Origin of the sequence: Bacillus sp. JJ1609 (genome assembly GCF_036967045.1) — a bacterium.
In the GTDB taxonomy this organism is placed as follows: domain Bacteria; phylum Bacillota; class Bacilli; order Bacillales; family Cytobacillaceae; genus Mesobacillus.
Window position 1 is genome coordinate 116,936 of record NZ_JBALSS010000005.1, and the last position, 57,373, is coordinate 174,308.

A 57,373-nucleotide genomic window follows, 5' to 3' on the forward strand; every position below is an offset into this window, starting at 1 on the left:
ACCACCTCTCATAACAACTCGCCAGCCGTTTTTCTCTTTGAGTTGTTCTCGTACATTCTCTCATAACAACTCGCCGGGGATTTCTTCTTATAAATTGTTATGAGAAACTTCATAATCGCTCATATCCAGACCATTTTCGCTAATAAAAGTATTATTGACTCCTTAAGAGAGTCGTCTCCAGCTCATATAATGTACAAACATACCACCTTTTCTCCTTTAACTTTAATTTTAGATAGTTTTGTAACAAACCATCTGAATCCTTCGTTGAAATACATATAATGATCAGCACAAAGATACAGGTTTAAAGAAAGGGGTCTTCCAATGAAGTTATTAATCCATTACATAATAAGAGCAGCATGCATATTAGGTGGAGTCATCCTGTTTTTATCGATTCCTCGGCTTTTTTATGTTGAAGGCAATAAGCTGCTGTATGGTCCGGCATTTTTTATCCAATCGGTGAGGGATGTGGGCCAGCAAATTTTTTATTTCGGTGCTGCTCCGATTATCCATCAATGGCAGACGACAAGTATTGCTGATCGATATGGTTATACGCTTGAAATATTGGGTTTATCGCTGGCAGCAATGCTCATAGGCGGCATGATCCTGACAGGTGTTTTTATTATTACACCGAAAAAACTCCAGTCTAAAGTGAAAAATTTTATTAATTTCAGTGAAGCTGTCCCTGACCTGCTGATTATTTTTGTCCTCCAGTTTATAGTGATTTATTTATACAAGGAAACGGGGATCAAACTGTTCAGGCTTTATGGGTTAAGTGAAAAATCCTATCTCATGCCTGTCGTGGCTGTATCTCTTCTGCCTTCATTTTTCATGGCGCAATTCTTGATTAAACAAATCGAAGAAGAGTGGGAAAAGGATTATGTGATTTTCGCAAAATCAAAGGGTCTGCATAACCTGACAATCTATTTCAAACATATCCTGCGAAATATTTTTCCGCTGGCCGTCATTCAATTGAGGACGCTGATCTGGGTATTGCTTTCGAATCTCGTATTGATTGAATATATCTTTGCCATGCAGGGTTTTACAAAGGATCTCGATAATATTTTCACAAAAGATGCTCCGGCAGTAATCATTTTCTGCATGCTGGTTGCGTTGCCGATCCTGCTTATTGATCTGTTGGCGAGGGTTACAGCCTATTTTTATCGAGGAAAGGATGGGGTCCAGTTATGAGAAACTATAAAAAAACGATTATAGGTTTCTCATTAATTCTCGGCATGTTCATAGCAAGTCTGCTCTATCCGTTTTACGGCGATGAAAACTATAATGAAGAGTTTTATATTTATGATAAGCAAGGTCATTTAATTGCAAAGGCTCCCACTCCACCTACACCAGACCACTTATTAGGTACTGACCGGAATGGTCAGGATATGATTTATCTTCATCTGTATGGGGCCAAATTCACCATATCTGCAGCCTTTTTCATTACGTTTTTTAGAGTATTGGCTGGGGTATCAACTGGAATGATCATTGCGCTTTGGCTTCCCAAGGTTAAAACATACTTCAAAGATTTATTCCTGGCCTTTCGCTACGTACCTGCGCTGGTCATTGCCATTTTTATGATGTCACCTTTTATAGACCGATTTACAGGTATCCCTGTCTGGACGATTGCCAGTTATCAAATTGGTGTTCTAACCCTCATAGCGTATCCTGCGATTGTATTGATGACAATTGATTATATAGAAGAAATGCAGAGGAAATCCTTTGTGGTCTCGTCCTTTTTAATGGGTGCAAGTCGCTTCCACGTGCTGACAAAACACATATGGCCGTTTCTAAAATCAATTGGTTTGCTGATCTTTGTCCAGCAGCTATTTAGCACTCTTGTCATTTTAATGCACTTAGGCGTTTTCAAGGCTTATCTTGGAGGGCAGACGAAGGGCGGAATCTTCACTGCAGATGATGGAGTCCCGCCGCCTGAGACCCTGTCAAACGAATGGGGCGGATTGATTGGACAGAACTTTAAAGTCATGATCCAATATCCATGGATTGTGTTAAGCACGATGTTCTTCTTCTTTTTTCTCATATCAGTGACGAACATGATGAAAAAAGAGCTGGAAGGACATTTGGCATATGAAAATATAGACTTCATTGGTAAAATAAAGAAAAAGAAGGGGAAGAAGATACTTCTAAAAGAAAAGAAGACGATCAGCACTTCCTTTCAATTTATTAATAAGGAACAAAAAGAAGCAGGTTTCTGAAAGGATTCACCATGAATGTTTTAAACTATTCTTTAAAAAGAATTTTGCTGGCTGTTCCTAGCCTGAGCCTGACCTCGATCGTCGTCTTTTTTCTATTCATGATGATGCCGGGTGTAATGGGGACAGACTATGACTTCACGATGATCTGGATAGAATATAAAAAATGGATTGTCAATTTTATCACAGGAGAACTGGGGGTTTCCTCCTATTACCGTGTTGACGTTTCACTGATTCTAAAGGAAAAAATGACGAATACACTTCTGCTTGGGATTACATCCTTAATGATCACCTATGTTCTTTCATTTTTTATGGGGAAATATGCAGGCCGCAACCCAAATAAACTCGGGGACCGCCTGATCAGCAGCGTGAATTATACAGGATTATCGCTCCCGATTATTGTGGTATCAGTGTATTCTATCTATCTATTTTCTTTTGAACTCAACTGGTTTCCATCTAATGGTTCAGTCGATATCACTGTACCTGAGGGAACTTTTGAATATTGGCTGGATAGAATCCATCATCTGATCTTGCCGGCATGTGTCCTCGGTGTCGTTGGAACAGCAACCTATACGCAATTTTTAAGAGATGATATTGTCGAAAACAGCCGGAAGGAATTTGTCCGCACAGCGCGTTCAATCGGCGTTCCTGAAAAAAGAATCTACAATGTTCATATCCTGAAAAATTCACTGATCCCGATTGTCACCTTCCTCGGCTTTGATATGGTAAATATCGTGAATGGCGCCATCATTGTGGAAACGGTTTTTACGTATCCTGGACTTGGCCAGCTCTTCATTAAGTCTATAAATATGAGAGATTTCGCAATGGTTATGAATTTAACGATGCTCTTTTCAACGATCATGATCATCGGCAACCTGATTGCGGATATTATATATGGGGTCGTTGATCCGCGGATAAAAGTAGAATAGCAGGCTGAACTCATCCAACGTGATGAGTTTTTTTACTGCTAAAGCCCTAGTTTAAAATATTTAGTATATAGAATTAAAGTTTGATATGATTGAAATGAATTGAAATAAAGGAGGAATTTTCCTATGTATGATGTAGCAATTATCGGAGCAGGTCCTGCGGGAGGCAGTGCAGCCATTTTTACGGCAAAGGCAGGCAAGAAAACAGTCGTTCTTGACAGCAATAAAAGCGTAACGAAGCGTGCATGGATTGAAAATCACTACGGCGCACCTGAAGTAACTGGTCCAGACTTAGTTGAAAAGGGAATAAGCCAGTCGAAAAAATTCGGGGCAGAGATTGTGGAAACAACTGTTACATCATTAAGCAAGACAGAAAATGGTGTTAAAATTGCAACTGAAAACGGCGAATTTGAAGCGAAGCATGTCATCCTGGCAACGGGCATGATGACGGATGTTGCTGAAGCATCAGGCCTTTTAACAAAGGATGGCACTGAGCCAAGAATCAAGACAATTTTTGAAGTCGATGCAGCTGGTAAAACAAATGTTGAAGGCGTTTGGGCAGCAGGAACGTGCGCAGGCGTCAGCATGCACACCATCATCACTGCCGGAGATGGCGCCAAGGTTGCCATCAATGTTATCAGTGAGCTGAATGGCGAGCGCTACGTGGACCATGACGTCTTAAAAGCATAAGCAAAAACAAAAGCCTTGCAGTTTAATGTCTGCAAGGTTCTTTTTTTGTTTCAGTTTCATTCAGCTGTTGTTTACTGATCCCGAGTGCCTGAATAACCGAACCTGCTGCTTGAATCCAGCTTCCAGCAATATTGATGTTATCTCCATCCCCGCCTCTCAAATCAATGATTCCTCCAATCGCCTGCATGGAATTACCGATGATTTGAAGGATATTTCCATAGAAGGCATAGAAAATCTCGGCAGAAGGCTCTTCCCCAATCGTTTCATAGAGTGCAGCACTCCCTCCAAGTGCCTGCATCAGATTTCCTCTAATATCAAGCGTTTGGGCCGTATTGTCATCCAAATTAAGCACAATCCCGCTGACAACGGTCACATTCCCAAGCGCCTGGATTTGATTGCCGATTTTGTTCAACGTGTATTCCTCTTCACTGTCAGCCATCAGGGCATTTCCGGTTCCCTGCAGGACATTGCCCCAGAGATTAAAGCTAGTAAGCTCACTCTCACTGAATTGCTTTAATGGCGTACTCCCAACAGCCGCAAGAGTCGTGCCGAAAGCCTGAACCCAAGCACCAAATAATTCTTTCTGTTCATTATCCATAAAGACAGCCCCGCCCTTTACTCCCTTTTACATCTTATACAATAGGGGCGATATTAGTTAAAACTGGAACAATAGACATCAAACATCAATTTTGAAAAAGCTAATAACCCAAATAATTTGCTGTAGAGGTAAAATGGGAAATGAGCCCGGTTTTAATTCGCAAATAAGCATCTCCGCTGAAAAAGGATAAATGAGAATTGCTCTAAAATAAATCCGTATAGCCCAAGCCAAACGAAAATATGATGTAGTAATAAACTGGTGGAGGTTATGCCATGGCAGTAGTAAAACATACAGAAGCGGACCTGAATTTATTGGCACGTCTGTTGAGAGCGGAAGCTGAGGGTGAAGGCCAGCAGGGAATGCTGATGGTTGGAAATGTAGGAATTAACCGTATAAGAGCCAATTGTTCTGATTTTAAAAATCTGAGGACGATCCCGCAGATGGTTTACCAGGAACACGCTTTTGAAGCGGTCCAAAAAGGATATTTTTATCAGCGGGCGAGGGAAGTTGATAGAAGGCTCGCAAGACGGGCGATCAAGGGTGAACGTCTGTGGCCGGCGAAGTTCAGTTTATGGTATTTCCGGCCGCCCGGGGACTGTCCGCCAACATGGTACAATCAGCCTTTTTCAGGTCGCTTCAAGCTTCATTGTTTTTACGAACCAACAGGTGCCGAGTGCGAAAACATTTATAATACGTTTTAAAGCCGAGAGACTGTCCAAAAAGGGCAGTCTTTTCTTTTGGAAAAAAATATTGACACTAAAAACCAAGAGTATTAAAGTTAAAAAGGTTAATAGTTAAATAGTTGAACAGTTAAACAAATGAATAAGTTTTTTGCGAGGTGAATATATAAATATGTGTGAAAAGTCGATCAAGGAATTGGTGGATCATTATATCAATGTTTCCTTTTCCGTTAACAAAATTGCCGAAGGACTTGTAAAAGAGCAGATTGGATCGGATTTAACGAATGACCAGCACTACACATTAAGGTATATCAACAAGGTTGGCACATGTACATCATCTGAGCTTGCTGAAGTATTTGATGTAAAGAAAAGTGCGATTACAGCCATCATTACTCGTATGTGGGAAAAGGGACTGATCCAGCGTACCCGAGATGAAAATGACCGTCGTGTCGTTTATTTGACGCTGACTGACAAAGGAAATGAATTGTTTCTGAAAACAGAGGAGCGCATCCATGCCCTGGTGGAATCCTTTATTTCAAGATTTGACCAAAGCGAAATTGTCCAGTTCTTGAAGACGTATGACAAAGTAAATGAAATTTTACTAGAAAGAAAGAGTAAGGTGGAATAAACGTGAACTTCATAATAAAACAAAAATGGTTTGTGATCATCGCTTGGATATTGGTTGCGGCAGGCCTCTTTATGGCAGCCCCGAACATGGCAGAATTAGTTCGTGAAAAAGGGCAGATTACCGTGCCGGATGAGTACTCATCAACGATGGCCGGTAAAATTATGGATGACGTACGGAAACAGGAAGGCGGCGGTGATGAAACGAGTGTCGCCCTGGTTTTCCATAATGAGAAAAAATTGACCCAGGAAGACATAAACGAAGCGGAAAAAGCGATCCGCCAGCTCGAAAAAAATAGTGAGGAAATTGGAATTACCAGCATCCTGACTCATTTTAATGAAAAAAGCCTGAAGGATCAGCTAGTCTCTGAGGACGGTAAGTCGATTTTAATTCAGGTAACAGTCAGCTGGAATGACCGCGAACCAAAAGAAGTAAGCAAGCTTCTATATGACACAATTGAAGATGTGAAAGTAGACCATTACTATACAAGCCAGTGGCTGATCAATGAAGACTTGATGACCAGCTCAGAAGAAGGGGTAAAGAAAACAGAAGGAATCACGGTTGTATTTATCCTCGTTGTACTTCTGCTCGTGTTCAGGTCGGTCATTGCGCCAATTATTCCGCTTGTAACAGTGGGTTTTGCCTACCTGGTTTCTCAATCAGTAGTAGCTGAGCTAGTCGATAAAGTGGACTTCCCGTTATCCAACTACACTCAAATCTTCCTTGTTGCGGTGCTGTTCGGAATCGGTACAGACTACTGTATCTTGCTGTTAAGCCGTTTTAAAGAAGAGCTGGCACACCATGAAAACGTGGGGGCAGCCATTGTTGAAACCTATAAAAACGCAGGCCGAACGGTCTTTTTCAGCGGTTTGGCAGTTATGATCGGTTTCGCTGCGATTGGCTTCTCACAGTTCATTCTATATAAATCCGCCGCAGCTGTAGCAATTGGTGTCGCGTTCCTGCTAATTGGATTGTTCACCATCGTGCCGTTTTTCATGGCAGTATTAGGCCAAAAGATTTTCTGGCCTTCGAAAAGCAGTGCTGAACATGGTGAAAGCAAGCTGTGGGGCACGGTCGGACGCTTTTCTCTTGCACGCCCGTTCCTTGCATTACTGATTGTGGCTGCAGTGTGTGTACCGTTCCTGGTTGCCTATGATGGAAAGCTTAGCTACAACTCGTTGGACGAAATCAGCGGCGATGTGAATTCCATCCAGGCGTTCAATGCCATTGCCGATAGCTTTGGACCAGGGGAATCAATGCCAACACAGGTCATTTTGAAAAATGATGAAAGAATGGATTCTGCTGAATACATTGAACTGGCAGAAAACATCAGCGAGGAGTTAGAAAAGGTTGATCTAGTCGATACCGTGCGCTCTGTGACAAGGCCGACGGGTGAACCAATTGAAGACTTCTTCGTTTCTAAGCAGGCTGAAACACTCGAGTCCGGTCTTGGAGAAGGAAAAGAAGGTCTGAATAAAATCAGCGAAGGTCTGCAGGATGCTGAAAGTGAGCTATCGAAATCAGAGCCTGAACTAAGCGGTGCTGCAGATGGCATCAATGAGCTGATTAATGGAACAAGTGAAATCAAATCAGGGCTTGGTGAAATCCAGACGAACCTTGCGAAAATCGAAAACGGCATTCGCCAGGGTTCAGCCGGATCAGACCAGCTGAAAACCGGGTTGGCTGAGGCGAAGGCCGGAGCAGAGGAATTGCTTGCGGGTTATAAACAATTGCAGACAGGATATAAAGATGCACAGGAAAACCTTGCAAAGCTTGGAGCTGGCTACACAGAGACAGGCAAGGGCTTGGAGAAAATTTCAGGTGGAATCACTGCAACGAATAATCAGCTTTTTGCTTACCTCGAAAATAGAGATCCAAGCCTGGCCGCAGAACAAGAGTACCAAACAATGAAAGGTACGCTTGGCGAACTCCAAAAGAATTTGGGTGAAGCTTCAGCGGGCTTGAACGTATTAAATGGAGGACTTAGCAAAGTTACTAGCGGGTTGTCAGTTGCGAATGACAATTTTGGTAAAGCTCTCGCCCAGCAAGAAAACTTCGGCCCAGGACTCCAGCAGCTAATCGATGGAATCGAACAACAGCAGCAGGGCTTGGACCAGCTTGCGAAAGGCCAGGGCCAGATTGTTGACAACTTCCCTAAATTGACGAATGGATTGACAGGAATCAATGCTGGCCAGCAGCAGCTTCTTGCTGGTTTTGGCGGGCTTGGCGGCCAATTGAGCCAGCTGACAGACGGGCTCTCTCAAAGTGCTGACGGGTTGAATCAAGTATCTGAAGGTCTTGGTTCAGCGCAGGAATATCTCGCAGGCCTTTCTAACTCAGACTCAAACAGCTTCTACTTACCGGAAGATGTTTTAGAAAATGAAGATTTTGCACAGGTGTTTGATGTCTATATGTCTAAGGACCGCAAAGTCATGACGATGGACGTAATATTTGAAACAAACCCTTATTCTAATGAAGCGATTGCCCAAGTGGATGAAATTAAAGCTGCTGTCGACCGGGCAACAATGGGCACGAAGCTTGAGAATGCAGATGTTGCAGTAGGTGGGATCACGAGCACAAATGCTGACCTTGATGCATTGTCAGATCAGGATTATTCGCGCACAGTCGTGCTGATGCTGTTAGGTATTGGCATCATCCTTGTATTCCTGTTCCGTTCACTGATCATGCCGATTTACATTATTGGATCATTGATTTTAACGTATTACACTTCAATGGCGATCAATGAGGCTATTTTCGTGAATATCCTTGGATACTCAGGAATTAGCTGGGCAGTTCCGTTCTTCGCCTTTGTCATTCTCGTTGCCCTAGGCGTCGATTACAGTATTTTCTTGATGGATCGATTCAACGAATACAAGGAGCTTTCGGTATCTGATGCCATGCTTCTTTCGATGAAAAAAATGGGCACGGTCATCATTTCCGCAGCCGTCATCCTCGGCGGAACATTCGCGGCAATGATGCCATCAGGAATGATGTCACTGCTTCAGATTGCATCCATTATTCTCGTTGGCCTATTCTTATATGCGTTTGTCATGCTGCCGTTGTTTATTCCAGTTCTCGTAAAAAACTTCGGGCAGGCAAACTGGTGGCCGTTTAAAAGAGCATAGGATTAAAATGAAAAAGGCTGTCCGAGTGGGCAGCCTTTTTCATATAGTTTGGAGCGATTTTACAGTATTTTTATCAATAAGAATTTTGATGTACAAGAATTGAACTTGATTTTGAGTGATCAAGGATAACCACATGCCGAGAAGGAATAGAATAAAAAAGTAAGGAGGAGAATCAGGATGGGGATTATACAGCTTCAAAAAGAAGAAATCAAAGAAGCTCTAGATTTAGTATGGGCCGTTTTCCAGGAGTTCGATGCACCGGATTATTCTGAACAAGGCATCGAGGAATTCCAAAAATTTATCTTTTATCATTCTAACATTGAACAATATAAAGATGGGAAAGTATCCTTTTGGGGCTGGGAAGACGATGATCAACTGGCAGGAGTCATTGCAACGAAGGGAAAGAACCATATTAGTATGCTTTTTGTGAAAAAAGAATATCATCGGCAGGGTATAGCTAGAAGGTTGTTTAAAGCAGTTGAGGAAGCATGTAAAAGCATGGATGGGATCAGTGAGATTACCGTTCATTCATCTCCATTTGCAGTTGCTGTATATAACCGGCTTGGTTTTATCGAAACAGACAATGAGCAACTTGTGAATGGCATTAGGTTTACCCCTATGTCCTATATGATAAAATAAAAAACCATTTTAAATGTGCTCGTAATAACATTAAATGACAAAGGAATGCCCCCTTTTGAAGCATTGCAAACATTCGATTCTTTTACTTGTAAACCCCGATAACAGGCCATAGACCCTTTGGCATCATAATTGGTTCACCACCCTTTTTTGAATAATCGTTACTATATAAGAAATAGAAGGGATTAATCAAACGTTTGATTAGTCCCTTTTTCTTACCTATTTTTGGTGTTCTCCCACTTGAGTTCTTTTAGATATAATGAATGCAATATTGCAAAAATTACAACAACACCTTAAGATAAAATTATCAAACATAAAGGGGATAGAATATTGCGTACATATAACATGGTTTTTTCATATGAAGAGGTGACATTAAAAGTAGAATAGGAGATTATAAATGACAACCAATCTATTTCGCGGACAATTGTTAAAGCTTACAGCAAAAAGGGACGGAGATACCGAGATTATCGCTAGATGGGATGAGGATCCCGACTACCTTCGGAATGTGGATACGGACATCGCCCGTCCGAGGCCGCAGCAGAGTTTTGAAGATGAGGGAGATCCGAGTCCAAACAGCTTTTACTTTCGGTTAAGAACAGTTGAAGATGACAGACTTGTAGGCTTTGTCGTTATCCACAGCATCGAGTGGAACAATCGGGCGGGGATGCTGGCCATCGGAATTGGTGATGCCAAGGACCGGAACAAAGGATATGGTTCAGATGCCTTGAAGCTGATTCTTCGCTATGCCTTCCATGAACTGAATCTAAATCGTGTCGGCCTGGATGTAATTGAATACAACCACGGAGGAATTCGTGCTTACCAGAAAGCTGGCTTCCAGATAGAAGGCAAGATGAGGCAAGCCGTTCACCGTGACGGCAAGATCCATGACCGGATTGCAATGGGCATCCTGCGTTCGGAGTGGGAAGAATTGAATAATAATTAAAAGAAGCCTGACTGCATAGTTGAAAGTGCAGTCAGGCTTCTTTTTTTAAAAGCTGTGCAGAGAGAGCCTCTCCCCACAGCTTCATTTATTATTCTGATGCTGGTTTTAAACTCTTTTTACCAAAACGGGATAAAAAGAATCTTTCAAATGCCCATCCAGCAAGTCCGCCAATCAGAGCGGGCAAGAGCCAGCCGAGTCCTTCCGCATAGAGCGGCAGCGATTTTAGCGTGGAGGCAAGTGCTTCAGATTCGATTCCGAATGATTTAAGACCGTCAATCACACTAACCATTCCCGCTGCAAAAACAGCTCCTACATAAACACCTCTTGAACCATTTAAGAGACGGTCAAGGAAGGATAGTACCACAAGCACGATCGTGATCGGATAAAGGACGATCAACACAGGTACTGAAATCGAAATGATTTGGTTAAGACCAAGGTTGGCAATCAATAAGCTGATAACTGTGATACCGAGAGTAAACGTCTTATAAGAAACCTTTGGCATCATCTTGGCAAAAAACTGGCTCGTAGCCGCAACAAGTCCAACTGCTGTTGTAAAGCAGGCGAGTGTTACAATCAGGCCGAGCAGCAGCATCCCTGGAGTTCCGAACATCAACTTTGCAGCTTCTGTTAAAATCGTACCGCCATTATCATAAGTCCCAACTGAAGCCATTTTAGCTCCAAGCAGCCCCACTGTAACATAGACGAAAGCCAATCCAATACCAGCAATCACTCCAGCCTTTAATGTTTCCCTGACAACCTGAGAACGTTCAAGTTGTTTTTTCTGCTGGACTGCGCTGATGACAATGATTCCAAACGCCAGTGCCGCAATTGTATCCATTGTCAGGTAACCTTCAAGGAACCCGGTAACAAATGGAGCGGCTGTATACTTTTCAGATACTTCTCCTAAAGAACCATCGAGCTGAAAGAAACTTCCCATTACCAGCAAGACAATCGCAGCAAGCATAACAGGTGTCAAAATGCTGCCGATTCGTTCAACCATTTTGGATGGGTTTAAACAAACCCAATAAACAAGCGCGAAGAATACAACCGTGAAAAGCATTAGAACCATTGAGTGTGATCCTGATTCAGCCAGGAATGGTTTAACCGACATTTCAAATGCAACATTGGCACTTCTCGGTATTCCAAAGAAAGGCCCGATCGATAAATAAACAGCAGAGCTGAAAACGACAGCGAATAATGGATGGACTCGTGAGCCGATTTCCTGGATGCCGTCCTTTGCCATTGAAATAACGACTACCGTCAGAAGCGGCAGTCCAACACCAGTTACAACGAAACCAAGCATTGCCGGCCAAAAGTTAGCTCCGGCTTCCTGTCCTAAAAAGGGAGGGAAAATCAAATTGCCTGCCCCAAAAAATAATGCAAATAACATTAGACCAATTGTCAGTGTTTCTTTTCTTCTTAAGCTTCCCATCCTTTTTCTCCTCCTGAAATTATGTTTTTGGCACTGAGAGTATAGGAAATTTGGAACGGAATGTTATATGGAGAAAAATAAAACTCGCCCCTAAAAATAGGGGCGAGTTATGCTCGCGTTACCACCCTGATTCCGCAAAAACATGCGGCCCTCATCAACGTACCATCATACGTGTTCCATTTAACGGCGGACAGACCGGCGAAAGCTTACTGTAATTCAGCTTTGCATCTCGGAGATGATATCCTGTTATTTGCTGAACACCGGCTTGCAGCAAATCACCGGCTCTCTGTGGATCAGTTCCATAAAGGATGTGTTCTCTTCATTGATTTTATTATTCTGAAATCATTTACAAGAACTATAATAATATTCAGACAATAATATGTCAACACTATTGAGGATGTAAATTTTTACTTTGATTATTTAGTCCCTTAAAAATATCTTGTACCAATATATACTTTCCGTATTAAAATTAAAATATATAAGTCGGAAAAAGATGGAGTACTAACCATGAATCTTAAAAAACTTGAAGCTTACATAATGGTTGTTGAAAAAAATAGTTTCTCAGAAGCTGCTGCAGCCTTGAAAAGCTCCCAGCCAACAGTCAGCCTTAAAATTAAGAGTCTCGAAGAAGATTTAGGATTTGAACTGCTCGATAGAGGCTCAGCAGGAATTCGTCCGACCCCTGCAGGAATGCTGGTGTATAGCGCTGCTAAGGACATATTTAGAAGGTGGAGAACGCTTGAAGATGAGTTGGGTGAATTCCAAGGAACCCTGACCGGCACTCTGACAATCGGTGCCAGCACGATTCCCGGTACCTATCTACTGCCAGGATGGATCAGGAAATTCCGGAGCCTTTATCCTAAGGTAGAGGTTCGAGTTGAAATTGGTGATTCAAGGAAAGTTCTGAACAAAATTCATGACCATCAAGTGGACGTGGGCATAATCGGTCTGCATTACGATTCCGCTCATATTAAGAGTAAGCCGATTGCCACTGATTCACTTGTACTGATCACACCCGTTGACCACCCATTAGTCCAATCGCCGCAGCCCGACTTTGCCCAGATTAAGCAGTATGACTTTGTAATGAGGGAAGAGGGGTCTGGCACAAGAAAAATGATGGAGGAATATCTAGCTGTAAAAGGATTTTCCGTTGCCGATTTAAAAACTTCAATTTCCACTGGAAGCACTGAATCCGTCATTGCAGCAGTAGAAGCAGGGCTGGGCATCAGTTTTATTTCACGTCTAGCCGCATTCCCAGCAGCCAAAGCCGACCGCATCAAGATTATCGATCACTTTGAGCCATATCAAAGAGCCTTCTATATCGTCACCCAAGCCGATGCAGAAACCCGTCCAATCATCAAGCAATTTGCCGAAACCCTAACAATGTAACGCATTAAAGGGCTGGGGGTCAGACCCCCAGTACGGTAATGCGGTGAAGCGGCGGGGGTCTGACCCCCAGTGAGGGAATGCTTTAATGTGGTGGGGTGCTAGCTTTCCAAAATGATAGAAAGAGATAATGACATTTTGCAATTTTCATTTTATTATTAGGTTAAGTAGAAAGGGGCGGTTTGGATGCAGGTTAAGGTGTTTGCGAATCTCAGGCAAATTTGCGGGGGCGTGACGGTCGAAGTCAAGCCGGATGGAGATCGCGTGGTTGATGTGCTGGATAAAATGATAGAAATGTTCCCTGACTTGGATGAGGAAATTTTTACGGATGAAAAGCAGCTTAAGCCATTCGTCCATGTCTATATAAATGGCAGAAACATCGTCCATGACAATGAACTTGAGACATTCGTTAAGGATAGCGACCAATTTGCTTTATTCCCTCCGGTAGCCGGTGGATAATATGGTTGAGCGAATCCTGGAGTTTCGTGGTATCAACAGGGAGCATCTCGGCACTTATTTCGAGGAATTGGACGGAGTCCTTACTTCTGATACCTTCCCGTTTGTTTATGAGGGAGAAGGATGGCGAGCGGAGATTTTAAGCGAGGAAGAAATCTCATTCACAAAAACATTCATTGTCAATGCCGTACATATTCGATTTGCCGCTGATAGTTTAGAAGAGTTGGAACAACTCATTAAAAAGTATCGTTATAAAACGACACGGGTTGGCGGGTAGATATAGGAGGGCTTCAGCAAGATTTTGCTGGAGTCTTTTTTTGTTAAAACAATAAGCTTTTGGTGCACCACTTAAAATGGAAAAAATAGCGTCTATTTTCCACTTCGCCAGATTAACTATCTTTTTCGCCAGATTATCATTAATTTCGCCAGATTCCCTCCCATTTTCGCCAGATCCAGGCTCACCGCTATCCTAGAAGTCCAAATTAACACTAAGCGGGCTCCCATTTTAAGAGGAAACCTATCAAATCTTCACTTATCACCAGCCTAAAACAAAAAACCAGGCAAAAATCGCCTGGTTTTCTACAAAAATATTAAACTTCTTCAGTAGCAGGAGTCGTTGCTTCGTCAATGATTCCTAGTTCGCGAAGCTTTTGTTCAGGTACAACACCGTCTACCCAGCCGCGCACATTATAGTAATCTTCAAGCATTATATCCATGCGGCTGACAAGACCCGCACTGTTACCAGATGCTGCTTCTTCAGTGAAGCGTTTAGGAAGGAAGTCGTCCTCACGCTTGTTGAAGCCAGCCAGGTTATTGTAGTAGCGCTCTAGGTTATAGATTCTTTCACCTGCAAGCATTACTTCATCAGCAGTCATTGGAATACCAGTCATAGTGCTATACTGCTCAGCATAGTGCTCTGCATTTTCTGAGAATGAAGAGAACTTACAAATATTCATAGAGTCAGAGAATGAAAGCAAGTTTTGGAATACATTCAGAAGCTCAGCTTTTCCTTCTGCCACAGTACGGTCAGTTGGCTCAGGAATACCGGCGATTTCACTCGCAATAGTGTAGCCGCGAAGGTGACATGCACCACGGTTACTAGTTGCATAGCCAAGGCCAATACCCTGGATTCCGCGTGGATCGTAAGCTGGGATGGACTGGCCTTTAACAGACATGGAAAGCTCAGGAGCGCCCCATAGAGCTGTTGCGCGAGCAGGACCTTCAGCAAGGATGCCGCCGAAGCCTTCACGGAAAGCGATCTTGCGTGCGATTTCGATCATGCCGTCTGCATCGCCCCAATCAAGCTTTTCGCCAACAAGGCCTTTTTCATACGCTTCCATTGTGACAGAAATTGCGTGGCCAAGTTCGATTGTGTCCATTCCGTATTCATTACAAATATCGATTAAGTATGCGATTGCTTCAGAGTCGCTTAGTCCGCTGTTCGCTCCAAGCGCCCATGCAGATTCGAACTCAAAGCTCTCAACGCGAGTCTTGTATTTTCCTTCTTTTACTTCTACCTCAATCTTACAAGCAACAGGGCAAGCATGGCATGTATTGTTTGCAACAAGCAAGTGCTCATTTACATACTCGCCGGAGTGCTTTTCAGCTTCATCCCAATGTGTTAACTGAGAGTTCCTTGTTGGAAGCGCTCCCACTTCATTGATCAAGTTAGTAAGGACGTTAGTACCATATACAGATAATCCACCCTTGTTCGGAGCAGTCAATCCGCCTTCAAGAATCGCTTTTACAGCTTTTCTGTTAGCTTGATTGTAGTCATCTTTCTGTGCCGGCTCAGGCATATTGCCTTTTTGAGCTGCCTTGATAACGATAGCCTTCAATTTCTTGAAGCCAGCAACCGCACCAGTGCCGCCACGTCCAGCAGAACGGTCATGCTCGTTCATGAAGGCTGCAAAGCGAACACCATTTTCACCAGCCTGGCCAATCGTCATAACACTAAGGTCATCCGCGCCATAGCGGTCCTTCATAGCCTGGACAGTTGCACGTGTGCTCAAGCCCCAGAATTCAGAAGCATCACGAAGCTCTGCCTGGCCATTTTCGATGTAAAGGTAAACAGGCTTGTCGCTCTTACCTTTAAAAATAACGTTATCGATGCCAGACCATTTTAAACGAGCTGCAGTCCAGCCTCCCATATGAGAGTCAGTTACCGTTCCAGTCAATGGAGACTTCGTTACGACTGCAAGGCGTCCGCTCATCGAAGAACGTGAGCCTGTAACAGGTCCAGTCATGATACAAAGGATGTTTTCTTCAGACAAAGGCTCAACCTCTGGGCCATTGTCCAAAACATACTTAACACCTAGACCGCGTCCACCAATATACTTTCGAACATCCTCTTCATTGATGCCTCTGTAATCAATCGAACCATTCGTCAAATCAACTAAAACTTCCTTGTTTTTAAATCCTCCAAGATTCATCTTAACTAATCCACCTCTTTCTTTTTGATTATTAAGAGAATTTAGTATCTCTTAACATTTAGTATAGTTAAATTTATCTACAAAAAAAAGCATTATTTACCTTATAATTTAACTTAGAAGTGAGGGGATTTTTTCATGACAGAAATGGAGCGTTATTCACGGCAAATTTTATTCAAGCAAATTGGCAGCGAAGGCCAGGAAAAGCTGTTAAATAGTTCTGCTGTCATCGTTGGCATGGGCGCGCTCGGAACGGTTATTTCAAATCACCTTGTCCGTTCGGGAGTAGGTCATGTCCGGTTTATAGACAGGGACCTCGTGGAACTGTCGAATCTTCAGCGCCAAACCCTTTACGATGAGGACGATGCGCAGGAAAGTCTTCCGAAGGTCATAGCGGCTGAAAAGAAACTGAAGAAAATCAATTCCGGGGTAAAAGTAGAGCCAATCATCGCGGACCTGACCTTAGATAATGCAGAAGACTTGCTTGCAGGCTTCGATGTGATCGTCGACGGGACCGATAATTTCATGGCCCGCTATTTGATCAATGATGTCGCAGTCAAACACGGAATACCCTGGGTCTATGGCGGTGCGGTCAGTTCAAGGGGAATGTTCGCAGTGATCAAGCCGGGTGAAACACCATGCTACCGCTGCCTTTTTCCATCAGTGCCTGCGGGTCTGGGAGAAACGTGTGACAGCATAGGGGTCCTTTCACCGATTACGGATATAATCGGATCATTTGAAGCTGTCGAAGCGCTCAAGCTGCTGGTAGGGGCTGAGTCAAATCCAAATCTCGAGCAAATGGATATCTGGTTTAACTCCTTTTTGCAAATGGATGTAAGCCAGGGGCGTAATCATGATTGTCCTGCCTGCGTCCATCACCAATTTGAGTTTCTTGACCGTTCCTCAGAACAGCAAATTAACTATGCCTCCTTATGCGGCCGGAATACAGTTCAAATCAATCCGCGGCAAAAAGCAAAGACCGATTTGGAAAAACTCGCAGCTCGTTTGAAAAACAATGGTACTGTGAAGGGAAATCCGTTCTTGCTCCGTTTCATGCCAGATGATGAAATCACTATGGTCGTCTTCCAGGATGGAAGGGTCCTAGTCCATGGAACGAATGATATGGTAAAAGCAAAATCGTATTACGCCCGGTATCTCGGTTCCTGATCCATCGAAGCATGAGAAAACATCTCTTTTGACAGGCTGGCTATAATGAAGCTCTTAAAAGAATTGTCGGCGCTGCGAATGTGGATTAATAACACACTCGCCCCGACGGTTCCTTAATACCGAAAAGATTTTTTCAGAATAATAGACGGTAAAAGCGGCCAATAAAGCCGCTTTTTGCGTTTTTGCCACGTCTCATCCTTCAATTTACTACGATTTATTTTCAAACCGCTATAAATAAACAACACTTACAACGTTTTTATAAATATTCACTAGGAATTACCCATAATCACTACGTTTTTATTCATAATCACTATGAAAACCACAACAATCACTACGTTTTTATTCATAATCGCTACGAAAATCTCAATAATCACTACTTTTTCCAGCAACTGGATATGCTGGTTGTAACTCGAGACCCTCTAGCATAATAGGATATCTTTATTCATTTTTTAACCAAAAGGGTATAATGAATTCATTATTTCATTCGGAAAAAGAGAGGGAAAGACTGGTGTCAAAGCAATCCAAGCAAATCAGCCTTCATTATGAATATTTAAAATGCGCGAAGCCGGGGGCAGAAACGGTGTTGTTTGTGCATGGGGTCGGCATGGATATGTCGATCTGGGACGATGTCATTCCTTTGTTCCATAAGGATTTCAATGTCATTCGCTGTGACTTGCCTGGACATGGCTACAGTGATTCTGCCACTGAAGCTGCATTTACATGGGAGCTTCTTATTAATAGCATTAAAGCTCTCCTTGATATGCTTGCGATTTCATCGTTGCACTATATTGGCCACGGAGGCGGTGGTGTACTGGGGATTGAACTTGCCAGGAGTGAGAAGCAGCTTATAAATACATTAACACTTGCGAATACTCCAATTTTTATCCCGAAAGAATTCAGCAAGCAGGAATTGAATAACAGGATTGAAACAGTGAATGATTGTCTCCGTTTTGAGGAGATGATTACAACTCTGGTAAATACTATAAGCTATAAAGCACCAGAATGCAGGCTCGCAAAACTGACTTCGATTTATCGGAGAGCTACACCGTCTGATTATATAGGTTTCTTCCGTCTTGTGATTGAAACAGCACTTGAGTATTTAGTGGATGAAATCCAGAGATTAGACGTGCCAATGATGATGCTTCAAGGTGAGTATGACCCCTTGATGCCGCTGGAACTTCAGGTGATGAATATTCCTTATTTAAAGAAAATGCGATTTTTCATCATTCCTGACAGCGGTTATGTTCCGATGATGGATCAGCCTATGATTTTCACCCAGTTTTCCAGAATGTTCATCACAAAACAGGCAGGGTCAGAAAGTGCCGGCTTTACTTATACACAAGCGCTGAAAAAAGAAGTGAACTCCATTGTCCGATCGGGAGTAGAGAGGCTCGATTCGCAAAATCTCCTGGAAATTAACTTCATCAGCCAGTTTTCGATCTGGTTGAATGGCAGCGAAGTTCAAGGGAAATGGAATCAGCGTAAAGCGAAAGAGCTTATTACCTATATCGCTTATCATGGATCTGTCACGAGAGAGCAAATTTACGATCTATTCTGGCCAGAGCTCGAGCTTGATAAGGCAAGGAATTTACTACGCGTATCGTTAAACCATATTAAGTCGATCATTGAGGAGCACACGGGAGAACCGATTGAAAACTATGTAGCTATTGATCGAGATTCAATCCAAATGAAGATACAGTGCAAATTGGATCTGAACGAGTTATCTAATTGCATCGATGAAATAGAGCATACCAGTGATTGTGAGGTTAAGGAGAATCTTGCAATCAGAAGGTTTTCAGAGCTTCCTGACACTCTGTTCTCGCTTTTTTATGATGATTGGTTCCTTAAAATCAGGACGGGGTTGGAAAGCAGGATCATCAGGATATGTGAGGATTTGCTTAATGCATCCCCTGAAAAAGAAGTGGCAATTGAGCTGTTGAAAATTCTAATTAAGTTCAACCCTGGGGAAGAACTATATCAGGAACAGCTTGTAGTGTTGCTGCAAAAAACAAATAGACAAAAAGAAGCAAGATATTTCAGAAATAAAAGTGATTCGTCTTTTATGTAATGATTCTGTAATGCTCTTAATGCTATAGTTATTAGACTGAAAATTTAGCGAGGAGCATGGGAAATGAATGACGAATTGATTTTGCACGATCAAGCTGAACAAAGGCAATTCCGATCCGTTCAAAATAAAATCATGAATGATACCTATACAGATCAAGATTTTATTCTATTGCTCGGTTTGCTAAAAAGGCATGCTGACAAAATGGACCTAGTTCAAACGAAAAAATTATGCGAGCTAGTGCAGTATTTATATTCGATTGAGCGGGAAGAACGCCTGACCAATGACCTGATGGATATCGTAAATGGAATGTTTTATACGCAGCATTAAAATAGAAAAGCAGCCAAGTTCGGAAATTCGAAATTGGCTGCTTTTAATATGTCTATAGAAAAACTTTAACAAGAAAATAACCAAATAATGATAAAAGCACAGAGCCGGCCAGGCCTGCGGATAGCGCCTTGCCGCCCATCTGCCGGAAGGACTTGAAGTCCACACTGAGACCGAGTCCGGCCATCGCCATCCCAATCAGCAAGTAGGCGAAGCTGACGATTACAGCGGCGGCATCTTCACTGATCACCCCAGTTGTATTAAGCGCACTGACAGCAAGGAAGCCAAGGATGAACCAGGGAATCGGCAGAGCCGCTAACGTCATTTTTTGCCCTGCACTCTGGGTTTCTTTTCGCCGGATGATAAAACCGATCAGAATCGCTACCGGAACAAGCAGAGCCACTCGGGTCAATTTTACAATGATGGCAAGGTCCGAGGCCTGTTGCCCAGCCGGATCAGCAGCGGCTACCACATGTGCGATTTCATGTAATGTGCCACCCGTGAATACTCCATAATCGAGGGCATTCAAACCGAGATAGGAGAATAATAGCGTATAGACGATGGTGAAAATCGTCCCCAGCACCGCGACATTTGCGGCCCCGACAGCAGTTTCCTTCTCATTTGCTTTAATAACCGGTGCGATGGCGACAACGGCGGCAGCTCCGCAAATTGCTGTACCGCACGCTGTCAGAATGCCAAGCCTTTTTTCAACCTTAAAAAGCCTGCTCAATCCATAAACAGTCAACAGTGCAAACACGAGATTAGCGAATGCAATCATAAATACCGTCGCTCCGGCATTGTAAATGTCAGAGAGGTTCAGCCTGAATCCAAGCAGAATAATGCCGAGACGGAGTAATTTTTTGCTTGAAAAAGAAGCACCCTCCATAAGACCGCTGTTCACTCCGACAAAAGCGCGCCAGAGCATTCCGAACATAATGGCGATAACCAGCTGGCCCATGATTGAAAAGAATGGCAGTCCTGCTATTAATCTAGCGGCCAGAGCCAAAGCTAATGTTAATAATATCCCTTTCATCACCGGAACGGTGAATCGGGGCAGAAAATCATTTATCTTCATATGTGCACGTCCTTTAAATCTATCTACCCATCTATCACTTTAACGAATGAAAGGAAAATAGCAAAGCCCTGGTAAGTATTTAAAGCCGAATTGGCAATATTCACAAAGTGGGAAAATGCCTTGAGAAGAGATTCTGCTTGTAAAAAGGTAATAGTTGCAGCTCTTTTAGGCCTTATTCCTGCACCTGCAAAGGAATTTTCTAATAATAATCGAATAAGCTATAGGTATAAGCCCATTTCCCGAAAAATATGGGTGATGAACTCATGAAGGGAGCGCTGAATCTTCTGAAGTCAAAATATTAAAAATAGTCTTTTTATAGGGTGTTCTTTAGGAGATCGAAGTGTTAAACTATGCTTGTGTTTACAAATTTCTACAGTGGGGTTCTGTTTCTTTATCGAAAAATGTAAGCATTTACAATTTTACAGAAAGAGGTGTTGAGTATGCTAGGATTTTTACAAAGGATCGGGAAAGCATTGATGCTGCCGATCGCTGTTCTACCTGCAGCTGCGCTATTGCTGCGCCTTGGGCAGCCGGACTTATTGGATATTTCTTTTATCTCTGCAGCAGGTGACGCAATCTTCGCTAACCTGGCTCTATTGTTTGCGATTGGAGTTGCAGTCGGAATTGCAAAGGATGGGAACGGAGCGGCCGGACTAGCTGGTGCGATTGGCTACTTCGTTTTGACTAAAGGAGCGGGAGCTATTGACGAAAGCATCAATATGGCGGTACTTGGCGGTATCCTTTCCGGTGTAATTGCCGGTTTGCTTTACAATCGCTACCATGATATTAAATTGCCTGACTGGCTAGGTTTCTTTGGAGGCAGGCGATTTGTGCCAATCATCACTTCTTTGGTCATGATTGTCCTGGCAGGAATTTTTGGTTATGTATGGCCGCCAATTCAGGCTGGCATCAACAATATTGGAGAATGGATAGTCGGAGCAGGTGCTCTAGGAGTAGGCGTATTCGGCTTCTTGAACCGCTTATTAATTCCAATGGGCCTTCACCATGTTCTTAACACGCTAGTATGGTTTGAATTTGGTGAATTTACAAATGCAGCAGGCGAGGTTGTAAAAGGTGACCTGAAACGCTTCTTTGCTGGCGATCCTAATGCTGGTATTTTCATGAATGGTTTCTTCCCAGTCATGATGTTCGGTCTTCCGGCAGCAGCTTTCGCGATGATTGCTGCAGCGAAAAAAGAACGTAAAAAAGCTGTTACAGGTGCCCTTGTAGGGGTAGCCTTCACATCTTTCCTTACAGGGATCACTGAACCGATCGAATTCTTGTTCATGTTCTTATCTCCATTCTTATATGGAATTCATGCCGTGTTGACTGGTTTGGCGATGTCTATCACATACTTGTTGGATATCCACCATGGTTTCGGGTTCTCTGCAGGTGCGATTGACTATGTCTTAAACTACGGTATTGCCCAAAAACCATTGTTATTATTGGGAGTCGGTTTGGTATATGCAGTACTTTATTTCGTGATATTCTACTTCTTGATCATCAAGCTTGATCTTAAAACGCCTGGACGTGAAGACGAGATTGAGGGAGAGTTCACTGAAAGCGGGTCTTCAAAAGGAAATTACTCTGAGCTTGCTGACCAGTACCTTGCAGCGCTTGGAGGAAAAAGCAACCTGAAGGAGCTCGACAACTGCGTTACCCGCCTTCGATTAAAAGTGGCTGATATGGATAAAGTAAATGAAGCAGAGCTAAAAAGGCTTGGCGCAAAAGGTGTTTTGAAACTTAATAAAACAGACCTTCAAGTTATTGTTGGTACCGATGTTGAGTTTGTCGCCAATGAAATGAAGCGGAAATAAGTAATGAGCTCAAGTGACTTGGCGGTTTTTACCGCCAGGTCTTTATTTTTTAGGGTAGATCAGAGGCATACACGTATTATCAAAATATACCTCCTTAACGATTTTTTTAAAAAATTTCTTAAAAGAAGTTCAAATTCCTGCCAGTACGCTTGAGCTATTATAAATATTCTATGACGGTAGTACTTTAAAGACTTAATTCATTCATCAAATTTCTTTTTTAACCAGTTGAACAAACTTTTTCACCAGTTTGACGAAAGAATTCACCAGTTGGAAAAGTTTTTTCACCAGTTGAAGTAAATATTTCACCAGTTGAGAATTCAAGTCTCATTGCTATATCGGCCATGTAGTATTTTTTACATAAGATAGGGAGGGATACAAAAATGAAACGTTTATTGGATTGCACAGCAACAGATTTCGAAAAAATGACAGGACAGGATTTGAAAAAAGCGATTATCGCCTCGGAAGGAAGAACCATTTTATCAGAAGTGATTGGTGCGTTTTCGCCGCTTTACCCTGCGGTAACGAATGCTGAGTTGGCTGCTTCCTTTGGGGCAGACCTTATTCTTTTAAACTTTTTTGATGTCATGAACCCACGAATTGAGAGTCTAAGTGAAACGGAGCCAGAGAATGTAGTCCGTAAATTGAAGGAGCTGGTTGGCCGCCCGGTAGGTTTGAACCTTGAGCCGGTTGATCTTCAGGCGGATAAGCTTGAGGCGCTTCAGCAGCTGCCACAAGGGAGGATTGCGACTGACGCATCACTTCAGAAGGCGAAGGAGCTTGATTTTGACTTTGTCTGTTTGACTGGAAATCCTAAAACAGGCGTTACCAATACGGAAATTACAAAGGCGATTGAAAAAGCGCGTGCGGCATTTGGCCCAGAGGGATTGATCATTGCCGGAAAAATGCATGGGGCAGGGGTTGCAGGAGAAACAGGCAGTTCGATGATGACGGAAGAAACCTTGCATGCATTTGTCGAAGCAGGCGCAGATATTATCTTGATTCCTTCGCCAGGCACAGTACCGGGCTTTACGGTTGAAAAGACCGCTAAGCTTGTGGATTTGGTGCATCAAAAGGGAGCCCTCGCCATCCTGACAACCGGTACAAGCCAGGAAGGAGCCGATGAGGCTACAATCAAGCAAATCGCCTTGAACAGTAAAATGGCAGGGGCTGATTTATATCATATCGGTGATGCAGGAGCAGCTGGAATAGCTTCTCCGGAAAATATTATGGCGTATTCGATCGTTGTACGCGGTAAGAGGCATACCTATGTAAGAATGGCTTCTTCCATTTTAAGGTAATGCGCTTCTGGAGGTTGGTAACAGCGAATATTAGGGTAAAAGTAGAGGAGAATGCTGATACTAACTTCAGGAGGGATTGCTCATGAAAAAGGATAAGTATGTAAATATAGATCCAAACGCCAAACCAGTGTCATCTGGATCTGAAGAAGAACAAATCAAAACGTCCGAAGCAAATATGAAACTCCAGGATGCCTTTTATGATGAGAACGAAAGCAACGGAGTTGACCCGGCAAACCTGAATAACCAGTCTGCCATTCTTACTGATATGGATTAAAAGCCGGCACATCAACGCCGGCTTTTCTATTTGTACTCTTACCTTATTGATGACGATCCGTCTTATCGCTTTGGTCCTTGTTCCGTTTATTGCCCTTGCTGTTGTCCCCGCTAGTCAATTCTCCAGAAAACTCAGCCATCTGGTTCCCGTTTCTAGGTGAATTTTGATTATTACTGCCTTTATTGAACTTTTTAGTCATGGTTAGCCCTCCTTTTTATTGTACAGGATAGTTTTCCCGAAATAGGCAGGTACTTATGTACCAAAATGTAATCCAAACCGTTTTTTACAAGGCTGTCTTCAATTCCAGAATCCTCTCCATAAAAAAAGACGGCTGTAATCCAGCCGCCTTGTCTACACTCGATATTAAATTTTTTTCCGCTCTTATTTCACCTGGGCTTTTTTATTAATCTCGTCTTCTCCGACAAGTTCGACCTGAGCGTAATTCTTCATTTCTTTGATCATCTCACTGGCTTCTTCGTATAGCGTATCGTCCTGGAATTCCTCGGAGTAGTAAAGGGTACTGTTTAACATAACTTTGACGCGAAGCCTTGTTCCAGATTCGGTATCCTCGTCACCTAATGTAACGGCGGATCGATTGGTTTCGTGCTGGCTGACCAGGATTTTATTTCCTTCGTTTTCTTTTTTTACAGCTTCAACTATTTCCTGTAAAGAATCAACTTGTCTCAATTACATCACCCCTTTAATTATGTATTCCATGTTTCCAGGTTTTAAAACCAGTGGAAGGACAATCGTGTAAAGTTTTCGTGATATAGCTGCAAAGTTTTGCGGAAATTGCCTTAAAGAATGATTTCGAAAGTTGACCCTGCATGCAGTTGGCTTGTGCATGTGATTTTTCCTCCATGCGCTTCCACAAGTTCCTTTACGATAGCCAGACCCAGGCCTGATCCACCAAGTGCTTTTGACCTCGATTTATCAACACGGTAAAAACGATCAAAAATCCAGGGAACGTCTTCTTCAGGGATTCCTTTTCCCACATCTTTTACGAGTAGGTGAATGTTTTCGTCTTTTTCAAAAACCTCAATTGTCGTGGTGGACCCTGCTTCTGAATATTTTCGGGCATTATCAAGCAGGTTTATGATGATTTGTTCAAAGCGGATGGGATCAGCCTCGATATATACTTCCCCATAGCATATGAAATTAAGCGTAATTTTTTTATCGATAAAGGAGGGCTCAATCTTCGTATGGATGCCTCTTAAAAAAGTGCAAAGCTCCAGTTTTTCTTTATTGATTGTAAAAGTGTTTTCGTCCATTTTGGCAAGGTCGAATAAGCCTTTTATTAACCCAGACAGCTTTGTAGCCTCTTCGTGAATGATCTGCAAGTACTTGCTTCTGTCTTCAGGAGCTGTCCCGTCTTTTCCGGCGATGTCGGCATATCCCTTAATATAGGTGAGCGGAGTTCTAAGCTCATGTGAAATACTCGCCAAAAATTCGTTCCGCTGCTTTTTGATATGGTTCAGGTCATCAGCTAGAACCTGAATCGATTCTCCAAGCTCGCCCAATTCATCATTTCCAAGCCGGGGGAGAGCTACAGAGTAGTCACCCTTGCGGATTTTAAGAGTCGCTTCATTCATTTTAATCACCGGCTTTGTGATGAACCGGGAGAGGAAGAGTGTGATAATGGCCATCGAACTAAGCAGCAAAATTCCGGCAAGCCAGAAATGCTTGTTCAGCCTGGCAATCAGTCCCTGGACCCGCTGGGTGTTCTTAAACATATAAACAGCGCCATTATCATGAAGTGGGCTAACAGAGGCGATATATTTCTTGTCCTGCCAATCATCTTCAAGGATCAGCCCGTCTCGCGCAATGTCCATGGGTGATTTTTCGATGATTTCAGTTATGGTGCGGTCAACTGGAATCGAAGATGAAACGATCTCACCGTTTCTATCCGTAATCACTACATGCGTTTCTGTGCGCGATTCCATCGAAGTGATATGGTGGATTGTTTCTTCAAGATAAGAGGTTTCAAGGATGTCGCGGTGGTTATTCCCGCGAGTTTGCAAAGATGCAAGCTCCTCATCGATCCGGGAGTGGATGATGGATGAATGAAGAAAATAAAATAATATCCCTTCCACTAACAAAATCGTTATGAAGAAAACTGCGCCAATTTTCATCGAAATACGATCCATTCCAGCCACTCCTCAAATAATCTTAAGAATATCATACTAAAAAACTGTTTTCGCATAAATTTCTTTTTGCATTCAGCATTATGCTTGCTGGGGAAGTTCGCGAATTTCCTGCGTAATTCTTCATACAAGTAGCTTGCGAAAAGAGCATATCAAAAAAGTATCCAGAAACAGAGCAGATTTAAGGAAATTGAATATTTTAACAAATTCATTTAATGTAATGGATAATGGAATTTTATTTAACAATAAATTGGGTGATATGAAGGAGGGCACAATGAAAAGAGATTTCTATTTTTCCAAGGCGAGGGGTTTTGGGCTTACAGCCTTACTGGTCTTGCTGATTATTGGTTTTATTGTGGCGGAAATTTATATGCTGTCAGACCCTGGTGAACATGGTGCTGTCATCGTATTTTTCAGTGCTGTAATTTTATTGCTGATCTGGTCCTTGTTTTTACTTGGAAAAAATTTTCTGCAAAAAGAGGCAAATGTAACGGTCAGTGAAGATGGTCTGACAGTGAGGGGCACAGCAGGACCTGGCTTTATACCATGGGAGGACATAGAAGGCATGCTGCCATATGAAGTCCATAATAATGAATTACTTGGAATCATTTTAAAAAATGAAGCAGACTATATAGAATCATTGCCTAAAAACAAAAGGCGACTGGCAAAAATAAATCTGAAAACAGGATTCCCAGCCTTTAATATTGGGCTCAGTAATTTAAAAGAAAAAAAAGAGCTAGTCAACCTTTTAGTTGAAATGAAAATCCCATTTTACATCCCGACCAACAATAAAGAAACCCAACAACAATCCAACCCGCCAAAAGACAAGGATTTATCAAGTTAACGCATTAAACCACTGGGGGTCAGACCCCCGGTACAGTGACGCGTTAAACTGTTGGGGGTCTGACCCCCGGTGCGGTGAAGCGATAAAGTGTTGTGTTCATGGGAAAAGCGAAGGACTCTTGATCCTTCGCTTTTCCTTTTTATTATAGAAGGTCATTTACCTTATATACTTTTCCGTTTTCGAGATGACTGCCAAGCAACAGCTCTACCAGTGCTCCTGCCACGATTTCGGGACTGCGGAGACTTCCTTTTTCTTTGTAATTCTTGAATGTCTCCAGTTCGGCGAATGCTTCCTCCGAGGAAGAACGTATCGTTGCCTGCATATCTGTGTCCATGATTCCCGGGCTAAAGGCGATGATTTTGCTGCTGCTTTCAGCCTTTTCGAGTTCCAGCCCAGCTGTCATCGTGAACATATTAATCGCTGCTTTCGTGCTGCAATAGATGCTCCAGCCATGGATCGGCCGCTCTGCAGCACCTGAAGTTACATTGGCAATGACTGTTTCGACCGCAGTCTTCTTAGCTTTTTGTAAAAAAAGATTGCAAATCATGATCGGTGCATTTAAATTGACTTGAACATTGGTCATCACCAGTGATGAATCAAGTTCTCCAGCTACCTCAATCGGCTCAATCACACCTGCATTGTTGATCACAAAAACCTGCTCTGCATCCTTGAAGACGGTCTCAGCAATCTCAGAAAAAACATTCTGGACTTGCTCTTCAAAACCAAGGTTACATACGAAATGCATGTACCCAGTTCCAGCCTCTGCAGCAGCCTGCTTTAATTCAGTGTTCTCATGTCTGGCAACTGAAATGACATGTATGCCTTCAGTCAATAATTTTTGGGCCACAGCTGCGCCAAGGCCTCTAGAAGCTCCGGTTATGACAGCGTATTTCATCTTAACACCCCTCAATATCTAAACTGGTATTACACCGGTGCTGACAGCTTCGATATTCTTCAATAGCCAGTTTTTATTTTCTTCTTTTTCAACTTTTTCAGCTGTTTCAAGTGCCAATTCAATATTTCGTTCCTGTTCAGCCAGATCGCCATTCACAGCGTTCGCCCTTGCCAATGCTTCATAAGCAAAACCAAGGTCAAAATCGCCCAAATCGTTTTCAAGGCAAAGCATCAATGATTTATTTGCATGATGCAGTGCTGGTTCCGCTCTATCTAGAATCGCATAAACTCTGGAAAGCTGCCATTCTCCTCTGGCAAAATTCAGTGGTGACCCAACAATTCCCCAATGATAACGAGAAGCGTTCGCTGCATAAATCATCGTGTCATTCTCAGCTTCCGTCCGGTCCTTTTTTTCAATTAGATCCCATGTAAGGTTAAATAAGTCGATCGCCATTTTTTTATGTGTTGTAAAATCCATATCCAGTTCCATCGTTGATGACTCCTTTAAATAGTTTTATAAAGTAACAATTTGACAAAACAATGGAATCTCCTTTTTTAAAACATATAAAAACAGCATGGTTCCCGTAACCATGCTGCAAAAAAAACTAACTGAGAAGGCTTTTCCATTCATTTATAAACGGTGCCGCAGAAGGATTTGGTGATGACAGCACTTCTTCTGTCGGACCGCTTTGTTTTAGTTCACCATCCATCAAGATCGCCAGCTTATCGGCTAAATATTTTAGCTCCATAAGATCATGGCTGACAAAGACAGTTGTCGTTTTTGTCTGCTGGATGATGGATTTAATATCCTTCAATAATTGCACCTTGGTGGGAAAATCAAGGGCAGAGAAGGGTTCATCCAGAAATAGTACCTCAGGCTCCAGCACCATTGCCCTGGCAAGGTTGACGCGCTGTGCTTCGCCTCCGGAAAGATGCAATGCCTGCTTTTTTGCAAGGTGGCTAATCTGGAATTTTTCAAGCCAGTGCGAAACCTTATTTTTGATTTCCTGGCGGGGAAGCTTCCGCAGCTTCAGTCCAATTGCCACATTTTGAAAGACATTTGTATCAAGGAGGAGCGGCTGCTGCATAGCAACAGCGAACTTTCTCCTGATCTCAATTGTCAGGTCATTCGTAATATCTTTGTCTTTTAAAATGATCGCACCCTGCGCAGGCTGCTCCAAAAGTGACAGAGCTTTTATGAATGTACTTTTCCCGGCTCCGTTAGGGCCCATGATCCCTAGAACTTCACCCTCTTGAATCTCAAAATGAGGGATGGAAAGAAGTACTTTTTTTCCGGCTCTCGCCTCCATATTTTTAACAGTGATAAGAGGGGTCATAGGCTCCGCTTCCTTTGCTGTAAATAGGTTAAGCAAAAAGTAATGATGAATGCCAATGTCATCAGGATGAATGATAAGGCAATTGCGATATCAAAATTGCCTTTCGATACCTCCATAACAATAGAGGTTGTCAATATCCTTGTTTCGCCACTAATGTTGCCGCCGACCATCATTGCTGCCCCCACCTCGGCAATTACTCTGCCGAAGCCGGCGATGATTGCCGCAAGGATGGCAAGCTTAACCTCCTTCATTAAAATCCAATAGAGCTGAAGCTTTGTCGCCCCTAATGCTTTTACCTGCAAAATCATTTTTGGATTGATCTGCTGGAAAGCCGTACTAGTTAACGCGGTGACAATCGGCAGGGAAACTAATATTTGGGCCATGATGATTGCAGTTGGAGTGTAAAGCCAGGCAAGATCTCCAAGCGGGCCTGACCGCCACAGGAAAAGCGTAATCCAAAGCCCTGCAACGACAGGAGGGAGGCCCATGCCTATATTGATCAAGGCAAGGACAAACCTCCTGCCTGGAAAACTGGCAAGTCCAAGCAACATGCCAGCTGGCAGGCCGATCAGTGTGCTAATAAGGACTGCCGTTATCGAAACCCTGAGAGTAAGCAGCGTGATTTCAAGGATCTCACGGTCACCCGACAGGATCATCTCTATCGCTTTTTGTAATCCTTCTAATAAAAGTTCCATCTGCAATCAGCTTTCTTTCTAGTTATTAATCTTCAAAGAGGAAGAAGAGTGGCTCTCCGTACTTGTCCACGCCGAATTCCTTAATTAGATTTTTAGTGTCATCATTGATCATAAAATCGACAAATGCTTTTGCACCTTCTGCATTCACTTTATCATGTTTTTCGTTGTTAACCTGCATTACGTGATAAATATTTAGAAGGCTTTCGTCATCTTCTACTAAAATCGCTGTATCAGGCATGTTTTTTTGCTGAGCCAGGAAGGTGGCACGATCTGTCAAAGTGTATCCCTTTTTCTCAGATGCAATCTGAAGTGTTGCACCCATCCCTTGTCCAGCTTCAACATAGGCAGCTTCTAGGGTTTTAGGATCAAGTGAGGACTTCTTCCAAAGCTCCAGCTCTTTTTTATGTGTTCCGGAATCGTCACCGCGTGATACGAATGTTGCTTTCGATTCAATCATTTTCTTTAGAGCTTCCGGAACAGTCAGTCCTTTTACTTTAGCTGGATCCTCAGCAGGACCAACAAGGATAAAATCGTTATACATGACTTTTTGGCGGTTGATTGCATCGCCGCTGTCAACGATTTTTTGTTCTGCTTCAGGAGCGTGGACAAGAAGGACATCAGCTTCTCCGCGTGTTCCCATTTCCAAAGCCTGTCCTGTTCCTACAGCAATGGTTTTAACATTGTATTTGTTATTCTTTTCGAATTCTGGAATCAAGACATCAAGCAATCCGCTGTCTTGCGTGCTTGTTGTTGTTGCAAGAATCAAGTCAGTAGCTTCTTCCGTTTTTTCCGGTACAGCAGCTGACTTTTGTTCTGTTTCTTTTGTAGAAGAACAGCCAGTAATAAAAGCGAACATAAGTACAAGTAAAAGTGAGATTAAATGTTTGAACTTCATTTTCATGCCTCCGTTAAATGGTTTCCATAATGATTTTTCCGAAATCTTCGGCATCATAGCCATCAAGCTCCAGGATGCTCTCTTTGAAATTAGTAAATTGGATCAGGTCGATCAAATGCTGCAGAGCTTTTTTGTTATCCGGTGTCCATCGAAAAACGAGGTCAAATTGTTCCTTTGTTAATGGAATAAAATCCAATCCCAGCTGGCTTGCCGCACACTTGATGCCAAAAGCCGCATCAGCTGTGCCCCTGCTTACATGGGCAGCCGCTCCGAGATGGTTCCATTCCTCATCATCATAACCCTTCACATCAGAGGGCTGCAGGTTTTCTTCTGCTAAAAAGGAGTCGAGCAGGAAGCGAGTACCAGCACCTTTTTGCCGATTGACAATGGTGACGTCTTTCCGGGTCAAATCTTTAATCCCGCTGATTTTCTTTGGATTTCCTTTTGCTACAATCAAGCCCTGTTCCCTCGAAGCTAATCTCATGACTGTAATCGGCTCATGGACAAACAACTGCCGGATAAAGGGAAGGTTGTATTGCTGTGATACAGGGTCGAGCAAGTGGATCGCCGCGATGTCAGCGCTGCCCCTGTATAGCATCATCAATCCTTCAAGGCTGCCTATGTATGAGGGTGTAATCGACAGTCCTGTTCCTTCGGAAGCTGTATATTTTACAAGGTGCTCGACAAGGAAATCATGGCTCCCGGCAAGCTGGATTGTCTGCTGGACAGTATTTTGTGGCTCTGTCTGCCGCTTATTTGGAGCTGTCATGCTTTCTTTAAATCTGGTAAACTCGCTTTCTTCGATGCGCATTTTATTGCCGACTTTAAAAGCAGCAAGATCGCCGCGCTTAATCATTTCGTAAACCGTATGTTTAGAGATTTTTAACATGGAAGCGATTTCATCTGGAGTGTATATTTGCAAAAGTTTCCCTCCTTTCCTTCATAATCTAAATATAATAGAATATTTAGTAGATAGATGTAACAATTGTTTGGTTTTGTTAAGTTTTGTTTAGTTTTATCATCAGTTTATCATAATCTGTTCACAATTTAGGTAGAATATTGAAAATTTTTAGCGAATGATGCATTTTTTCCAAATTCAACCTTCTTAAAATACTCCGGGCAGTATTGTGTATTTCTGATGCATACCGTGGTAAACTAGGCAATAGACAGATTTAATGAAGAAAGGAAACGGGAGAATGCAAATTTCAGATAAAGCGCGCGACATTCTTAAAGATATTCTCGCAGAGCGTAAAGCTAATGGTATTCGCGTCTACTTCGGCGGCTATGGCTGAGGAGGCCCGCAGATTGGTCTGGCTCTGGAAGAGCCGGAAGAAAATGATCATGTAGCAGTTATTAATGACATTCAGGTTGCGATTGAATCCCATATCGTCGACTATACAGAGGGTTTATCGCTGGAATACGATGAGTACCGAGAAGGATTAGTCCTGATGGGGAACGAAGGCGGCTGCTAGAAATTTAACAGAAAAAATGCACACCATTTGCGGTGTGCATTTTTTTATATAATATTTATTTTGCTGATTTTCAAACTGGAAAAATACTATTAGAATTTCCAATTCATCAATAAGTGAGTGTTTTCGCCAATATATCATGTAATTTCGCCAATAAAATCAAATTCTCACTAAATCTTATTTCTCATATCACAACAAAAAAGAATTGCTCCTCAACAAAATCTTGTTCAGCTTAACTAAAATTGTCCTGTGAATTGAAAATACAAAACGACAATCCCTATTAGCGAGACATAAACGGCAAAAGGCTTCAATGAATGACTTTTCAAATAGCCAATCATCCATTTCACTGCTATATATCCGAAAATAGCGGAGGAGAGAATTCCGATGAGCAAAGCCTGGAGGGAAATGGTCTCACTGCCACCGCTGAATAGATCCTTTGATTGGAGAACAATGCCTCCTAAAATCGCTGGGGTGGAAAGCAGGAAGGAGAAATAGGCAGCTGTTTCACGGTCAAGCTTTCTCCATAACGCAGCCACAATCGTTAAGCCTGAACGAGAAATCGCTGGAAAGATTGCAGCAGCCTGGAAGGTTCCGATAATCAGAGCATCCTTGTAAGTGATGTCTACCATTTTCTTGCGGCCATTTTTAATCGAATCAGCGAACCATAAGAAAGCTCCGGTAATAAGGAATTCCCAGCCAATCGTCACGCCAGTTTTCGATATTTCATCAAAGTAATCCTCAAACAATAGCCCCACCACGACTGCAGGTAGCGTCCCAACCACAAGAAGGAAGGTCAGTTTGCCAAATGGATTCTTCAAGATCTTGATGAATTCACTTTTGTAAAAAACAAATACAGCCAGCAGCGTTCCTACATGGAGCATCGTGTCGAGAAGGAGGCCGGCTTCTTCCAGCCCAAACAGGTTCCTGCCAAGATAAAGATGTCCAGTGCTGCTAATTGGCAAAAACTCAGTCAGCCCCTGAATCAGCCCTAATATAAACGCTTCAAGTTTTGATAGCATACAGAAATCCTCACTTTTCAAAAAATTTAGGTTTGCCAAAGATCACATATTCCTTATTCATACCATTTCCATATATCAACTTATAAGTGATCAGATAGAAAATCGTAAAATCCTTCATCTGATTAAACATCAACAATGCTCCAAAAAAGTAATACACAAAGACTTTGTCCACTACAAGGCTATGAGTCACCTTCCTTGGCTATGCCCTCAAATTTTGATGCAGTGATAAAAAATCGATATTTCCTGTAATTTCTAATACAATAGTAGAAAACGATATGATAAGCAGGTGGGGGAAATGAACAATAATACGCATTTGTTTTTCAATACATCGATCGGTGTGCAGAAGCCAGAGAATATCCGCAATAAAAACCAGAGCTGTCCATTTTGTGCCAGAGATGAACTGACGGGGATCATCGATGAAGAAGGGCCGATTCTGTTGTTGAAAAATAAGTTTCCTGTCCTGGAAAATGCTTTCCAGACGGTATTGGTCGAAACCGATGTTTGTGACGAAGAGTTCTCGCAGTATTCAGCAGATCATTTAAATAGGCTCCTGGACTTTGCGATTCGACATTGGATGAGGATGGAAGCATCGGGGGATTTTCGTTCGGTCATTCTTTTTAAAAACCATGGACCGCTTTCAGGAGGTACGATTGCGCATTCTCATATGCAAATCGTTGGTCTCTATGACTTGGATTACCATGATAAAATTGGCGAAGCAGATTTTAGTGGTCCTGTAATCCAAGAAGACGAGGGAGTGCAGCTGAATCTATCTGACCGCCCCAAAGTTGGTTTTTATGAATTTAACATCAGTATGGATCACGGCAGACCTTCCGCAACATTCGCATCCTTTATCCAAACTGTGGTGCATTACATCATGAATTCCTACCCATATAAATGCAGCAGCTACAATCTGTTTTTTTACAGCTTGAATGGGAAAATGATCTGCAAGGTTGTCCCAAGATTTGTAACTACGCCCCTTTTCATTGGCTACCAGCTGCCACAGGTTCCAAATAATTTGGAATGGATGATAAACGATATCCAAAGCCGGTATTTCAATGGGGGGATGGAAAAGGAAGCATAATCAAATTCTTTGTGAAAATGGACCCAGTATAGATTTTTGCCTTCTGGCAGGAAGAAATAGCCATCAGGCATGGCAGGAACAAGGAATAGTATAGCCTGCAAAGTTATTTCAGCTTTTAAATGGTATGTGTAATAATAACCAATTAATGCGAAGAAGTTGTGATTTATTGTCGAAAAAAATATAATGAAGTATTGTACAGTCCTTCATTAAAGGGGAATAACCATGACTTCTAATCAAAAAAATAATTCCCGGCTCGATTACGGGCTGGTCACGATATTAATATTGTTATTTCTGTCGAGTTGTATTGCCATATATAGTGCCCAGACGACAGGGCAGTATGGTTCTGAAAACTTCTTATTCAAGCAAATCATCTGGTATACGATTGGGGCTGGCATCATTGCGGCGGTCATCACACTGGATTCTGATCAGCTGCAGAAGCTGAGCTGGTACGCCTATGGCTTTGGGCTTGTGCTGCTGGCTGGCTTGATTGTTGCACCAGCAAGCATCGCTCCTGTGATCAATGGAGCAAAGAGCTGGTATAAGGTTCCGGCTATGGGGACGCTCCAGCCTTCTGAATTAGTGAAGGTGTTCATTGTCCTTGCGCTTGCCAGGGTAATTGTCGACCATCATCAAAAATATCGCCTGAAAACGATTCAAACAGACTTTTTCTTGTTGCTTAAGATTGGTTTTGTGACGATGATTCCGCTCATGCTCGTCATGCAGCAGCCCGATCTTGGGACGTCACTCGTATACATTGCCATCATGCTTGGCATGATTTTTATCTCCGGCATTACATGGAAGCTGCTTGTGCCGATTTTTGGTACAGGCATGACGCTTATATCAATCATTTTTTACTTTGTTATCTGGAAGCCAGATATTCTAGAAAAATACCTTGGAGTAAAGGAATACCAGTTCGGACGGATATATTCCTGGATCGATCCTTATAATTACCAGAGCTCAACCGGATTCCAGCTAACGAGATCACTTTTGGCAATCGGCTCTGGTGAAACAGTAGGCAAGGGGTATGGGACAAGGGAAGTTTACCTACCAGAAAGCCATACTGACTTTATCTTCAGTATTATTGGTGAAGAGTTTGGCTTTGTAGGTGCAAGCATTTTAGTCAGCCTTTTCTTCTTGCTAATCTACCAGATCACAAAAATCGGCATGGAGACGAAAAATGATTTTTACACTTACATCTGTGTAGGCGTGATCAGCATGATCACCTTCCATGTATTCCAGAATATTGGCATGACCATCGGCCTGCTTCCGATTACGGGTATCCCGCTGCCTTTCATCAGCTACGGGGGCAGCTCGTTAATGGGAAATATGCTGGCAGTAAGTCTGATCTTTTCAATCCGCTATCACTATAAAAAATATATGTTTTCAACAAACACATAGAAAAGAGCAGGAATCTAATTCCTGCTCTTTGATTATTCAACAATGCCTACCTCAGTTATGACAACATCGGTATCAATGTGCACCGTCATATTCTTGTAGTCATCTTCCCATTTTTTGAAATCAAAGCGTCTTGTTTTGCTCTTAATAAAATGGCCAAAACCAACAGGGTCGATGCCATGCTCCTGAAAGTCGGCAATCATTGCTGAACATTGTTCATTTACTTCTTCTTCAAGTTCTTTCTCGATTTTTTTAATAATTGCCGGCGATAATATTTTTCCTGTATATTCTCGGATGATTCCTTCAATTTTAATTTCAATTGTAACGGTATAAGGGTTTCTCTTTTCAATTTTAAATTTATGTTTGGAACCAAGGTCTCTAATAGCGGCCTGTTCATTATCGATTGTCACTTTGAAGGTTCCCTGGCTGAATTTATCCGTCAATAATTTGAAAAAGAACATTTCATCGGCAGGAATGGTATGAACCATTCGCCCTTGTTTAAAGAGAGCCATCCCGACGATCTCAACTATATCAGGCTCAACCTTTTTCAGTATAGGCAAGTATGGGTCTTTTCCTTCCTGATAAAAATTGAATAAAAATAAATGGAGGTTCGTCTCAGGCAAATTGCGGTCCTTTATATTATGTTTAATCAAATCAGATAAATGAATAGCGTTGCCCCTATTACCATATGTGCCAGATAGTATGTCTTTGGCATTCGACTCCCCGACAGCAAGATAAATCCTGGCGCCGATACTTGGGTCGCGCTCAAATGAATCAATTAATTCAATGATTCCACTCTTGGCCATTTCATCGCCAAAGACAGCGATTTCAAGTGATCCTGTCACTACCGGCTGGGCAGATTTACGCTGGATTTCTTGCATCAAATCTCTGTTGCTAGTGGCTTTAGCTGAAAATGTAAAATTACCAATGTTTTTATCAGGCTTGAAAACTGGGATCATTACGGTACCTTCAATCTCTTTTTGTCCGTTCATATCGTAACCAATGCCCATTTCAATATTGACGTCATCGATAATTTCTTTTTCCACACATCCTGTCAAGAGTATGGAAAGAGCAAAGAAAGGGATAAAATTCTTAGCTTTCATTTTTACTTTTCACCTTCTTGGCGATCTTGGTGGCTATAAACAAAAAAGGAATATAAAGGTACGTAACTCCAAAGCCTATTCTTCCAGTCCAATCATTTAAAAGATTTATTTTTGCCCGTGTATCGAAAAAGTTAATAGCGATTAAGCAAAGGATCGCCACGATCACAACCCCTTTTCGCTGACGAAGCTTAAAAGCTCTTTTTAAAATCATGCTTGATGCCCAAAGAGAGATACAGATATTCGGGAGGATAATTAAGTTCCAGTTGGCAATGCCGATGTATTCAAATCTTTCAACAAAAGGCATGCTCACGATTTTCCACATTTCCAGTGTGGCCCAGATGGATTTTGCGAGCTGTGCCTCGGAAAAATAGGAAAAGGTAATGATTGCTAGGATTGTATAAATTATCGTTGTCAGAAAGACGCCCAGGTGTGCCCATTTCTGGGATTTTGGTGCATCCTTTATAAATGGATAGAAAAAGATGGGTATTTCAAACCCGATGTAAGTAAGCGACATTTTATATGCACTAGTAACCAAATCCTTCACAGAGTGGTCAAAAACTGGAAATAGGTTCCTGAAATCGGCAAATTTTAATGCAAAACTAAAAGTCAGCAATAAATAGCTTGGAAGGACAATACAGAAAAAGGCTATTCCGGTAACTGTCCTGAAACCGCCAAATACAATGTAAACGGATAGAAGTAAAAATACTAAACTAAACCAAAAGATCTTCAATTCAGGGAACATCCACACCTGTATGACTTCTATAAAGGTCCTGAGGACGGCTAAAGCAAAAATAATCAAATAGAAAATGAAGAGGGTGCTCACCAGATTGCCGATTTTTTTTCCGAACACATAGGCATTGGCGGTAACGATATCGCCCTCGACCGTTCCGCAGATTTTATAGATCATCCAAATAATGATGTGAATGCTTAATCCAGCTCCAAGAACCGAGATCCAGGCATCATAGCCAGCAGACTCGGCTATAATCCGCTGATATCCAAGGACTCCAATTCCGATTTGCATGGACATGATTAAATACAGAACGAGAAACGGCGATATTTGCAATCTTTCAGGAACAGGCTGCTGCATCATAATTCACAAAACCTCCAATCCTCATTCATCGATGTCCTTCTTTTCTTTTGCTTTTTTCTCACTGAAGCGTACAGGGTTTTCTGTTCTTAGAAATTGTGGCCGCTTTGACTGTTTCTTAAAAGGCAATCGAATAATCGCATCCTTGAAATCTGTAACCCGTGGCGGATATAAAGGTTCCAGGAATGGCCGGCCTAGTGAAGTAAGCCGCAATAAGTGTGTCAATAAAAACGCGAATGAAGTAACGATTCCTAACAAGCCCCATAGTTCCGCAAAGAATAGAAAAGGAAAACGTAAGAGCCTGATCGTATTGCCCATTCGATATACCGGCGTTGTAAAGGATGCAAGCGCAGCCAATGCAACAATGATCAGCAGTACATTACTGGTCAAGCCTGCTTCTACTGAGGCTGTTCCAATAACGATACCGCCTACGATACCGATCGTCTGGCCGACCTTGGTAGGAAGTCTGGCCCCAGCCTCGCGCAAAAGCTCAATCGTTAACTCAAGAAACAGTGCTTCCAGAATAGGAGGAAGAGGAATTTCTCTCCTCGATGTAATCAAAGTACTGAGCAGATCCTTTGGAATCAGCTCATAGTGATAGGAAAGCGTTGCTACATAAATAGGTGTAATCAAAATTGAGAAGGCTACCGCGAATAAACGGACCAACCGGAAAAAGGAAGAAAGTAGATAGTTTAAAAAATAATCTTCGAATGAACCGAAGAATTCCACAAGTGTAGTCGGACCAATCAAGGCATGAGGTGAGCCATCAACAAGTATGGCTACTTTACCTTCAGCGAGAATTGCGGCGACACGGTCTGGCCTTTCCGTATCCAGCAATTGTGGAAACGGAGAATTTTCATTATCTGATATTAATTGCACGATATACGAACTATCGGTGATTTCATCAAATTCTATCTCTTTGATCCTTTGCCTTACTGTGTCTACATTGTCGGTATTGGTTATGCCATCGATATAAAGAATGGCTACACCGCTATGAGAGAGAGTCCCAACTGTATAGTTTTCAATAATCAGCTCTTTTACCGGTACCCTCTTGCGAATAAGGTTAAGGTTTTGGTCAATGGATTCAACAAAGGATTCCTTTGGACCAATAACGCTGAACTCGACCTCTGGCTGGGCAACAGCTCTTACCACTTCTTTTTGTGCAGCGATGAAGGCAAATCGCTTTTCTTCATCTTCTAATGTGAGCATGACATACCCATTAAAAAGCTTTTTCTCAATATCCTCGTTTTTCTCGGAAACCTGTACATCGGCAATCGGAATCAGCTTTTTAACATCCTCAATATCTCTAAAATCTCCTTGTAATAGATAGGGAAGGGCGTTGTTTTGCAGAAGACTTTCATCTATTAAAGTAGTCATAAAGGAAAAACAAAACTTTTTCCCACTCTTTTGGTTCACGTAAAACGTTTTCTTGAAGTCATGAGACTTTTTAAACAAGAGCTCCCATCCATGATCGTTCAGGTAATTGTCTTGTTCTTGACCATTATCGCCATGGGTATCTTGTTTAATTGCTTCTTTCTCAAGTTCTTTCATGCGATTTTTTCGAAATAACTGTCTCATTGAAATCTCCGCCATTCTGGATTTAAATTTATTCTTTCCGAAAATGGCATGTTTATGAAAAAAAAGAAAAAACCCGCAAAAGATTGCGGGTATGTGCTATACATTAGTCTATTTTGAATATGCTTTGATATCGTTCCATATTAAGTTAGGAAAACCTGTTGATTGGAGTGGGAAGGCGCGCAGACTCCTGCGGGCTCACCGCCAGCCCCGCGAAAAGCGAAGCGCCTGGAATGGAAATCAACAGCCCCGTTTTACATTCCAACCAAAATACAAAAAACTATAGACAAGCTCGATTTTCACCGAGTTTGTCTATAGTCTTAGATGTGACTCAATTAATCTTGTAATGAGGAATCGTTCTATTTAGTGATAAGAAGAACCGCCGTTACTTTAAGAAATACTTCTCAATATCATCAAGCATCAGGTTGGCTGCTTTAACGCCTCCAGCTGTATTCCAGACTGCGTCATCTACCTTATGGACTTCACCCTTTTTGGCTACCTCAAGGTTTTTGAATAATGGGTTTTCGATCCACTCTTTTTCAACCTCTGTTGCTTTGCCGTCTCCTTCGTCATACGTGAAGTAGAAGAGGATATCTCCGTCCATTGCTGGAATTCGTTCTTGTGTTACCCCTTTTTCGGCAAAATCATCCATGTTCTGGCTTTCAGGACGGGCAAATCCAATTTGTTCAAGGATGACTCCAGAGAATGAGTCTTTATGATAAATACGGACATCCCCAGCCATGAAACGGACCATGGAAACCTCCATATTCACTTTGTCTCCTAACTTAGCTTTCAGGTCTTCAATTCTCTGATCATAGGCTGCAATAATTTCCTTGCCCTTTTCTTCCTTGTTCACTGCTTTTGCATAAAGTTCAAAGTTATTCTTCCAGTTACCGCGCAGGTCTTCAGCAAAAACAGTTGGAGCGATCGCACTTAATTGCTCGTAAATATCTTCCTGACGCATTTTATTACCGATGATTAGGTCTGGTTTTAAAGCAGCAATTGCTTCGACGTTTACCTGGCTTTCAACTCCAACAACTTTTACATCCTTCATTTCTTCTGCGATGTGGTCATACCAAGGGTCGCCAGTCCAAGATTGGACTGCACCAACTGGAGTTACGCCAAGTGCAAGAAGTGCTTCCGTTCCTTCATTTGTAAGGATAACGACTTTTTCTGGCGTTTTCTTTAAAGTGGTGGTGCCCATTGCATGTTCGACTGTGTAACTTTCTTCTTTTTCATTTGGTTTTTCAGCTGTATCCTTTTCTTTATCCTCAGTACCGCCGCAGGCTGCCAAAAGCAGTACAGTGAAGATCGTAATAAGGGATAGCATGAACTTAGACAACTTCATATGTATTTCCTCCTAAATGTTAATGATAATCGTTTTCAATTAGCACTCCTTTATGATAAAATGACTATATCGTATGTGTCAATACTTAATTGATAATGATTTTCATAATCAGTCACGATTTTATGAAACTCACTGACATTTTAATGAAATGGATTCTCGTATCATATAAAGTCAAACATAATTAGAAACTTTTTTTTAGAAAGGTAATAGAACTATGCTGCTTAAAACCACTGGCCATAGATGGGCTGGCCTATTAATTGCAATCCTAATTATTCTATTTCTAATATGCGCGAGCATTGTGTATGGGTATACCGAAACATCATGGGGAACAGCCATTAAAGCCTTTACAAGCTACAATGGATCAAATGAACATATTATTATCCAGTCGGTTAGGCTGCCACGCGCCTTAATTGCCGCTGCTGTTGGGGTAAGCCTGGCGATTGCAGGAGTGTTGATGCAAACCCTGACTAAAAACCCGCTTGCTTCCCCTGGAATCTTTGGTGTGAATGCGGGGGCAGGTTTTGCGGTGGTCGTTGCCGTTACGATTTTTTCAGTTGGCAGCCTGCAGGCTTTTGCCTGGATTTCATTCCTGGGAGCTGCGGTTGCTGCTGTTAGTGTTTATGTAATCGGCTCAGCTGGTCGCGAAGGTCTGACGCCTATGAAATTGACACTGGCCGGAGCGGCGATGACAGCAATGTTTTCTTCTTTTACACAAGGGTTGTTGGTTCTTAACGAGGCTGCTCTTGAGCAAGTGCTTTATTGGCTGGCAGGCTCAGTACAGGGCCGGAAGCTTGAGACCCTTGCTGGTGTTATGCCTTATTTAGGGATTGGCTGGGCGGCTTCGATTTTGATTTCTTCTAAAATGAACGTATTGTCCATGGGAGATGATGTGGCTAAAGGCCTTGGACTGAATACAGGTGTTGTTAAAATAGCTGCCGGGATCATCATCGTTCTTTTATCTGGCGGTGCCGTTGCTGTTGCTGGTCCAATCGGTTTTATCGGGATTGTCATTCCACATTTGACAAGAGCCGTCGTTGGTATTGACCACCGCTGGGTCATTCCGTTTGCAGGGATTTTCGGTGGAATGCTCCTTCTGGCAGCTGATATAGCAGCACGTTATATTTTGATGCCTCAGGAAATTCCCGTAGGAGTCATGACTGCAATGATTGGAACTCCATTTTTCATTTACATTGCGAGAAAGGGGTTCAATGGTAAATGAGTCAATATAAAAGTTTGAGACTGTTAAAAGGTAAAATATCTTTTTTAATCGATAAAAAAGCTGCGGCGATATTCCTGGGATTACTGACCTTGTCATTTGGAGTATTCATCATCAGTACCGGCTTGGGTGATATGGCAATAAGCCCTTTTAATGTTATTCAAGTATTCTTTGGCGGGGGAAGTGATATGGAAAGGTTGGTGGTTCAATCATTCCGTCTTCCAAGAATAATAGTCGCTTTAATGGTGGGAGTGGGCCTTGCTGTGGCTGGTGGACTGTTGCAGGGGATGATCAGGAACCCTCTCGCTTCACCTGATATTATCGGAATAACTGGCGGAGCATCGGTAGCTGTCGTCGGATTTTTAGCGTATTTCAGTGATGAGAACAATGCTTTGACAGTAAGTATAAAATGGATGCCTGTATCGGCGTTTATCGGTGCGACACTCATTGCTTTTCTAGTCTACTTTCTTTCCTGGAAAAATGGGGTATCACCTGTCCGGCTGGTTTTGATCGGTATAGGTATATCTGCGATGATGCAGGCACTGACAACACTTATGATGCTCATGGGGCCTATTTATCGGGCCAGCCAGGCGAATATTTGGATTACAGGTACTGTACACGGTTCTACATGGGGTAATGTTTGGGTGCTGGTTCCGTGGACGTTGATTTTGGTTTCAATTGCCTTTATCCTTTCAAGAAATGTGAATGTCCAGGAGCTTGGCGAGGAAATTGCGACTGGTGTAGGCGGGCATGTCCAGCGGCAGCGATTTGTCCTATTGCTTGTCAGTACTGGTTTAGTAGCAAGCTCTGTTGCTTTTGCCGGAGGAATCGGATTTGTTGGATTGATGGCTCCGCATATGGCAAGGAGGCTTGTTGGCTCTGCTTTTGGGGCTCTGCTGCCGGTATCCGCATTAATCGGCGGAATTCTTGTCATGCTGGCGGATCTGATCGGGCGGACGATGTTCTCTCCTCTAGAAGTTCCTGCAGGAGTTTTTACAGCGAGTATTGGAGCACCTTATTTTATTTACCTGCTTTTTAAGACACGAAATTCATAAGCATAGATGTGGAAAGGGGAATGGATATGGCCCAGGCAATTGCGGCAGAAAAACTGACATTATCATATGGTGACTCTATCATTATAAAAGAATTGGATATCGAGATACCGAAGGGTGAGATTACCGTCTTCATCGGAGGCAATGGCTGCGGGAAATCGACATTGCTTCGTTCCATTGCCAGGCTTCTTAAACCGCAGGCAGGCTCCATCTTGCTTGAAGGTGAAGCGATTTCTAAGCTATCGACGAAAGAGATTGCCAGGAAGATGGCGATCCTTCCACAATCGCCTACAGCGCCAGAGGGATTGACTGTATTGCAGCTAGTAAAACAAGGCAGATATCCTTATCAATCATGGCTGAAGCAATGGTCAGAAGAAGATGAAGCAAAAGTAACGAATGCCCTTGCGGCAACAGGAATAGACCATTTGAAGGACCGGACAGTCGACTCTTTATCAGGCGGACAAAGACAGCGTGCCTGGATTGCCATGACTCTGGCCCAGGATACGGATATCATCCTGCTTGACGAACCGACAACCTATTTGGATATGACGCATCAGATCGAAATCCTTGATCTGCTTTATGAATTGAATGAAAAAGAAGGGCGGACCATTTTGATGGTTCTGCATGATTTGAATCTTGCCTGCAGATATGCCCATAATATTGTGGCAATCAAAGACCAGAAAATATTTGCCCAGGGAAAACCAGAGGTGGTCATTAACTGCGGCCTTGTAAAAAATGTGTTCGGCATGGAGTGTGAAGTAACTGTTGACCCTCTATTCGGGACACCTTTATGCATTCCTTATGGTAAGGGACGCTGTATCCTGAAGAATCGTCCGGTAAAAGCAGATGAAAGCTGAGTTATCTGCTGCCGAAATAAAGGAGTTAAGTAAATTCCGCTTTGCCTCGGACCTTCCAGATGGCGTCACTCCAATTGAGTTTACCAGGTTGCTTGAAGAATCCAGCATGAACAGCCTGCTTCGGAAGCTAGAAGTAGAAATGGTCTCCCCTGACCTAAAGACGACCGCATCGGTATGGATGAAGAGACATGCCTTTTTGGCAGTCATTTACTTATATGCGATGAGTGTCTTTAATAAACAGCTTAACGCAGCGCCAGATTCTTTGCTTTTAGTAGAGATGAAAAAGGATGGGCTATGGCTGCCGGATTTTTATTTTAACAGTAAGTCAGCGCTTCTTTGTCCTGACGAAAGTCGTGATGAATGGAGAAGGGAAGCGGTTCGACACCTATTTGAGGACAATATCTTTCCTATAATGGAGACACTCGGAAAAGCTGCTAAAATCTCGAAATTGATTTTGTGGGAAAATGTGGCAGTCTATATTTATTGGCTGTATGAAAAAGTATTAGCTGAGCATGCGGATGAGGTCATCAAAGCACGGGCAGCAGAGGACTTCAACTATGTTATTCGGCTCGCACCAGGCTCATTGTTCGGGAACTATCACCAAAACCCACTGGCGAGGTATTACACTGAGCCGGTATACCAGGAAGATACAAACTCTTTCGTCAGAGTCAGAAAAACTTGCTGTTTTACCTATAAGCTAAATGCTAAAGGTTTTTGCAAAACTTGCCCGAAAATTTGCGGGCCCAAGAAATAAGGAGTGTTGGAAATGAACCAGACGTTTACAGACCAAATCGACGGATTACTGGAGAAATACACAGAACTGTTAGTAGGAGAAGGTTCTGCTGAAAATAAAGAAAAGGTGAAAGCGTGGATTCTGTATAGCCACATCGCCAAGTCAATGCCGCCGCTTGCCAAGCATTGGAATGCGGAATATCCTGAGGCAAAAGAACAAATGAAGAATGTCATTGCAGAAGTAAAGGAACTCAATGAAAAGAACAGGCAAAAATAAAGGAAGAACCATTCCGGGAATCGGGATGGTTCTTTCTCTGGCATTATTTATTCATGTTAAGATTTATTACCTCTCTGACAGGAGATTTCCAATAGAGAGGTTCTAAAGACAAAGTGCAGGCCATCTGGTGTAAAAGAACTTCTAAAAGACAAAATGCAGGCCATCTGCAGCAAAAGTGTCCAATAGAGAGGTTCTAAAGGACAAAGTGCAGGCCATCTGGCGTAAAACTGTCCAATAGAGAGCTTCTAAAAGACAATTTGCAGGCCACCTGCCGTAAAAGTGTCCAATAGAGAGACTCAAAAGGACAAAATGAGCTGCGCTTCGAAAAACTGTCCTCAAGACCGTCACCCGCCAGTGGAAATCCTGCAACGGTCCCTAATTATTGAAGCTGGCCGCCGTGAGGGAACTGGTTCATATACCCTTGGAACTGCTGATGGGACTGCTGCAGCTTTTGTGAATCTGCCGCCTCGACAGCATACCAGCCCTTCTTGAACATCAGGTTGTATAGGTTGCGCTGTGCATTAGAAGTTTCGGTGTAGATGCCTAATAAGTCTTGATACAGCTGGTCATGACTGGCTTCATGCAGTGCCTGAGTATATGAAGTTGTCATATACTTTTCAGTTGTTAAAATATCGTTGATAAAATCACGGTCGTTCATTTGCGGTGTCTTTTGAATCTGTGTTTCTGGATTCTGGATCTTTTGCTGATTCTGGTTTTGGTTCATCCGCTTTTCCTCCTGTTGGTTTCTATTACCATTCATTTATCTAAAATCCTGGAGCCAAGTGTTGCTTTTATAATTATTGCATTCCTGTATATGCCTGGTTTTGCGGGCTGTTAAGGTGTGAAAGGATTGTTTGATAATGCTTTTCGTGCATAAGGCAGCACTTTTCAATTTCGGCTTTCAATTCTGGATCCTGGCACTGCTGGGCAAAGAAATGTGCCTTTTTCGTAGCAAGAAGATTCCATGAAAGCATATCGGTCAAATATAAAGAATCCTTTGAGGAAACGACTGATGGCGGCTGTTGCATGATTCCTTGTTGCTGGCCTTGAAAATTCATATTCTGCTGCTGCATAACTGAACCTCCTGAATAATGTTTTTATCATCGAATATTATCCTTCCCACGGTAAAATAAAGTATGCGGGACATGATTCGGCAAATAAGAACATTTTATTACAAAAGTAATATTCAAAAATCAAAAAAAATGATAAAATGATTTTGCAAAATATATATAGATGAAGCAACTTTTTTTAAGGGGTAATGTAATCGGTTTCACTAAGGGGAGGAAAAACGATGGAACAATTAATGAGGGACTTTTTTCTTTTTTTATCAAAAAATAAATTTTTCACTGAAATGGCTAAGAAGTATGGTCTTCGTTTCGGTGCATCACGCTTTGTAGCGGGTGAACAAATCGATCAGGCTGTACAGGTCATAAAAGGTTTGAATCAGAAAAAATTAGCTGTCACAGTCGATTTCTTAGGCGAATTCGTTGATAACGAGAGGGAAGCCAATGAAAGGGCAGACAATTCTATTCAAGCCATTAAAGCTATTGGCCGTGAAAAATTGAATGCTCAACTGAGTGTGAAAATGACATCCTTAGGATTTGATATTTCTGAACAGGTCGTCATGAATAACATGCGCAGGATCATGGAAGCAGCAAAGGAGAATAATGTTTTTGTCACTATTGATATGGAAGATTATGCTCGCTGCCAAAAAACTCTGGATATCTACAAACAGTTAAAGTCGGAGTATGACAATATCGGAACGGTAATCCAGGCTTATCTTTACCGTACTGAAAAAGACATTGAAGATCTAAATCAATTTTCACCGAATCTGCGTTTGGTAAAAGGGGCGTATAAAGAGTCTCCTGAAGTAGCATTCCCAGAGAAAAAAGATGTTGATGAAAACTTCAAGAAAATCATAAAAATGCATTTGTTGAACGGCAACTATACTGCAATTGCCTCTCATGATGATGCGATCATCAATTTTACAAAAGAATTCACAAAAGCAAATAATATCCCTAACAGCCAATTCGAATTCCAGATGCTCTACGGTATCATGCCGGAAAGGCAGCTTCAGCTTGCAAACGAAGGCTACACAATGCGCGTTTATGTACCATACGGAACAGACTGGTACGGATACTTCATGCGCCGTCTTGCTGAACGTCCTGCAAACGTAGCATTTGTCTTAAAGGGAATGTTCAAGAAATAAACGAGAATAATCTGCAGGCTGACATAGCTATATGTCAGCCTGTTGTCTTTTCGATATTATTTCTTATACTGGCTGTTCTGGCTATTAACCTTGCCTTCGCCGCCCTGCCCCATAGAAGGACCAGCATTCCCTTTAACACTCGCAGCACTAATTCCCGCCTTCGACGGATGCTTCTTCATCCTAGCCATCATCATACCTCCATATATTAAAGCGTTAACGTACCGGGGGTCAGCCCCCCACCAGAATAAAGCGTTAATGCACTGGGGGTTAGACCCCCAATAGATTAAAGCGTTAATGTATTGCGATCAGCAGGTGATCGCTTTTTTAGGTTGTCCAAATGGGAGAAATAAAATTTTGGTTAAAAAATTCAAAAAATTTTCTTTTTTCCGCACCTTATTATTGCGGAAATTTTTTAAATATTTTATAGTAGTAATTAACAGAGCTCATTTATATGCATATTTTTTTTGGTGCAAAAATGAATGAGTATTCATTCAAAAAGAGTCAAAGGGGGAGACAAATTTGATGCGACAAATTCAAAAGGCAGCGGTTCTTGGATCAGGTGTCATGGGATCGGGGATTGCGGCTCATCTGGCAAACATCGGCATCCCAACATTGCTGCTGGACATAGTACCTCGGGAACTAACGGAAGAAGAAAAAGCGAAGGGCCTGTCGCTAGATGACAAACAGGTGCGCAACCGGATCAGTGCAGGCGCAGTGCAAAAGCTGTTAAAGCAAAAACCAGCACCTTTGGCCTCCAAAAAGAATCTTGCTTTAATTGAAGCGGGTAACTTTGAAGATGATATGGAAAGACTGAAGGACGTTGACTGGGTAATCGAAGTAGTCGTCGAAAACCTTGATATAAAGAAGAAAGTTTTTACTGATGTAGATAAATACCGCAAGCATGGCAGCATCATCAGCTCGAATACTTCCGGGATTTCTGTTGAGGCAATGGCTGAAGGACGTTCAGAGGACTTCAGGAAGCACTTCCTTGGAACTCACTTCTTCAACCCGCCACGCTACCTGAAGCTGCTTGAAGTAATTCCTACAAAGGATACGGATCCTGGAGTCCTAGCCTTCATGAAAAACTTTGGTGAAGATAAGCTGGGCAAAGGAGTAGTCGAAGCGAAGGATACACCGAACTTCATCGCCAACAGAATCGGAACGTACGGCTTGCTTGTAACTGTCAGTGAAATGCTGAAGGGCGGATACAGTGTTGGAGAGGTTGACTCAGTCACTGGTCCAATGATTGGACGGCCGAAAAGTGCAACATTCCGCACACTTGATGTAGTTGGACTGGATACCTTCGCACATGTTGCAAAAAACGTATATGACCAGGTAGAAGGAGAAGAAAAAGAAGTCTTCGAAGTACCTGAATTCATGAAGAAAATGCTAGAGAACGGATGGCTCGGAAGCAAATCAGGCCAGGGATTCTTCCTGAAGCAGGGCAAGGAAATCCTGGAGCTGGATCCGCAAACTCTTGAATACGGACCACGCAAAAAGCTGAAAACGGCTTCCACGGAAATGAGCAAACAGGAAAAAGGCCTCTCCAATAAAATGAAAGCGCTTGTGTATGCAAAGGACAGCGCAGGTGAGCTGCTTTGGAATATCTTCAGCCCAGTCCTGATTTACTCTGCTGATTTGCTTGGATCAATTGCCGACGATATCGTTGCCATTGACCGCGCAATGAAGTGGGGATTCGGCTGGGAAATGGGACCATTCGAAGCATGGGATGCATTAGGCGTTGAAAAAGCAATCAGCAAAATGGAAGCTGAAGGCAAAGCTGTTCCTGCATGGGTTAAAGAAATGGTCGAGAAGGGCTTCACTTCCTTCTATAAAGAAGAAGACGGCAAAATTAGCTATTACCACAATGGCGAATACGTTGCAGTGGATGAGAATCCAAAGGTTATCAACCTTAAGCTTTTGAAAAAGAAAAAAGGTGTCATCAAAAAGAATGGCGGCGCTAGCCTGATCGACCTTGGTGATGGCATTGCACTCCTTGAATTCCATTCACACAGCAACTCGATCGGTCCGGATATCCTCCAGATGATCAACTTTGCTATTGATGAAGTCGAGAAGAATTATAAAGGCCTCGTCATCGGAAACCAGGGCAAGAACTTCTCGGTAGGGGCTAACCTGGCGATGATCCTGATGGAAGCACAGGATGACAACATTTGGGATCTTGATATGGTTGTACGACAGTTCCAGCAGACAACAATGAAAATCAAATATTGCTCTAAACCTGTAGTCGTGGCTCCATTTGGAATGACACTGGGCGGAGGAGCAGAGATGTGCTTACCTGCTGCACATATCCAGGCTTCAATGGAAACTTACATGGGGCTTGTTGAAGCGGGAGTTGGCTTGATTCCTGGCGGAGGCGGAAACAAAGAGCTTTATATCAAGCATCTTGAAGGCCTGCCAAAAGGAGTTGAATTCGACCTTCAAAAGGTTGCCAACAAAGTATTCGAAACAATTGCCATGGCGAAGGTTTCAACTTCAGGCGAGGAAGCACGCGAAAATAACTTCCTGAACGAAGCTGATGGAATCAGCGTAAACAGCGACCATCTTCTATATGATGCAAAACAAGCTGCTTTAAACCTTTTTGAAAGCGGTTATAAGGCTCCAGTCAGAAAGAAAGTGCCTGTAACAGGCGAACCAGGATATGCGACATTGCTGCTTGGTGCACAGACTATGCATCTTTCAGGCTATATTTCTGAACACGACTTGAAGATTGCGAAGAAGCTTGCCTATGTCATCGCAGGCGGAAAGGTTCCATACGGAACTGAAGTAGATGAGCAATACTTGCTTGACCTTGAAAGGGAAGCGTTCCTAAGCCTAGTGGCTGAACCGAAATCACAGCAGCGCATGCAGCATATGCTCGTAAAAGGAAAGCCATTGCGTAATTAATAGATTGATAATCATCTAGCTTAATATCCATCAAGCTAATAACGCTGGAAAATAGAAGTGAACATCCAAGGAAAGAGAGGGAATGAGATGAGAGAAGCGGTAATCGTCGCTGGAGCCCGAACACCAATTGGGAAAGCAAAAAAGGGAACTCTTGCAAATGTACGTCCAGATGATCTAGGTGCTCTCGTAGTTAGGGAGACGCTGAAGCGTGCAGGCAATTATGAAGGGAATATCGATGATCTAATCATTGGCTGTGCCATGCCGGAAGCAGAACAGGGGCTGAATATGGCCCGGAATATCGGTGCGCTTGCAGGGCTTTCACATGAAGTGCCTGGCATTACAATCAATCGCTACTGTTCTTCAGGCCTGCAGGCAATTGCCAATGCATCTGAAAGAATCATGATCGGCCATGCAGACACTATCATCGCCGGAGGCGCAGAATCTATGAGCCTTGTACCGATGATGGGGCATGTTGTCCGTCCCAATGCGAAACTGGCTGAAACTGCTCCCCAATATTATATGGGTATGGGACATACAGCGGAGGAAGTGGCGAAAAAGTACGGAATTTCCCGTGAGGACCAGGACGCATTTGCTGTCAGAAGCCATCAGCGTGCTGCAAAAGCAATCGCTGAAGGGAAGTTTGAGGAAGAAATCGTACCAGTTGATGTGACTCTCCGTACCGTAGGAAAAGATAACAAACTTGTAGAAAAGACAATTCAATTTAAACAGGATGAAGGAGTCCGTCCAGACACAAGCATTGAAACACTTGCCAAGCTGCGCCCTGCTTTTTCAATCAATGGAACAGTAACAGCAGGGAACTCATCACAGACAAGTGATGGTGCAGCAGCTGTCATGGTGATGGATCGTGAAAAGGCGGAATCACTTGGACTGAAGCCTCTGGCAAAATTCAGGTCGTTCGCTTTAGGTGGAGTACCTCCTGAAATCATGGGAATCGGTCCAGTCGTTGCGATCCCTAAAGCATTAAAACTAGCTGGATTGCAAGTTTCTGATATCGGGGTGTTCGAACTGAATGAGGCATTCGCATCGCAATCCATCCAGGTCATCAGAGAGCTTGGACTTGATGAGGATAAGGTCAATGTGAACGGCGGAGCGATCGCCCTTGGGCATCCACTCGGAACGACAGGTGCAAAGCTGACTTTATCCATTATCCATGAGATGAAGCGCCGCAATGAACAATTCGGTGTCGTGACAATGTGTATCGGCGGCGGTATGGGTGCTGCTGGAGTATTTGAACTTTTATAAAGCCATAAACCAACCTTTGAAATAAATCGGAGGGGCATTTGCTCCTCCCAAAAATAGATAGGAGGAAGAATAAATGGAAAACCAAACAGAAAAGCTCGTAAAAGGCGGAGGCTTTTTAATTGATGATGTAACATATGATCAGGTTTTTACTCCTGAGGATTATACAGATGAGCAAAAAATGATCGCAAAAACGGCTGAGGACTTCGTCGTGAATGAAGTATTGCCTCAGGTTGAATATATTGAACAGCACGAATTCGACCGTACGGTTAAGCTTTTGAAGGAAGCAGGGGAGCTTGGCCTTCTTGGTGCAGACGTACCGGAAGAATATGGCGGTTTAAGCCTTGATAAAGTAAGCTCAGCTTTAATAGCTGAAAAAATGTCAATCGCAGGCGGTTTCTCGATCTCCCACGGAGCGCATGTAGGAATCGGTTCCCTGCCAATTGTCCTTTTCGGTAACGAAGAGCAGAAGCAAAAGTACCTGCCAGTGTTGGCAACTGGTGAAAAGCTTGCAGCGTATGCACTTACAGAGCCAGGTTCAGGTTCAGATGCTTTAGGCGCAAGAACGACAGCTAAGCTGAATGCTGAAGGAACTCACTACGTCCTGAATGGTGAAAAGCAATGGATTACAAACGCAGGCTTTGCAGATGTATTCGTTGTTTACGCTAAAATCGACGGCGAACAATTCTCTGCCTTCATCGTTGAAAGAGAATACCCAGGCGTTTCTGTAGGTGCTGAAGAAAAGAAGATGGGAATCAAGAGCTCCTCTACACGTACATTGATTCTTGAAGATGCTATGGTACCGGTTGAAAATCTGCTGGGGGAAGCTGGAAAAGGACATATCATTGCCTTCAATATCCTGAATATCGGACGTTATAAATTGGGTGTAGGTGCTACAGGCGGAGCAAAGCATGCATTCGGCATTACAGTGAAGTATGCTAACCAGCGCCAGCAGTTCAAGACTCCTATTTCCCAGTTCAACCTGACAAAAGAAAAGCTTGCTACAATGGCTTCCAAGATATACGCATCTGAAAGCTCTGTGTATCGTACAGTAGGTCTATTTGAAGACTGCATGAGCAAGCTATCAGACGAAGAAATCAATAACGGTAAAGCAGTAGCTGATTCTATCGCTGAGTATGCAATCGAGTGCTCCATGAACAAAGTTTTCGCTACAGAAACACTTGATTATGTTGTTGATGAAGGCGTACAGATTCACGGCGGATATGGATTCATGCAAGAATATGAAATTGAAAGAGCATACCGTGACTCAAGGATCAACCGTATTTTTGAAGGTACAAACGAGATAAACCGTCTTCTTGTTCCAGGAACATTCCTCCGCAAGGCTATGAAAGGTGAACTTCCATTGTTGCAAAAAGCGCAGCAGCTTCAGGAAGAGCTAATGATGCTGATGCCTGAAGAGCCAGGTGATGAGCCGCTTGCACAGGAAAAATACCTTGTTAAGAACGCAAAGAAAATCGGCTTACTTGCAGCTGGATTGGCTGCTCAAAAGTTTGGCAAGGCCTTAGAAAGAGAACAAGAAATCCTTGTTAACATAGCAGATATCATCTCAAATGCTTATTCAATGGAATCAGCTGTTCTGCGTACGGAAAAAGCAATCGCTAAGGATGGCCTTGAAAAGAGCAAACAGAAGCTTCTTTACACTCAAATTTTCTGTCAGGAAGCTTTCAATGAAATCGAACGCGATGCAAAAGAAACTCTTGTTGCAACTGAAGAAGGCGATGCGCTTCGCATGCTGACTTCTGCACTGCGAAAGTTCACAAGACACACTCCAATTAACGTGATCGCTAAGAAGCGAGAAGCTTCTGAAAAGCTGATTGAGGCTGAACGCTTCCTGGTTTAATACTACAGTGAAGATATGCTCCTCTCCATTTTGGGGAGGAGCTATTTTATATTGAAGGAGATCAGGCGCTGCTATCTTATGTCTAAAGGCCATTCGGGAGCATAAAACCAGGCTGAAAGTCCATAAGAGGCAGTCTAAAGGTCATTCTAGAGCCCAGATCCAGGTTGAATGTCTATAAGATGAAGACTATTGGCTATTCGAAGGTTTAATACAAGGCAGAATTCTCAATTGATAAAATTTAAGGCAAAGAAGGTATTTTGCAGTTTTTGTAGAAATAGATAAGTGATGCCGAAAAAATGGAGAAAATTAAACACTGAATGTTAGAATTTTGTCACCCTTATATGTTACTATCCGTTTAGAGGGATTATTTAATGGGATACTAGCAAAGGGGTGAAAAAATGGCAAAGACGTTTTATTGGTACCCTAAATGCGGCACCTGCAGAAATGCTAAAAAATGGTTAGACCAGCATGAAGTAGCTTATAATGAAGTACATATTGTCGAAAACCCTCCTTCACGCTCTGAGCTAGAGGCCATGCTAAATAAAAGCGGCCTCGATATAAAAAAGTTCTTTAATACGAGCGGTCAGAAGTATCGCGAGCTAGGGCTCAAAGACAAGGTTAAGACGGCGTCCCAGGACGAGTTATTGGAAGTGCTCGCTTCAGATGGAATGCTGATCAAGCGTCCGCTGATGACAGACGGGGAAAGAGTAACCGTAGGTTTTAAAGAAGAAGATTATCAAAAAGCATGGCTTTAATTTTGGTCCCATCGATATTTATCGATAGAGATATACAAATGGAGGGATAGTAAATGAACACACCAAAAGAGTTGCGTTATTCTGAAGAACATGAGTGGGTAAAGGTTGAAGGAGAAAAGGTTCGCGTAGGTATTACTGATTTCGCTCAATCTGAACTGGGAGACATCGTATTCGTCGAACTACCTGAAGTAGGAGACGAAATCTCTGCTGATGAGCCATTCGGAAGTGTTGAATCTGTTAAAACGGTTTCGGAACTTTACGCACCAGTAAGCGGTAAAGTAGTAGCAGTTAACGAAGACTTAAATGACAGCCCTGAATTTGTTAACGAATCTCCATATGAAAAAGCATGGATGATTGTTGTTGAACCTTCTGACAACAGTGAAGTAGACAAGCTTATGACAGCTGAACAATACGAAGAAATGACAAAAGAGTAATATTCTCCTGACGCCTTGATTTAATCAAGGCGTTTTCGCATTCATTAAATCGATATCTACTGATAATCTCCTGCATTTTTCCATCACTGCATCTTGTTAATTTCGGACAAAATAAGAGCAGCGAAGAACATGGGAAAGGGAGTAAAGAGATGACGTTAAATCAGCAAAAATTAGATATTACTGACCGTGTGACAGGCAAATTAGAAAATGGAGCAATCCAGCTTTATTTAGAAAATGACCCAATCGGAAAGATCAAACTCCCGGAAGGTGTTCAGCTTGAGCTTGGTCATCATTATAAATCCGAACAGAATAGAATTTACCAGCATGTATCAGTTCCGGACCAATCAGAACCTCGGTATACTGATTGTGATGAAGGCGGCTGGTGTTAAGGATTAAACAGCGGCCAATTGAGCCGCTGTTTTTTTCATAAAAACATACTTAGGGGCTAGTTCAAATTTTTGCAATATAAAACAAAAACAGTGACAATAGAAATATGTACTAACCCGCACAATTCAATTAATAATGTTTATAATGTTGTAAAGTAATTATTTTCTGGTGCTAGGTGGTTATGGCGATGGACGAAAATCACAAGGTGATCATAGTGGAAGGCTCGTCAGACAAAAGAAAGGTACAGACCGTACTAAAAGAACCGGTAGAAATTATTTGCACAAATGGAACGATTGGTGTGTCTAAGCTTGATGAGCTGATTGATTCACTTTTTGATAAAGATGTATATATTCTCGTGGATGCGGATGCATCCGGGGAAAAGCTTCGAAAGCAATTTAAACGGGAGTTTCCCGAAGCGAATCATCTGTATATTGATAAAATGTACAGGGAAGTGGCCACTACACCGGAATATCATCTGGCTACTGTTTTAATCGCAGCAAATATCGACGTTCATGCAGAGTATTTAGAAAAAGGATGACTGTAGATGAAAGAGTGGACAAAGGAAGAAATAGAAGCTTTTTTGGGAGAAAAGCAGACAGGATTCCTGTATTTTTATACGCCTATGTGCGGAACATGCCAGGTAGCAGGAAAGATGCTTACAGTAATAGAACAATTGCTGCCTGATATTTCTGGCGGCAAAGCAGATTTGAATTACTTGCCGGCAATGGCCGAGCGATTCGAAATCGAAAGCGTTCCATGCCTGATTGTCTTAAACGAGGGAGAGATTCAGGAGAAAATATATGCCTTTCAATCCGTCCCTTATTTATATGAAAAATTGAAAACACTAGAGAATGTACAAACAAACGGCTAAGCCGTTTGTTTTTTTGATCAGCAGTCTTAAAACTTATCTGAGGCGTGTGAAATATCATTTGCCCCTGAGAGAATCATGAAGGGCTTAGCTACATTGCATGATCTTTAGACATATTTCTCGGGAAATGATAGACAATGCCGAAATTCAACCTAGGCATTGTCTTTTTTTAGCTGATTTCGCACGAAAGCAAGAATAAGGTATCAAGTATTTGCTGGAATGCAGCATCAATCGACTTTCTTACCCTGGTGAACCTATTTATTTAGGTGTCCCGTACTATTTGTCGAAGGATTATTACAGGTTTTTTCCATTACACAAGGAATATGTAATAACAGGGGGCTGAACGGGATGGAAGAAAGAATCGAAAGCTTTATGAATGAAATTCAGAACAAGAATCATATTATGCTATTAGTTAATAATCTGGATTTATGTCTCTCGATTGAAGCAGAAGAGCAAACTTATTATTTATCGTTAAAAAAGAATAAGGTTGAATTCAGCAGAGAGGGTACATTTCCAGCTGTTCAATATGCGAAGCTTTCTGGAAGGGAAGATCATTTAATTCATTTGCTTGATGGACACATAAAGCTTCGTGAGGGCATTAACATAGGCTATTTCAATCTTGTATGCCCATTTAGGACTTTATTGGTGCTTGATTCAATCTTTTATCTTGCCAGGCCGATGCCTGCAAAAGTTTTTATCTGAAAAATCAAAAAAATATTTGACCGGCTGCTCTAATGCATGATATTATCACGTTAACTTACAAAACCATTTCGAGGCAAAAATTTTAAAACTAAATATTCTTATCAAGAGAGGCGGAGGGACTGGCCCAATGAAGCCCGGCAACCGGTTAATAAACACGGTGCTAATTCCATCAGAGTAATTGCTCTGAAAAGATAAGGAGAGACGATAAACGACCCTCTTCTTAGGAAGAGGGTTTTTTCGTTTCTTCTTTCCTAAAATTAATCGAATGGAGAGATGGAAATGGCGGAAAAACAGCGGAACTACAAAATTGAAACTTTAGGTGTACATGGAGGGCAATCACCAGATTCGGTTACAGGGGCTAGAGCGTTGCCAATCTATTCTAGCAATGCTTTTCAATTTGAAAATACGGGCCATGCGGCTGATTTATTTGCACTTAAAGAGTCGGGCTATATCTATTCCAGGATACATAACCCGACAGTAACAGCTCTAGAGGAAAAAGTTGCATTGCTTGAGGGTGGCATTGGCGCGCTGGCAGTATCCAGTGGGATGGCAGCAATCACAATGGCTATCTTGAATATTGCTCATGCAGGTGATGAAATAGTGGCTGCTTCCAATCTCTATGGAGGTACTTATAATCTTTTTGCCGTTACTTTGCCCAAGTATGGGATAAAAGTTCACTTTGTCGACCCTGAAAACACTGAGAATTTCAGAAAAGCAATCACACCGAAAACGAAGGCCATTTTTGCAGAAACGATTGGAAACCCAAGCCTGCGAGTTTTAGATATTGCTAAAGTAGCTGACATTGCCCACGAGA

Annotated in this window: 58 protein-coding genes, 1 riboswitch and 1 other annotated feature (1 of these 60 only partly in view); of the genes, 37 read left to right on the top strand and 21 right to left on the bottom strand. The window is 42.5% G+C overall.

The features are described 5' to 3' along the window. Positions 1–321: 321 nt before the first annotated feature. From V7654_RS04240 to V7654_RS04255, 4 genes are all read left to right on the top strand, one after another. Positions 322–1,188 carry an ABC transporter permease subunit gene (locus V7654_RS04240; RefSeq protein WP_335428730.1) on the top strand — a complete coding sequence of 289 codons (867 nt, stop codon included), beginning with the start codon at positions 322–324 and terminating at the stop codon, positions 1,186–1,188. Further along, positions 1,185–2,213 carry an ABC transporter permease subunit gene (locus V7654_RS04245; protein WP_335428731.1) on the top strand — a complete coding sequence of 343 codons (1,029 nt, stop codon included), beginning with the start codon at positions 1,185–1,187 and terminating at the stop codon, positions 2,211–2,213. The genes V7654_RS04240 and V7654_RS04245 overlap by 4 nt, the downstream gene beginning before the upstream one ends. 11 nt (positions 2,214–2,224) lie before the next feature. Further along, positions 2,225–3,139, top strand: a complete 915-nt coding sequence (locus V7654_RS04250; protein ID WP_335428732.1) for an ABC transporter permease — start codon at positions 2,225–2,227, stop codon at positions 3,137–3,139. Between the two features lie 123 nt (positions 3,140–3,262). After that, entirely contained in the window at positions 3,263–3,826 is a 564-nt protein-coding gene (locus tag V7654_RS04255; RefSeq protein WP_335428733.1) for an FAD-dependent oxidoreductase, read from the top strand. A gap of 22 nt (positions 3,827–3,848) precedes the next feature. Here the strand turns inward: V7654_RS04255 and V7654_RS04260 are convergent, their stop codons facing one another. After that, on the bottom strand, positions 3,849–4,424 hold the full coding sequence (locus V7654_RS04260; protein WP_335428734.1) for a DUF6944 family repetitive protein: 576 nt from the start codon (positions 4,422–4,424) through the stop codon (positions 3,849–3,851). Positions 4,425–4,696: 272 nt separating this feature from the next. Here V7654_RS04260 and V7654_RS04265 point away from each other — a divergent pair, with 272 nt between their 5' ends. The 5 genes from V7654_RS04265 to V7654_RS04285 all read left to right on the top strand — a co-directional run bounded on the left by V7654_RS04265 (position 4,697) and on the right by V7654_RS04285 (position 10,433). Further along, positions 4,697–5,125 (top strand): cell wall hydrolase, encoded by a 429-nt coding sequence (locus V7654_RS04265; RefSeq protein ID WP_335428735.1) that lies wholly within the window; start codon positions 4,697–4,699, stop codon positions 5,123–5,125. A gap of 151 nt (positions 5,126–5,276) precedes the next feature. After that, a complete protein-coding gene (locus tag V7654_RS04270) occupies positions 5,277–5,732 on the top strand; it encodes a MarR family winged helix-turn-helix transcriptional regulator (protein ID WP_335428737.1) in 456 nt (151 codons plus the stop codon). 2 nt (positions 5,733–5,734) lie between these two features. Continuing rightward, positions 5,735–8,854: an MMPL family transporter gene (locus V7654_RS04275; protein ID WP_335428739.1), complete on the top strand. Its 3,120-nt coding sequence runs from the start codon at positions 5,735–5,737 to the stop codon at positions 8,852–8,854. Between the two features lie 177 nt (positions 8,855–9,031). Next, positions 9,032–9,493 (top strand): GNAT family N-acetyltransferase, encoded by a 462-nt coding sequence (locus V7654_RS04280; RefSeq protein ID WP_335428742.1) that lies wholly within the window; start codon positions 9,032–9,034, stop codon positions 9,491–9,493. Positions 9,494–9,887: 394 nt separating this feature from the next. Next, positions 9,888–10,433: a GNAT family N-acetyltransferase gene (locus tag V7654_RS04285; RefSeq protein WP_335428743.1), complete on the top strand. Its 546-nt coding sequence runs from the start codon at positions 9,888–9,890 to the stop codon at positions 10,431–10,433. Between the two features lie 88 nt (positions 10,434–10,521). Here the strand turns inward: V7654_RS04285 and brnQ are convergent, their stop codons facing one another. Next, positions 10,522–11,865 (bottom strand): branched-chain amino acid transport system II carrier protein, encoded by a 1,344-nt coding sequence (gene brnQ, locus V7654_RS04290; RefSeq protein ID WP_335428746.1) that lies wholly within the window; start codon positions 11,863–11,865, stop codon positions 10,522–10,524. Positions 11,866–11,960: 95 nt separating this feature from the next. Then, positions 11,961–12,197: a binding site (T-box leader), on the bottom strand. Between the two features lie 175 nt (positions 12,198–12,372). On the opposite strand from brnQ, the gene V7654_RS04295 reads away from it, so the two are divergent. The 3 genes from V7654_RS04295 (at position 12,373) to V7654_RS04305 (ending at position 13,984) form a co-directional block, all read left to right on the top strand. Next, positions 12,373–13,254: a selenium metabolism-associated LysR family transcriptional regulator gene (locus V7654_RS04295; protein ID WP_335428748.1), complete on the top strand. Its 882-nt coding sequence runs from the start codon at positions 12,373–12,375 to the stop codon at positions 13,252–13,254. Positions 13,255–13,437: 183 nt separating this feature from the next. After that, positions 13,438–13,710, top strand: coding sequence for a ubiquitin-like small modifier protein 1 (locus V7654_RS04300; protein ID WP_335428750.1), 273 nt, complete (start codon positions 13,438–13,440; stop codon positions 13,708–13,710). 1 nt (position 13,711) lies between these two features. Next, positions 13,712–13,984: a hypothetical protein gene (locus V7654_RS04305; RefSeq protein ID WP_335428753.1), complete on the top strand. Its 273-nt coding sequence runs from the start codon at positions 13,712–13,714 to the stop codon at positions 13,982–13,984. 313 nt (positions 13,985–14,297) lie between these two features. On the opposite strand, the gene V7654_RS04310 is transcribed toward V7654_RS04305, so the two are convergent. Then, entirely contained in the window at positions 14,298–16,139 is a 1,842-nt protein-coding gene (locus tag V7654_RS04310; protein WP_335428755.1) for an aldehyde ferredoxin oxidoreductase family protein, read from the bottom strand. Positions 16,140–16,274: 135 nt separating this feature from the next. Between V7654_RS04310 and V7654_RS04315 the strand changes: the two genes are divergently transcribed. From V7654_RS04315 to V7654_RS04325, 3 genes are all read left to right on the top strand, one after another. Next, positions 16,275–17,303, top strand: a complete 1,029-nt coding sequence (locus tag V7654_RS04315; RefSeq protein WP_438825247.1) for a ThiF family adenylyltransferase — start codon at positions 16,275–16,277, stop codon at positions 17,301–17,303. 508 nt (positions 17,304–17,811) lie between these two features. After that, on the top strand, positions 17,812–19,371 hold the full coding sequence (locus tag V7654_RS04320) for an alpha/beta fold hydrolase (protein WP_335428757.1): 1,560 nt from the start codon (positions 17,812–17,814) through the stop codon (positions 19,369–19,371). 63 nt (positions 19,372–19,434) lie between these two features. Beyond that, positions 19,435–19,698 (top strand): hypothetical protein, encoded by a 264-nt coding sequence (locus V7654_RS04325; RefSeq protein ID WP_335428758.1) that lies wholly within the window; start codon positions 19,435–19,437, stop codon positions 19,696–19,698. Between the two features lie 52 nt (positions 19,699–19,750). Here the strand turns inward: V7654_RS04325 and V7654_RS04330 are convergent, their stop codons facing one another. Next, on the bottom strand, positions 19,751–20,770 hold the full coding sequence (locus V7654_RS04330) for a YeiH family protein (protein WP_335428759.1): 1,020 nt from the start codon (positions 20,768–20,770) through the stop codon (positions 19,751–19,753). A gap of 440 nt (positions 20,771–21,210) precedes the next feature. Between V7654_RS04330 and nagE the strand changes: the two genes are divergently transcribed. The 3 genes from nagE (at position 21,211) to V7654_RS04345 (ending at position 24,159) form a co-directional block, all read left to right on the top strand. Further along, positions 21,211–22,587 carry an N-acetylglucosamine-specific PTS transporter subunit IIBC gene (gene nagE, locus V7654_RS04335; protein WP_335428761.1) on the top strand — a complete coding sequence of 459 codons (1,377 nt, stop codon included), beginning with the start codon at positions 21,211–21,213 and terminating at the stop codon, positions 22,585–22,587. Between the two features lie 380 nt (positions 22,588–22,967). Beyond that, positions 22,968–23,885, top strand: coding sequence for a DUF7916 family protein (locus V7654_RS04340; protein ID WP_335428762.1), 918 nt, complete (start codon positions 22,968–22,970; stop codon positions 23,883–23,885). A gap of 82 nt (positions 23,886–23,967) precedes the next feature. Further along, positions 23,968–24,159 carry a hypothetical protein gene (locus V7654_RS04345; protein WP_335428763.1) on the top strand — a complete coding sequence of 64 codons (192 nt, stop codon included), beginning with the start codon at positions 23,968–23,970 and terminating at the stop codon, positions 24,157–24,159. Positions 24,160–24,202: 43 nt separating this feature from the next. On the opposite strand, the gene V7654_RS04350 is transcribed toward V7654_RS04345, so the two are convergent. The 3 genes from V7654_RS04350 to V7654_RS04360 form a co-directional block, all read right to left on the bottom strand. Continuing rightward, positions 24,203–24,358: a hypothetical protein gene (locus tag V7654_RS04350; RefSeq protein ID WP_335428764.1), complete on the bottom strand. Its 156-nt coding sequence runs from the start codon at positions 24,356–24,358 to the stop codon at positions 24,203–24,205. A 182-nt stretch (positions 24,359–24,540) separates the two neighbouring features. Beyond that, on the bottom strand, positions 24,541–24,846 hold the full coding sequence (locus V7654_RS04355; RefSeq protein WP_335428765.1) for a hypothetical protein: 306 nt from the start codon (positions 24,844–24,846) through the stop codon (positions 24,541–24,543). A gap of 110 nt (positions 24,847–24,956) precedes the next feature. Then, positions 24,957–26,306 (bottom strand): sensor histidine kinase, encoded by a 1,350-nt coding sequence (locus V7654_RS04360; protein ID WP_335428766.1) that lies wholly within the window; start codon positions 26,304–26,306, stop codon positions 24,957–24,959. A 271-nt stretch (positions 26,307–26,577) separates the two neighbouring features. Here V7654_RS04360 and V7654_RS04365 point away from each other — a divergent pair, with 271 nt between their 5' ends. Further along, entirely contained in the window at positions 26,578–27,147 is a 570-nt protein-coding gene (locus V7654_RS04365; protein ID WP_335428768.1) for a PH domain-containing protein, read from the top strand. Between the two features lie 142 nt (positions 27,148–27,289). Here V7654_RS04365 and V7654_RS04370 read toward each other — a convergent pair whose 3' ends face one another. The 7 genes from V7654_RS04370 to V7654_RS04400 form a co-directional block, all read right to left on the bottom strand. Beyond that, positions 27,290–28,042 (bottom strand): (S)-benzoin forming benzil reductase, encoded by a 753-nt coding sequence (locus V7654_RS04370; RefSeq protein ID WP_335428769.1) that lies wholly within the window; start codon positions 28,040–28,042, stop codon positions 27,290–27,292. An 18-nt stretch (positions 28,043–28,060) separates the two neighbouring features. Then, positions 28,061–28,531, bottom strand: coding sequence for a hypothetical protein (locus V7654_RS04375; RefSeq protein ID WP_335428771.1), 471 nt, complete (start codon positions 28,529–28,531; stop codon positions 28,061–28,063). A gap of 115 nt (positions 28,532–28,646) precedes the next feature. Further along, positions 28,647–29,378 (bottom strand): ABC transporter ATP-binding protein, encoded by a 732-nt coding sequence (locus V7654_RS04380; protein ID WP_335428772.1) that lies wholly within the window; start codon positions 29,376–29,378, stop codon positions 28,647–28,649. Further along, entirely contained in the window at positions 29,375–30,073 is a 699-nt protein-coding gene (locus V7654_RS04385; protein WP_335428774.1) for an ABC transporter permease, read from the bottom strand. Before V7654_RS04385 ends, V7654_RS04380 begins: the two co-directional genes overlap by 4 nt. Before the next feature lie 25 nt (positions 30,074–30,098). Further along, on the bottom strand, positions 30,099–30,968 hold the full coding sequence (locus V7654_RS04390; RefSeq protein ID WP_335428776.1) for a substrate-binding domain-containing protein: 870 nt from the start codon (positions 30,966–30,968) through the stop codon (positions 30,099–30,101). Between the two features lie 13 nt (positions 30,969–30,981). Beyond that, entirely contained in the window at positions 30,982–31,890 is a 909-nt protein-coding gene (locus tag V7654_RS04395) for a helix-turn-helix transcriptional regulator (RefSeq protein ID WP_335428778.1), read from the bottom strand. Between the two features lie 783 nt (positions 31,891–32,673). Continuing rightward, positions 32,674–33,456, bottom strand: a complete 783-nt coding sequence (locus V7654_RS04400) for an undecaprenyl-diphosphate phosphatase (RefSeq protein ID WP_335428780.1) — start codon at positions 33,454–33,456, stop codon at positions 32,674–32,676. Positions 33,457–33,751: 295 nt separating this feature from the next. On the opposite strand from V7654_RS04400, the gene V7654_RS04405 reads away from it, so the two are divergent. Beyond that, the gene (locus V7654_RS04405; protein WP_335428781.1) at positions 33,752–34,537 is read left to right on the top strand and encodes a DUF4931 domain-containing protein; all 786 of its coding nucleotides are present in this window, start codon (positions 33,752–33,754) and stop codon (positions 34,535–34,537) included. A gap of 222 nt (positions 34,538–34,759) precedes the next feature. Continuing rightward, complete coding sequence (locus V7654_RS04410; protein ID WP_335428783.1) at positions 34,760–35,935, top strand: FtsW/RodA/SpoVE family cell cycle protein; 1,176 nt, start codon at positions 34,760–34,762, stop codon at positions 35,933–35,935. Positions 35,936–35,967: 32 nt separating this feature from the next. On the opposite strand, the gene V7654_RS04415 is transcribed toward V7654_RS04410, so the two are convergent. The 4 genes from V7654_RS04415 to V7654_RS04430 form a co-directional block, all read right to left on the bottom strand. Then, complete coding sequence (locus V7654_RS04415) at positions 35,968–37,035, bottom strand: Ger(x)C family spore germination protein (protein ID WP_335428785.1); 1,068 nt, start codon at positions 37,033–37,035, stop codon at positions 35,968–35,970. Then, complete coding sequence (locus V7654_RS04420) at positions 37,025–38,125, bottom strand: GerAB/ArcD/ProY family transporter (RefSeq protein ID WP_335428787.1); 1,101 nt, start codon at positions 38,123–38,125, stop codon at positions 37,025–37,027. The genes V7654_RS04415 and V7654_RS04420 overlap by 11 nt, the downstream gene beginning before the upstream one ends. Before the next feature lie 21 nt (positions 38,126–38,146). Further along, positions 38,147–39,700 carry a spore germination protein gene (locus tag V7654_RS04425; protein WP_335428788.1) on the bottom strand — a complete coding sequence of 518 codons (1,554 nt, stop codon included), beginning with the start codon at positions 39,698–39,700 and terminating at the stop codon, positions 38,147–38,149. Positions 39,701–40,082: 382 nt separating this feature from the next. Next, positions 40,083–41,045 carry an ABC transporter substrate-binding protein gene (locus tag V7654_RS04430; protein WP_335428789.1) on the bottom strand — a complete coding sequence of 321 codons (963 nt, stop codon included), beginning with the start codon at positions 41,043–41,045 and terminating at the stop codon, positions 40,083–40,085. A gap of 214 nt (positions 41,046–41,259) precedes the next feature. Between V7654_RS04430 and V7654_RS04435 the strand changes: the two genes are divergently transcribed. Genes V7654_RS04435 through V7654_RS04455 form a run of 5 tightly spaced genes read left to right on the top strand, consistent with a single transcriptional unit; the run spans position 41,260 to position 45,179 of the window. After that, the gene (locus V7654_RS04435; RefSeq protein ID WP_335428792.1) at positions 41,260–42,264 is read left to right on the top strand and encodes a FecCD family ABC transporter permease; all 1,005 of its coding nucleotides are present in this window, start codon (positions 41,260–41,262) and stop codon (positions 42,262–42,264) included. Next, complete coding sequence (locus tag V7654_RS04440; protein ID WP_335428795.1) at positions 42,261–43,316, top strand: FecCD family ABC transporter permease; 1,056 nt, start codon at positions 42,261–42,263, stop codon at positions 43,314–43,316. Before V7654_RS04435 ends, V7654_RS04440 begins: the two co-directional genes overlap by 4 nt. 26 nt (positions 43,317–43,342) lie before the next feature. Then, entirely contained in the window at positions 43,343–44,170 is an 828-nt protein-coding gene (locus tag V7654_RS04445; RefSeq protein ID WP_438825248.1) for an ABC transporter ATP-binding protein, read from the top strand. Next, complete coding sequence (gene fhuF, locus V7654_RS04450; protein WP_335428798.1) at positions 44,160–44,924, top strand: siderophore-iron reductase FhuF; 765 nt, start codon at positions 44,160–44,162, stop codon at positions 44,922–44,924. The genes V7654_RS04445 and fhuF overlap by 11 nt, the downstream gene beginning before the upstream one ends. 12 nt (positions 44,925–44,936) lie before the next feature. Beyond that, positions 44,937–45,179 (top strand): YusU family protein, encoded by a 243-nt coding sequence (locus V7654_RS04455; protein ID WP_335428800.1) that lies wholly within the window; start codon positions 44,937–44,939, stop codon positions 45,177–45,179. Positions 45,180–45,558: 379 nt separating this feature from the next. On the opposite strand, the gene V7654_RS04460 is transcribed toward V7654_RS04455, so the two are convergent. Further along, positions 45,559–45,903, bottom strand: a complete 345-nt coding sequence (locus V7654_RS04460; protein WP_335428801.1) for a spore coat protein — start codon at positions 45,901–45,903, stop codon at positions 45,559–45,561. Between the two features lie 73 nt (positions 45,904–45,976). Beyond that, entirely contained in the window at positions 45,977–46,252 is a 276-nt protein-coding gene (locus V7654_RS04465) for a hypothetical protein (RefSeq protein ID WP_335428804.1), read from the bottom strand. Between the two features lie 218 nt (positions 46,253–46,470). On the opposite strand from V7654_RS04465, the gene V7654_RS04470 reads away from it, so the two are divergent. Then, positions 46,471–47,388, top strand: a complete 918-nt coding sequence (locus V7654_RS04470; protein WP_335428805.1) for a proline dehydrogenase — start codon at positions 46,471–46,473, stop codon at positions 47,386–47,388. A 56-nt stretch (positions 47,389–47,444) separates the two neighbouring features. On the opposite strand, the gene V7654_RS04475 is transcribed toward V7654_RS04470, so the two are convergent. Continuing rightward, positions 47,445–47,576, bottom strand: coding sequence for a YuzL family protein (locus V7654_RS04475; RefSeq protein ID WP_335428807.1), 132 nt, complete (start codon positions 47,574–47,576; stop codon positions 47,445–47,447). 334 nt (positions 47,577–47,910) lie between these two features. On the opposite strand from V7654_RS04475, the gene V7654_RS04480 reads away from it, so the two are divergent. The 10 genes from V7654_RS04480 to V7654_RS04525 form a co-directional block, all read left to right on the top strand. Further along, positions 47,911–50,292 (top strand): 3-hydroxyacyl-CoA dehydrogenase/enoyl-CoA hydratase family protein, encoded by a 2,382-nt coding sequence (locus V7654_RS04480; protein WP_335428861.1) that lies wholly within the window; start codon positions 47,911–47,913, stop codon positions 50,290–50,292. Positions 50,293–50,379: 87 nt separating this feature from the next. After that, positions 50,380–51,555 carry an acetyl-CoA C-acetyltransferase gene (locus V7654_RS04485; protein ID WP_335428862.1) on the top strand — a complete coding sequence of 392 codons (1,176 nt, stop codon included), beginning with the start codon at positions 50,380–50,382 and terminating at the stop codon, positions 51,553–51,555. A 73-nt stretch (positions 51,556–51,628) separates the two neighbouring features. Continuing rightward, entirely contained in the window at positions 51,629–53,413 is a 1,785-nt protein-coding gene (locus V7654_RS04490; RefSeq protein ID WP_335428808.1) for an acyl-CoA dehydrogenase family protein, read from the top strand. 398 nt (positions 53,414–53,811) lie between these two features. Continuing rightward, the gene (locus tag V7654_RS04495) at positions 53,812–54,168 is read left to right on the top strand and encodes an arsenate reductase family protein (protein ID WP_335428809.1); all 357 of its coding nucleotides are present in this window, start codon (positions 53,812–53,814) and stop codon (positions 54,166–54,168) included. A gap of 53 nt (positions 54,169–54,221) precedes the next feature. Then, positions 54,222–54,602, top strand: coding sequence for a glycine cleavage system protein GcvH (gcvH, locus tag V7654_RS04500; protein ID WP_335428811.1), 381 nt, complete (start codon positions 54,222–54,224; stop codon positions 54,600–54,602). Positions 54,603–54,751: 149 nt separating this feature from the next. Then, positions 54,752–54,991 (top strand): YusG family protein, encoded by a 240-nt coding sequence (locus tag V7654_RS04505; RefSeq protein WP_335428815.1) that lies wholly within the window; start codon positions 54,752–54,754, stop codon positions 54,989–54,991. Positions 54,992–55,170: 179 nt separating this feature from the next. Next, positions 55,171–55,527, top strand: coding sequence for a toprim domain-containing protein (locus V7654_RS04510; protein ID WP_335428817.1), 357 nt, complete (start codon positions 55,171–55,173; stop codon positions 55,525–55,527). A gap of 6 nt (positions 55,528–55,533) precedes the next feature. Then, positions 55,534–55,860 carry a thioredoxin family protein gene (locus V7654_RS04515; RefSeq protein WP_335428818.1) on the top strand — a complete coding sequence of 109 codons (327 nt, stop codon included), beginning with the start codon at positions 55,534–55,536 and terminating at the stop codon, positions 55,858–55,860. A gap of 345 nt (positions 55,861–56,205) precedes the next feature. After that, on the top strand, positions 56,206–56,559 hold the full coding sequence (locus V7654_RS04520) for a hypothetical protein (protein WP_335428819.1): 354 nt from the start codon (positions 56,206–56,208) through the stop codon (positions 56,557–56,559). A gap of 95 nt (positions 56,560–56,654) precedes the next feature. After that, positions 56,655–56,757, top strand: a riboswitch (SAM riboswitch). Between the two features lie 81 nt (positions 56,758–56,838). Next, a protein-coding gene (locus V7654_RS04525) for an O-acetylhomoserine aminocarboxypropyltransferase/cysteine synthase family protein (RefSeq protein ID WP_335428820.1) crosses the window boundary here: on the top strand, positions 56,839–57,373 show its start. 782 nt of this gene lie beyond the right edge of the window; 535 of the gene's 1,317 nt are visible here — the first part of the coding sequence; its start codon is at positions 56,839–56,841; the stop codon falls past the right edge of the window.

Bases quoted from the DNA above. Each gene is read 5' to 3' on its own strand.
- V7654_RS04510 (WP_335428817.1), top strand. From the start codon at position 55,171: ATGGCGATGGACGAAAATCACAAGGTGATCATAGTGGAAGGCTCGTCA.
- V7654_RS04430 (WP_335428789.1), bottom strand. From the start codon at position 41,045: ATGAAGTTGTCTAAGTTCATGCTATCCCTTATTACGATCTTCACTGTA.
- V7654_RS04455 (WP_335428800.1), top strand. From the start codon at position 44,937: ATGAACCAGACGTTTACAGACCAAATCGACGGATTACTGGAGAAATAC.
- V7654_RS04490 (WP_335428808.1), top strand. From the start codon at position 51,629: ATGGAAAACCAAACAGAAAAGCTCGTAAAAGGCGGAGGCTTTTTAATT.
- V7654_RS04340 (WP_335428762.1), top strand. From the start codon at position 22,968: ATGAAACGTTTATTGGATTGCACAGCAACAGATTTCGAAAAAATGACA.
- V7654_RS04480 (WP_335428861.1), top strand. From the start codon at position 47,911: ATGCGACAAATTCAAAAGGCAGCGGTTCTTGGATCAGGTGTCATGGGA.
- V7654_RS04385 (WP_335428774.1), bottom strand. From the start codon at position 30,073: ATGGAACTTTTATTAGAAGGATTACAAAAAGCGATAGAGATGATCCTG.
- V7654_RS04475 (WP_335428807.1), bottom strand. From the start codon at position 47,576: ATGGCTAGGATGAAGAAGCATCCGTCGAAGGCGGGAATTAGTGCTGCG.
- V7654_RS04485 (WP_335428862.1), top strand. From the start codon at position 50,380: ATGAGAGAAGCGGTAATCGTCGCTGGAGCCCGAACACCAATTGGGAAA.
- nagE (WP_335428761.1), top strand. From the start codon at position 21,211: ATGCTAGGATTTTTACAAAGGATCGGGAAAGCATTGATGCTGCCGATC.
- V7654_RS04415 (WP_335428785.1), bottom strand. From the start codon at position 37,035: ATGAAAGCTAAGAATTTTATCCCTTTCTTTGCTCTTTCCATACTCTTG.
- V7654_RS04505 (WP_335428815.1), top strand. From the start codon at position 54,752: ATGACGTTAAATCAGCAAAAATTAGATATTACTGACCGTGTGACAGGC.
- V7654_RS04390 (WP_335428776.1), bottom strand. From the start codon at position 30,968: ATGAAGTTCAAACATTTAATCTCACTTTTACTTGTACTTATGTTCGCT.
- V7654_RS04465 (WP_335428804.1), bottom strand. From the start codon at position 46,252: ATGCAGCAGCAGAATATGAATTTTCAAGGCCAGCAACAAGGAATCATG.
- V7654_RS04400 (WP_335428780.1), bottom strand. From the start codon at position 33,456: ATGCTATCAAAACTTGAAGCGTTTATATTAGGGCTGATTCAGGGGCTG.
- V7654_RS04470 (WP_335428805.1), top strand. From the start codon at position 46,471: ATGGAACAATTAATGAGGGACTTTTTTCTTTTTTTATCAAAAAATAAA.
- V7654_RS04265 (WP_335428735.1), top strand. From the start codon at position 4,697: ATGGCAGTAGTAAAACATACAGAAGCGGACCTGAATTTATTGGCACGT.
- V7654_RS04445 (WP_438825248.1), top strand. From the start codon at position 43,343: ATGGCCCAGGCAATTGCGGCAGAAAAACTGACATTATCATATGGTGAC.
- V7654_RS04365 (WP_335428768.1), top strand. From the start codon at position 26,578: ATGAAAAGAGATTTCTATTTTTCCAAGGCGAGGGGTTTTGGGCTTACA.
- V7654_RS04260 (WP_335428734.1), bottom strand. From the start codon at position 4,424: ATGGATAATGAACAGAAAGAATTATTTGGTGCTTGGGTTCAGGCTTTC.
- V7654_RS04405 (WP_335428781.1), top strand. From the start codon at position 33,752: ATGAACAATAATACGCATTTGTTTTTCAATACATCGATCGGTGTGCAG.
- V7654_RS04435 (WP_335428792.1), top strand. From the start codon at position 41,260: ATGCTGCTTAAAACCACTGGCCATAGATGGGCTGGCCTATTAATTGCA.
- V7654_RS04305 (WP_335428753.1), top strand. From the start codon at position 13,712: ATGGTTGAGCGAATCCTGGAGTTTCGTGGTATCAACAGGGAGCATCTC.
- V7654_RS04300 (WP_335428750.1), top strand. From the start codon at position 13,438: ATGCAGGTTAAGGTGTTTGCGAATCTCAGGCAAATTTGCGGGGGCGTG.
- V7654_RS04325 (WP_335428758.1), top strand. From the start codon at position 19,435: ATGAATGACGAATTGATTTTGCACGATCAAGCTGAACAAAGGCAATTC.
- V7654_RS04345 (WP_335428763.1), top strand. From the start codon at position 23,968: ATGAAAAAGGATAAGTATGTAAATATAGATCCAAACGCCAAACCAGTG.
- gcvH (WP_335428811.1), top strand. From the start codon at position 54,222: ATGAACACACCAAAAGAGTTGCGTTATTCTGAAGAACATGAGTGGGTA.
- V7654_RS04255 (WP_335428733.1), top strand. From the start codon at position 3,263: ATGTATGATGTAGCAATTATCGGAGCAGGTCCTGCGGGAGGCAGTGCA.
- V7654_RS04440 (WP_335428795.1), top strand. From the start codon at position 42,261: ATGAGTCAATATAAAAGTTTGAGACTGTTAAAAGGTAAAATATCTTTT.
- V7654_RS04350 (WP_335428764.1), bottom strand. From the start codon at position 24,358: ATGACTAAAAAGTTCAATAAAGGCAGTAATAATCAAAATTCACCTAGA.
- V7654_RS04315 (WP_438825247.1), top strand. From the start codon at position 16,275: ATGACAGAAATGGAGCGTTATTCACGGCAAATTTTATTCAAGCAAATT.
- V7654_RS04250 (WP_335428732.1), top strand. From the start codon at position 2,225: ATGAATGTTTTAAACTATTCTTTAAAAAGAATTTTGCTGGCTGTTCCT.
- V7654_RS04515 (WP_335428818.1), top strand. From the start codon at position 55,534: ATGAAAGAGTGGACAAAGGAAGAAATAGAAGCTTTTTTGGGAGAAAAG.
- V7654_RS04370 (WP_335428769.1), bottom strand. From the start codon at position 28,042: ATGAAATACGCTGTCATAACCGGAGCTTCTAGAGGCCTTGGCGCAGCT.
- V7654_RS04495 (WP_335428809.1), top strand. From the start codon at position 53,812: ATGGCAAAGACGTTTTATTGGTACCCTAAATGCGGCACCTGCAGAAAT.
- V7654_RS04380 (WP_335428772.1), bottom strand. From the start codon at position 29,378: ATGACCCCTCTTATCACTGTTAAAAATATGGAGGCGAGAGCCGGAAAA.
- V7654_RS04460 (WP_335428801.1), bottom strand. From the start codon at position 45,903: ATGAACCAAAACCAGAATCAGCAAAAGATCCAGAATCCAGAAACACAG.
- V7654_RS04360 (WP_335428766.1), bottom strand. From the start codon at position 26,306: ATGGATCGTATTTCGATGAAAATTGGCGCAGTTTTCTTCATAACGATT.
- V7654_RS04285 (WP_335428743.1), top strand. From the start codon at position 9,888: ATGACAACCAATCTATTTCGCGGACAATTGTTAAAGCTTACAGCAAAA.
- V7654_RS04240 (WP_335428730.1), top strand. From the start codon at position 322: ATGAAGTTATTAATCCATTACATAATAAGAGCAGCATGCATATTAGGT.
- fhuF (WP_335428798.1), top strand. From the start codon at position 44,160: ATGAAAGCTGAGTTATCTGCTGCCGAAATAAAGGAGTTAAGTAAATTC.
- V7654_RS04330 (WP_335428759.1), bottom strand. From the start codon at position 20,770: ATGAAGATAAATGATTTTCTGCCCCGATTCACCGTTCCGGTGATGAAA.
- V7654_RS04425 (WP_335428788.1), bottom strand. From the start codon at position 39,700: ATGAGACAGTTATTTCGAAAAAATCGCATGAAAGAACTTGAGAAAGAA.
- V7654_RS04420 (WP_335428787.1), bottom strand. From the start codon at position 38,125: ATGATGCAGCAGCCTGTTCCTGAAAGATTGCAAATATCGCCGTTTCTC.
- V7654_RS04245 (WP_335428731.1), top strand. From the start codon at position 1,185: ATGAGAAACTATAAAAAAACGATTATAGGTTTCTCATTAATTCTCGGC.
- V7654_RS04310 (WP_335428755.1), bottom strand. From the start codon at position 16,139: ATGAATCTTGGAGGATTTAAAAACAAGGAAGTTTTAGTTGATTTGACG.
- V7654_RS04270 (WP_335428737.1), top strand. From the start codon at position 5,277: ATGTGTGAAAAGTCGATCAAGGAATTGGTGGATCATTATATCAATGTT.
- V7654_RS04280 (WP_335428742.1), top strand. From the start codon at position 9,032: ATGGGGATTATACAGCTTCAAAAAGAAGAAATCAAAGAAGCTCTAGAT.
- V7654_RS04520 (WP_335428819.1), top strand. From the start codon at position 56,206: ATGGAAGAAAGAATCGAAAGCTTTATGAATGAAATTCAGAACAAGAAT.
- V7654_RS04375 (WP_335428771.1), bottom strand. From the start codon at position 28,531: ATGGAACTGGATATGGATTTTACAACACATAAAAAAATGGCGATCGAC.
- V7654_RS04410 (WP_335428783.1), top strand. From the start codon at position 34,760: ATGACTTCTAATCAAAAAAATAATTCCCGGCTCGATTACGGGCTGGTC.
- V7654_RS04295 (WP_335428748.1), top strand. From the start codon at position 12,373: ATGAATCTTAAAAAACTTGAAGCTTACATAATGGTTGTTGAAAAAAAT.
- brnQ (WP_335428746.1), bottom strand. From the start codon at position 11,865: ATGGGAAGCTTAAGAAGAAAAGAAACACTGACAATTGGTCTAATGTTA.